This window comes from Flavobacterium soyae (assembly GCF_045348165.1).
Taxonomy (GTDB): Bacteria; Bacteroidota; Bacteroidia; order Flavobacteriales; family Flavobacteriaceae; genus Flavobacterium; species Flavobacterium soyae.
Window position 1 is genome coordinate 4,440,705 of the sequence record NZ_CP150845.1, and the last position, 57,671, is coordinate 4,498,375.

The 57,671-nt window shown below is 36.3% G+C and carries 27 protein-coding genes (1 of these 27 only partly in view); 9 read left to right on the forward strand and 18 right to left on the reverse strand.

The genetic code is table 11. The features are described 5' to 3' along the window. On the forward strand, positions 1-109 hold the end of the coding sequence (locus AABD74_RS18665) for a hypothetical protein (RefSeq protein ID WP_406843891.1). Its footprint begins 821 nt before the window's first position; the window shows 109 of its 930 coding nt (coding positions 822-930); its start codon lies beyond the left edge, outside the window; it ends in the stop codon at positions 107-109. A gap of 640 nt (positions 110-749) precedes the next feature. On the opposite strand, the gene AABD74_RS18670 is transcribed toward AABD74_RS18665, so the two are convergent. Genes AABD74_RS18670 through AABD74_RS18680 form a run of 3 tightly spaced genes read right to left on the reverse strand, consistent with a single transcriptional unit; the run spans position 750 to position 3,429 of the window. Further along, the gene (locus AABD74_RS18670) at positions 750-2,273 is read right to left on the reverse strand and encodes a DUF1254 domain-containing protein (protein WP_406843892.1); all 1,524 of its coding nucleotides are present in this window, start codon (positions 2,271-2,273) and stop codon (positions 750-752) included. Positions 2,274-2,309: 36 nt separating this feature from the next. Then, the gene (locus AABD74_RS18675; RefSeq protein ID WP_406843893.1) at positions 2,310-2,675 is read right to left on the reverse strand and encodes a DUF1214 domain-containing protein; all 366 of its coding nucleotides are present in this window, start codon (positions 2,673-2,675) and stop codon (positions 2,310-2,312) included. Beyond that, the gene (locus AABD74_RS18680) at positions 2,626-3,429 is read right to left on the reverse strand and encodes a DUF1254 domain-containing protein (protein ID WP_406843894.1); all 804 of its coding nucleotides are present in this window, start codon (positions 3,427-3,429) and stop codon (positions 2,626-2,628) included. Before AABD74_RS18680 ends, AABD74_RS18675 begins: the two co-directional genes overlap by 50 nt. Before the next feature lie 409 nt (positions 3,430-3,838). On the opposite strand from AABD74_RS18680, the gene AABD74_RS18685 reads away from it, so the two are divergent. After that, positions 3,839-4,762: a hypothetical protein gene (locus tag AABD74_RS18685; RefSeq protein ID WP_406843895.1), complete on the forward strand. Its 924-nt coding sequence runs from the start codon at positions 3,839-3,841 to the stop codon at positions 4,760-4,762. Between the two features lie 539 nt (positions 4,763-5,301). Then, positions 5,302-9,585 (forward strand): T9SS type A sorting domain-containing protein, encoded by a 4,284-nt coding sequence (locus AABD74_RS18690; RefSeq protein ID WP_406843896.1) that lies wholly within the window; start codon positions 5,302-5,304, stop codon positions 9,583-9,585. A 219-nt stretch (positions 9,586-9,804) separates the two neighbouring features. Here the strand turns inward: AABD74_RS18690 and AABD74_RS18695 are convergent, their stop codons facing one another. Further along, on the reverse strand, positions 9,805-11,004 hold the full coding sequence (locus AABD74_RS18695) for an FAD-dependent oxidoreductase (RefSeq protein WP_406843897.1): 1,200 nt from the start codon (positions 11,002-11,004) through the stop codon (positions 9,805-9,807). A 167-nt stretch (positions 11,005-11,171) separates the two neighbouring features. Between AABD74_RS18695 and AABD74_RS18700 the strand changes: the two genes are divergently transcribed. Further along, positions 11,172-12,146 (forward strand): helix-turn-helix domain-containing protein, encoded by a 975-nt coding sequence (locus AABD74_RS18700; RefSeq protein ID WP_406843898.1) that lies wholly within the window; start codon positions 11,172-11,174, stop codon positions 12,144-12,146. Between the two features lie 254 nt (positions 12,147-12,400). Here the strand turns inward: AABD74_RS18700 and AABD74_RS18705 are convergent, their stop codons facing one another. Both AABD74_RS18705 and AABD74_RS18710 read right to left on the reverse strand, forming a co-directional pair. After that, the gene (locus AABD74_RS18705; RefSeq protein WP_406843899.1) at positions 12,401-14,839 is read right to left on the reverse strand and encodes a TIM-barrel domain-containing protein; all 2,439 of its coding nucleotides are present in this window, start codon (positions 14,837-14,839) and stop codon (positions 12,401-12,403) included. Positions 14,840-14,993: 154 nt separating this feature from the next. Then, positions 14,994-19,010 carry an ATP-binding protein gene (locus AABD74_RS18710; RefSeq protein WP_406843900.1) on the reverse strand — a complete coding sequence of 1,339 codons (4,017 nt, stop codon included), beginning with the start codon at positions 19,008-19,010 and terminating at the stop codon, positions 14,994-14,996. Between the two features lie 361 nt (positions 19,011-19,371). On the opposite strand from AABD74_RS18710, the gene AABD74_RS18715 reads away from it, so the two are divergent. The 5 genes from AABD74_RS18715 to AABD74_RS18735 all read left to right on the forward strand — a co-directional run bounded on the left by AABD74_RS18715 (position 19,372) and on the right by AABD74_RS18735 (position 35,457). Continuing rightward, positions 19,372-20,994 carry a hypothetical protein gene (locus AABD74_RS18715; RefSeq protein ID WP_406843901.1) on the forward strand — a complete coding sequence of 541 codons (1,623 nt, stop codon included), beginning with the start codon at positions 19,372-19,374 and terminating at the stop codon, positions 20,992-20,994. A 13-nt stretch (positions 20,995-21,007) separates the two neighbouring features. Further along, positions 21,008-24,520 carry an alginate lyase family protein gene (locus AABD74_RS18720; protein WP_406843902.1) on the forward strand — a complete coding sequence of 1,171 codons (3,513 nt, stop codon included), beginning with the start codon at positions 21,008-21,010 and terminating at the stop codon, positions 24,518-24,520. Between the two features lie 131 nt (positions 24,521-24,651). Then, positions 24,652-26,085 carry a glycosyl hydrolase family 28 protein gene (locus AABD74_RS18725; RefSeq protein ID WP_232680333.1) on the forward strand — a complete coding sequence of 478 codons (1,434 nt, stop codon included), beginning with the start codon at positions 24,652-24,654 and terminating at the stop codon, positions 26,083-26,085. 620 nt (positions 26,086-26,705) lie between these two features. Next, complete coding sequence (locus tag AABD74_RS18730) at positions 26,706-32,969, forward strand: LamG-like jellyroll fold domain-containing protein (protein WP_406843903.1); 6,264 nt, start codon at positions 26,706-26,708, stop codon at positions 32,967-32,969. A gap of 346 nt (positions 32,970-33,315) precedes the next feature. Continuing rightward, a complete protein-coding gene (locus AABD74_RS18735; protein ID WP_406843904.1) occupies positions 33,316-35,457 on the forward strand; it encodes a beta-galactosidase in 2,142 nt (713 codons plus the stop codon). Between the two features lie 197 nt (positions 35,458-35,654). Here AABD74_RS18735 and AABD74_RS18740 read toward each other — a convergent pair whose 3' ends face one another. The 12 genes from AABD74_RS18740 to AABD74_RS18795 form a co-directional block, all read right to left on the reverse strand. Next, the gene (locus AABD74_RS18740; RefSeq protein WP_406843905.1) at positions 35,655-37,253 is read right to left on the reverse strand and encodes a glycoside hydrolase 43 family protein; all 1,599 of its coding nucleotides are present in this window, start codon (positions 37,251-37,253) and stop codon (positions 35,655-35,657) included. Between the two features lie 17 nt (positions 37,254-37,270). Further along, positions 37,271-38,587 (reverse strand): sugar porter family MFS transporter, encoded by a 1,317-nt coding sequence (locus tag AABD74_RS18745; RefSeq protein WP_406843906.1) that lies wholly within the window; start codon positions 38,585-38,587, stop codon positions 37,271-37,273. 65 nt (positions 38,588-38,652) lie between these two features. Then, positions 38,653-39,897 (reverse strand): glycoside hydrolase family 88 protein, encoded by a 1,245-nt coding sequence (locus tag AABD74_RS18750; protein WP_406843907.1) that lies wholly within the window; start codon positions 39,895-39,897, stop codon positions 38,653-38,655. Positions 39,898-39,944: 47 nt separating this feature from the next. Continuing rightward, the gene (locus AABD74_RS18755; protein WP_406843908.1) at positions 39,945-41,603 is read right to left on the reverse strand and encodes a glycoside hydrolase 43 family protein; all 1,659 of its coding nucleotides are present in this window, start codon (positions 41,601-41,603) and stop codon (positions 39,945-39,947) included. Positions 41,604-41,606: 3 nt separating this feature from the next. Next, positions 41,607-42,806, reverse strand: a complete 1,200-nt coding sequence (locus AABD74_RS18760) for a DUF4861 family protein (RefSeq protein WP_406843909.1) — start codon at positions 42,804-42,806, stop codon at positions 41,607-41,609. A gap of 138 nt (positions 42,807-42,944) precedes the next feature. Next, positions 42,945-44,081: a serine hydrolase domain-containing protein gene (locus tag AABD74_RS18765; RefSeq protein WP_406843910.1), complete on the reverse strand. Its 1,137-nt coding sequence runs from the start codon at positions 44,079-44,081 to the stop codon at positions 42,945-42,947. Further along, positions 44,078-46,888, reverse strand: coding sequence for a hypothetical protein (locus tag AABD74_RS18770; RefSeq protein ID WP_406843911.1), 2,811 nt, complete (start codon positions 46,886-46,888; stop codon positions 44,078-44,080). Before AABD74_RS18770 ends, AABD74_RS18765 begins: the two co-directional genes overlap by 4 nt. A 101-nt stretch (positions 46,889-46,989) precedes the next feature. After that, the gene (locus AABD74_RS18775; protein WP_406843912.1) at positions 46,990-48,912 is read right to left on the reverse strand and encodes a glycoside hydrolase family 97 catalytic domain-containing protein; all 1,923 of its coding nucleotides are present in this window, start codon (positions 48,910-48,912) and stop codon (positions 46,990-46,992) included. A gap of 185 nt (positions 48,913-49,097) precedes the next feature. Continuing rightward, positions 49,098-50,141, reverse strand: a complete 1,044-nt coding sequence (locus tag AABD74_RS18780) for an IPT/TIG domain-containing protein (RefSeq protein WP_406843913.1) — start codon at positions 50,139-50,141, stop codon at positions 49,098-49,100. A gap of 75 nt (positions 50,142-50,216) precedes the next feature. Next, positions 50,217-51,989 (reverse strand): RagB/SusD family nutrient uptake outer membrane protein, encoded by a 1,773-nt coding sequence (locus tag AABD74_RS18785; RefSeq protein WP_406843914.1) that lies wholly within the window; start codon positions 51,987-51,989, stop codon positions 50,217-50,219. A 35-nt stretch (positions 51,990-52,024) separates the two neighbouring features. Continuing rightward, complete coding sequence (locus tag AABD74_RS18790; protein ID WP_406843915.1) at positions 52,025-55,273, reverse strand: SusC/RagA family TonB-linked outer membrane protein; 3,249 nt, start codon at positions 55,271-55,273, stop codon at positions 52,025-52,027. 205 nt (positions 55,274-55,478) lie between these two features. After that, complete coding sequence (locus AABD74_RS18795) at positions 55,479-56,501, reverse strand: GntR family transcriptional regulator (RefSeq protein ID WP_406843916.1); 1,023 nt, start codon at positions 56,499-56,501, stop codon at positions 55,479-55,481. Positions 56,502-57,671: the final 1,170 nt, after the last annotated feature.

The following is a 57,671-nucleotide window of genomic DNA, read 5'->3' on the forward strand; positions in this document are numbered from 1 at the left end:
GAAAACAGGTTTGAAGAGTTATTACCATCCAGATTATGGTTTTGTAAGACTCGAATATATAAATATTGATAATTCAAAAATAGTAATCCAACTTGTAGAGGTAAATTAGAATGTGGATTTACAAAATTTGATTGATTATCCATAACGATGTTTTCGGCTATCGTTATTTAAAGCAAATCAGTTCTTTTATGTTTATGATTCCGAAGGGGGAACGATTATTCCACCAACACTTTTTAAAATCCTAAAAATTAGGAGAGACGACCTGATAGTTGTTCTTTTCATTTTAAATAATGCCAACATCGTGGCAACAGAGGTTAAAAAAAATAGAAACGCAGGAAATACGTGGGTTTCAAGCTTAAGGTTCGAATCCTGCTCTCCCCACAAAGGATAAAAGAAGTGAAAACAAAAGTTTCTCAATCTTTTCAAAAAACGTGGTAAAACCTGCAAATCCCAGGATTCGCAGGTTTTTTTCTTTTATACTGCTTTTCAAATTTTTTAAAATAAAACTACTCAAAATCTTTGGCAAAATCGTGGAAAAATATCCATGGAGGGATACCTTTTTTGCCATAAAAACTAAGGTGGTTTATCCAGTTATCAATTTAAAAATTGATTTCGGCAGTTTTATGGCAAGATTACTGCTCCACGGTATTTCAAAGTAAAATTTAAGTAATTGCAATATATTTCAGTATTCAATTTAAGTATATTAAACCTTTCTAGGATTCTAATATGCCAAATGCGTATATCTAATTCTATTTCATTTCAATGATATCATCGAGTTTCCATGTTTTATCAAAGAAAGGATCAAGAGGTCCATAGAAACGCACTAAAACAAAATATCCTTTACCTTTGACAGTCTTTATCCAGTTTTTTTCTTGCCCTTTTGGCAACTCGGGCCCAAAATAAACATCTATTGAACCGTCAGAATTACTCTTAGGTCCTGTATATTGGCTTACTGTTGGAAAAGGTCTGCCATTACGAATCATCGAACGGCTTTCTGAGTCATAAGCCACAACAGACCAAAAGTTTTTTACAGGAATATTGGAAGGGATATGCAGTTTATAATTTTTGCTTCCATCTAAGAATTCTCCATCGGCTGCTCTTGGCGTACATAAATACTGTGACCCTCCGCCTACAATCTTCAACACCATTGCAGGTGACATTCCAATTGCAATATAAGCAAATGCCGCACGTCTGTCCGTATTTACATAACCTTGTGAATCCCAAGTCGCACTTCCGCCAACAAAAGCCCACTCCCACCTTCTATCCGTATAAACTAATCTTTCAGGTTCATCAGAGGCAAAACTTTTAACTCTTGCCAAAGCAGAAGCCGTTTGTGCCGCATCATTTAATAAGTTTTTGCGATTAGCATCCAGTTTAAAGGGCTTTCCTTTTTCAATCCCTATGGAAGCCAGTAAAAACTTTTCGTTTGTCTGTAATTTATTATCAGGTTCCGTTTGAATAATTTCATTTAAATCGGTAAAAAAACTGCTGTTATCTGAAAAAATAGTATTAATCGCTTTTCCTGACCCGTTTGTAAACTCCATTACAGGAGGATTTGATACTTTTGATAATGGATAGATTTTTGCAGTTTTCATTAGAGCTACTGCCTTATCTGTTTTACCATCCTGCTGAAACCCCCGCACCCCAAAAACTACTTTATACGTTGTAGATTTTAAAACCATGTAACCAGCCGGAATAGTTCCTTTATAATCTGGCGGTAATAAAATATATTTTCCGCCTTTTCCCTTATCCATCCCCGTTGGTCCTATATTGGCTATTTCACTCTGCCAAATATCACTGAATCCTCCAAGCATCATGGCAGGTACTTCTACTACTACTGCACCGTCCCGTTTCAAATCTATCGAAGCTAACCCGTAAACCGTTTCACTATTACCTGTCAGTAAAAGCGTTTCTGCATCCATTAAAGTTTCCCAAATCACCAGTTGATTAGTTTTTCCGGCCCCTGCTTTTGCAACACCTTTCCAAACTGCATACCATGAAACACCATGAATCTGATCAAGATACACTTCAATTGCCCGGTTATAAACCAAAGCTTCATTCAATTTTTTTACAGATTCTGACGTAGGATAACCATTTTTGAATTCGAAGTCTCCTAATCGTGACCTTACAGTTTCTGTACCAATCCAGCCATTGGAATTATTGCCAAATCCTTTAATATTTGCAGGCTCCGTATTTGAAGTGTTATCTTCTTTTTTAGAATTAGTACATCCTATTATAGATAATAAGACCAAAATTAATATTGATTTTTTCATAGCACAAAGATTAATTGTTTAGTATATGGATAAAATTCACAATTCTTCGATCTCTCCAGACTGCCATTTTTTATCAAACCAAGTCTGCAGCGGTCCGTATAGACGAAGTATAACAAACCAGTTTTTACCTGGTATAATCTGTATCCAGTTATTATCTTTTCCTTTAGGTGATTTTGGTCCAAAATAAACATCAACGGAAATGTCCGCATTAATTTCAATTTCTTTGTTCTGGTTTCCAAGACTTGGAAACTGCTGATCGGTCTGAAGCATAGAGCGGGGCTGCAGATCATAAACAACAAAGTACCAAAAATCTTTTGCCGGTATTCCGGCAGGAAGATGAATTTTATAATTTTTACTGCCATCTAATATCAGTTTTTTGGAATCTATGAAAACACCCCGCATATTGTGATCCCAATCTTGCTTTGGCAATAGACATTGCAGGGGTAATTCCTGTCGCTGCAAAGAAAAACATGCTGCGTGCATCAATTAATCTTACATCATTATGTTCAAAAAGATAACTGTTTCCTATAAATGGATTTTCCCAAGCACTGTCTAGAAACAGATAATTCCAATAATTAAATGAGTAATAAGTAAAATATCCTTTGGGTATATCTCCTTTATAATCCGGAGGAACAAAAAGAAACTTCCCTCCTTTTCCCTTATCAAGACCGACATTACCGATATCGGCAACATAATAAAACCAGTAGTCATTTAGAAAATCCAACACATTCGGCGGCGTTTCAATTACTATTGGCCCATCTTTCAAATCCAGCCATCCAACAAGATAAACAGATTTAGAGTTGGCAGTAAAAAATAATGTTTTTGAATCCATTCTATCTTCAAAGACAACAACAGACTGGTTATTTACACCGAGGCTTTTCTGTCCCTCCCGCATAGCATACAGCGAAGCAGCCGGTATAGCGGTTAAAAAAGACTGAACGCTGCGCTGGAAGTCCAATTTATCATAAATTTTCTCCACTGTCTGATCATCAGTAAAACCATCATTGAAATTTAGTGTTCCAAGTCGGGTATCAATTTTGTCAGGAATAATTATCGATTTAGGGATTTCTGTCTTATACTTATGTCCATATACAGTGAATCCTATAAATGCTAAAATGACATAACCAATTAGTTTACTGCAGGCTTTAAAATTCATAATAATAAGATCTTTTAAAGTTAATATCTCAAAATTACCTATATATAAGATTATCGCCAGTCAAAAACTGGTTGCAGATTATAATCTGCAACAAAGTTCTTTTTGAAGTTTTCTTTAAGTTTCTACATTTTTCAAAAAAAAAAATACTTATTTACCATTTCAAAAAGAACTATATTACTCATTTAAAAACGAATTAATAGTATCATAAATTAATCTTTTAAGTTTTGCGAGAAATCGTTTTGAGAAATGGAGACCTAGAAAAACAAAGACCTGCCAGATATTCAAATTAGAAATGCAACAAATACAAGCTTTGTCTAATTTGGGTTTGAATTTGGAAAGTTCCCAATTGTGACCTAACTTGGCAGTAAGAAGTTAATTAATAATTTTTAACGTTAAAAACAAAATGAGCATGAAACAACTGAAATCATTTATTCTGCCAATGATAATATCAGTTCTTGTTTCTTCTTGCTCAACTGTTTTGAACAGCACAAAAATTGATTATTTAACAAGCAATTACTGCCAGCCGACCATTGATTATGATTATTCTAAACTTGAAATGCCTAACAATAAAATACAGAAACAAGATAGTATTTTAAGTGCCAATTTATCCAAACATGATATCTTAATCAGCAATGCTATTGGTATTGAAACTTATTTAGCAGAATATCTTCAAATAAAAAATGATACCTTAAAAAAATTAGTTTTAAAACAAAAAATTACTGACCGCTTAATGCTTACCAGTATAGAAATAAATGCATTGGCTTCAGAATTAGACTGCAATGGTGAACGTATAAATAAATTAGCCGATTTTGTTAATGCTGCCAATAATAAAAAGAATAAAAATCTTACTGTAGCTTCAGTCACTATAGGTGCACTGACTACTGTAGCAACCGTTTTAATAAAAAATAATAATTCCAGTAATGCAGTTGGTGTGAGCGGTGGATTATTAAGTGCCGGATTAGGGGCGCTTACAATTTCTCCTAAAGGGAAAAAAATAAATTTAAAACTTCAAAGAAACCTTCTGAAAAACATTTGGTACAATGACAATTCTAACATGACATATCCAAACTCTATATGGACTATTATAAACGAGAAACAATTTAGTAATTCCGGAAAAAATGACTTACAGGAAAGCATAAAAAATCGATGGTTACAATACAATTTTGATGGAAAAATAGATTCTAAAACCGAAAAACTTTTTTTTGATGACGGTGGAATTTATACTGCAGATGATTTGTATTCGAGAGCTAATATGTTAAATGAGCTTCAAGCTACCATTCGTTCTCTGGAACAAGATTTAAAAAGTTTATCGTTAAGACTGAATGTCTTTTAATATCTGCAAAAATTTGAAGCTGATAAATTCATTTTTACCTAATTACAATAAATTTAAAGACAGTGATAAGTTAAGTGATATCATGCTTCACAAAGTAAATTATGAATTTTAATAAGGTTTAAAATCTTTTTAAACTAAAAAAGAAAGCTCTCAAATTTGAGAGCTTTCTTTTTGTATTTTTGAAACCAAACCGGTTTGCGTTTTTAGCATATTTGGTTTTTCCTATTATATATTAACCCCCATTATTTACCATTTATGAAAAAAAATATTCATCAGTTTCGTTCCGACTAGTTCACCACAACAGATCAATCTGGTTAAAAGGCTGCTCTTCTTAGTACTTACTATACTGAGAAGCAGAGTCCTGCGATTTCCTATTTGTTTACGATCGCAGACGGCTCGATTCCTTTTGTACCTCCCCTTGTTTTCTTACCCCAAAAAAACCTATTTACTTAACCTGGCCTGCTCGTTCCTCGTGGTCTTCTGCAGTCCCTTATAGAAGAACCGGACAATAAAGAACGACGGCAGCTAATTTTAAATTAATGAAAAAATTTAATCTGATTTTATTATTCGGAATTCTCTACCTGACCCTTGGTATAATACCCAGTGCCTCGGCGCAAAAAAAATTCGTACACCCGGGAATCCCCTTCACCCAGGCAGATTTGAATCAATTAAAGGCAAATATCACTAAAGAGCCATGGCTTTCTGGTTACAATGCCTTAAAGAATGATCCAAAATCCAAACTTTCATACAATCCTCAAGGTCCTTTCCCAACCGTCAGTCGAGCCCCTAATTTAAATAATATTCAATGGAAAAGCGATATGCAGGCTATCCATAACCTGACCTTCATGTACGTATTTACAGGAGATCCGGCCTATGCCAAGAAAGCAACAGACCTGCTAAATGCCTGGGCAGTAACCAATACTTCCTGGCAAGGTAATGAAAACATGCTCGATATTGGCGATTATGTACCATATTTCGTTACGGCAGCAGATATTTTAAAAAGTACCTATCCGGGATGGACTGAAACGAATACTACTAATGTAAGAAACTATTTTGCAAATGTAATTTACCCCACATCATGGGTACCCAACCCATTGAGAGACTGCAATAAAGGAGCTATTCAGCTGATGATTGGTTTAAGTGTTGCTGCCTTTCTGGATGATGAAACTAAATGGAATCAGTCTATTGAAGTCTATCGTATGGACGCCGGGGCCGCACTGCGTAACAGTACTCCCTCGGGACAGGTAGGAGATACAGGCCGTGATGACCACTGGTTTGTACAAGCCTTTTCACTGGCCTGGGGTGCAGAAGTTGCCTATAAACAGGGCGTGGATATGTTTGCGGAAATGGATAACCGTCTTTTGGCAATTGGTGAATTATACAATCATTATGCAATAGATCCATCCGGTCTTACTTATATTCCTTACGGTGGATATTCCGTATACTGGTCTCAAGGCTGGGGTATACCAAGCGGAGCCCGTAAGCAGCATCCTTTTAATAATATTATTCAGGGTGCATACTCAGTTAGAAAGGGAATGCCAACTCCCTATACGGATAAAATGCGTACTCTAACTGGAGAAAACGGATGGTCCTTTTTATATTTAAAATCCTCGGATAATTCAACAGCCACAGCAATGTCCCCGATAGTTTATCCGTCGCAAAACGTTGTTTCTGCACCCTATTTAACAAATATCGACATTGGAAATCCCGGAATTAAAGGCAGTGCAGCTTACAATGCCGGAATCTGGACAGTAAAAGGGGCCGGATATGCTCCTTCAAATTCAAACAACTTTACCTTTTGTCCTGTGAAAGGCAACGCTGCCATTGTCGCTAAAATCGAAAGTAACAGCGTCGCTGGGGCTATAAGCGGTCTTATGATTAGAGAGTCCCTGGCTGCCGGCTCAAAATTTGCTGCCATAAATTTTAATCCATCAGGTCCTGTCAATCTGAGCAGCTCCGGTGCAAGTGCATCAAACAGCGGGTATACTCATTACGCTGTCAATTCTGCATGGTGGTTGAAATTAGAGCGCGTTGGTAATAGAATATTTGCCTATCATTCACATGACGGGGTCACATGGACAAATATCGCCCTGTTTATTATGACACTTCCAGAAGATGCTTATATCGGGTTCTATACCTCATCCAAGAATGCATCTGTATTGAACACTGCAGTATTTAGCAACGTTGCAATCAATAACAATTTTGCTGCCGGATCACCTGATATTACAAGCAATAAATTTGCATCCGGAGTGGTAGGAAGTCCTTTTAGCTATATCCTCATTCCAACAGCAGGTTCTACGACTTACGCAGCATCGGGGCTTCCTGCAGGGCTTAGTCTGGACGCTGTTACAGGAATCATATCCGGTACTCCCACAACAAGAGGAACATCTGTTGTAATTGTAGAAGCTTCCAACGGAAAGGGAATCTCCAAAACAGCGGTAATTATTGATATTACCACTAATAAGGCTCCGGGTGCGATAACTAAATTAACTGCTGCCGCTTTCAACTCCAGTATAAAACTCGAATGGCCGGGTGGTCCAAATATCACATCATATACTGTAAGCCGCGCATCAGCCAGCGGTGGGCCTTATACTGTAATACAAAATAACCTTACTAATAATTTTTTTACAGACCCTTCTCCTGCATATGAAATAAATAATTATTACATAGTAACTGCATACAACGGAAATCTGGCAAGCGGTATTTCAAATGAAGTTTTTGCATCAATACCACCAGAAGTTCCCTCACAGCCAGCCATAACCAGTGCAAATGGACAGGTTACCCTTACCTGGAAAGCTGCTGTGGGAGCTAAAGAATATAATATAAAGCGCGCTGTAACTATGGGCGGTCCTTATACTATAATTGGAACCGTTCCTGCTACAAACTACACTGATAAAGCCCTTGTAAACGGTGTTGGATATTATTATGTAATATCATCCGTGGGTGCAACTAAGGAGAGCGAAAACTCTGACGAAGCCTTTGGTGCAGCCGGTTCTAGTATTAGAACATGGAGCTCTAACCCTTCTTCGCAAAATTGGAACCAAAATGCTAACTGGGCTGAAGCCGTAATACCTTCAAGCCCTGCCGTCTTAAACTTCAATACTTCAACTAACACAAATCTTTATAACGACATCATAAACCTTGAAATTTCCAGAATCCTTTTTGAACCAGATGCTTATCCTTATACCATAGAAGGAAACAGCATAAGTTTAAAAAACGATATTGTAAATAATTCTTTAAATTCCCAGTCGTTAACCAATGCAGTGACTATCAATTCGCAGGCCATTATAAATCCTCATACGGACGATCTTAGACTCTCAGGAATAATCTCCGGCACTGGGGGCTTGGTTAAAACCGGAGAAAAGTTCCTGTTTATTTCTGGCATTAATACTTACGAGGGAAACACAGTGATAAACGGGCCTTCAGGAGGCTGGCCGCCACAGCGTGCTGTCGCAATAGCAGGCCATGGAACTGGATTAGAGGGGAAGCCCGATTCCGGCCCTTTAGGAAAAGGAAAAATCATTCTCAATGGAGGTACACTTCTATCAGAGGGCGGAGATGCCACTCTGTACAATGATATAGAAGTTACCGATGGAGTTAGAAGCTATATGTATGAAACCAGTTATGCTATCAATCTTAGAGGCAGGCTGATTGGTAAAGGCACCCTTGAACATGATGGAAATACCTATGCCGGACTGCATTTATTTGGTGATAACAGCCTATTTGCCGGAACATTCTTTTCCAAACAAAGAAGCGGCAATCAGAGAGTCAGATTTGAGGTGCCGCAGTCAGGAAGCGCCAACGCGGTATGGCATCTGGATGCCAATGGTGTTGACTGTCACAGTATCCAATTTAAAACAGGCACACTGCATTTTGGTGCACTGACAGGAAGAGGATATCTGAGAAATAATGCTGGAGGTTCACCTTATATCAGTATTGGAGCCCTGAATACCGATTCTTATTTCGGAGGGACATTTGCCAATTCTTTAAATGTGGAAAAAGTAGGGACAGGAAAATTAGTTTTCACCGGAAATCATGCTTATTGGGGTATTACAACTGTCAAAAAGGGTAAATTTCAATTAAATAATGATCCTGCAACCGGAGCTTTTATAAGTCCGATAACGGTGGTAGAAGGGGCTTTAGGAGGAACAGGTGTGAGCCAGTCCTCTGCTGTTATTGGATCAGGAAGCGGATCTGGAGCCAAACTTGAACCAGGAAATGATGCTATAGGTACCCTGACACTCTCTTCTCTGACTTTAAATGCAGATGCCGTATACAGTGTCGAACTAGATTTAAAAACCGAAGCTTCAGATAAAATGATAACTGGCAGTGTAATTCTCGCAGATAGTCCTTCCTTGGAAATTATTGGAAATACCGGCACACTGCCCTATGGCACAACATATACAATTATCGACAATAAAGGAGACGGAACTGTAACTGGAATATTTAAGAACCTCCCGGAAATGTCCCTGCTGAGGGTTGGAGACTATAGTTTCCGTATTACCTACAAAGGAGGTACAGGAAATGATGTCCAATTGCTGGACAACCGTATTTTTGCGGGAAACGCTGACGAAACTACTGATGCAGAAGACGAAATTATTGTTTATCCTAATCCTGCAGCTACCATGTTGATGGTGAAAGTTAATACAGTGAAAAACAATACTATTCTTGAATTATACAATTCTTTAGGAATGAAAGTTAAGTCTCAGCCTTTGACAAGTAAAACAGAAACAATTCCATGTGAAAATTTGTCTGCTGGAATCTATTTCCTGAAGGTTATCAGTGCAAATAAAACTATCGTGAAAAAAATTATACGAGAATAAAAATTTTTTAAATTCTTTAGCCGCCATGTGCAGCTTCAACTGCCCCCAAATAATTCTATTTGGGGGCAGTTTTATAGAAAGATAAATCAAAAAGTCAAGTACGATTATGAATTAAGATTTCAGCAATAAACTAAGATTAATCCTGAAATATAAAAAAACTGCCGGTAATTGACTGTAGAATTCGTAACATGGGGTCTAATCTTATTTTATGTAATTGTATTAACCATTATTTTTATGCGAATAAGTCCAGCCATAAATCCAGTCAAGCTGCTGGATTTGTCTGCCGATAAAGAAACCAATTAAGCGGTCACGGAACCACGCTGCTATTGGATTCGTTTTTGTTTTAGTATCTCCTATTTTTCTAGCGCTTTTTATTATTTTTTCTACTCTGGGCTGGCGCTCGGACTGAAAAATCTGAAATGCAGTTCCGTAGTCTTTATGTGATTTTAATAACTCAGCAATTACAACCGTGTCTTCTAATGCTAATGAGGCTCCCTGCCCAATATGCGGAGAAATACCATGTGCAGCATCTCCAATAAGGCAAACTCTGCCTTTATGCCAATGCAAAATTTTGGGTACATCATAAATAGGATAGGCAATAATCTCATGACTGTTTTTGATTATTTTGGAGAATAAGGGATCATCATTTTTATGAACATCTGCTAAATGATCCTGAATTTCAGTTTTCAATGTTTTCTCTATTTCCTGCGGCTTTGGCTGCTGTTCTCTAAAATAATTATTGAACCACCAAACTTCGCCCTTATCAGAAACCGAATAGGCAAAAAATCCCCTTTCACCAAAGGTCATTCGTATTGAGTCCAGCGTTTTTGAAAGCTCTGGAATCTTTGCATAACCGCCTGTAGAAATGAGTTTTGTATATTGAATTGCTGAAACCTCTGGAAATAATTGATTCCTAACCTCAGAAAACATTCCGTCGCAGCCAATCATAATATCACCGGTAACTGCAGCTCCATCAGCAAAATAGGCTATTACCTGCTCATTTGTTTCACGATAGCTGACAAATTTTTTATTGTATTCTATTTTTATGCCGGCATCAGTTGCTGCTATCCGGGCATATTTATTGAGGTTTGCCCGTTTTAACTGAAGTGTTTCTACACCATATTGCTGTTTCTGATAAGTTGTATCCAGTTTTGCTATTTGTTTTCCTTTAGAATTGAAAAATTTCATTGAACCGGGAGTATAATCTTCTTTGAGCCTCCTCAAATCAACAAATTCTTTCAATACATTCAAGCCATTAGGAGTAAGTCCCAAAAAAGCTCCCTCTTTTGTATTGTCTTCTGATCTCGATTCAAATACTTCAGACTCAAAACCTATTTTTTTCAACTGCAGAGCCAGTATTGGCCCTGCAACACCGGCACCAATTATGATTACTTTTTTACTCTCTTTTATTGCTGTCATTTGTCTTAATTTTTTAAAGTTTACTATTTTGGGTAATCATCAGTATATGGATTTTTTTCTAACTTTGATTTTATTTATTCCTTACATAATGGCACGATACAAAATTATTGCATTACCAAAAGGCAAACTTGCAAAAAGAGGAATTAGACTAGTAAATCAGGGAGCAAATGGGATTTGAGTTAAGAAATGATAAAAAGGCATTTAAAATGGCCTTTGATGAAAATGGCTCTGGCAATCATGATTTTAAAGAAGATGACTTTAAAATAAACATCCCTTTTGGACAATTAACGGCCAAGCAATGGCTTTTTGATGATATCAAGATTCTTTATTCTGAAACTTATCTTGATAAACCAGCCGAATTGGATTGGAAAGGAGATATGGAATTAGTAACCATGCACTTTAATCTGCAGGGGAAAACTTCAATAAAACAGGATGGGATGAGCAATTCCTTTGAGTTGAATGGGAATCAGCATAATTTATTCTATGGCACCGCAGCTGAAGGTAAAATGAAGTTTGATGAATTGCGGATGAAATCATTTATGGTTCAATTTACAAAGGATTCTTTTTTGACGATATCAAAAGACGGGAATGAATCCCTTAAGCAGTTTGCGGACAAAATAGTCTCGGGAACACCTGTAACTTTTTCAAATTCTAATCTAAATATTGATCTGCCTATACAGACCTGTATCAATTCGATTTTGAGCTGTGATTATTCGGATGGACTAAAGAGGTTATTTCTTCTTTCAAAAACGATTGAACTACTTGTTTTGCAAGCTGAATCATTTAATAACTTTCAAAATTCAAAATCTGAATATATAAAACACGATTACGACAAAGAAAGAATTGTATTTGCCCGTGATTATTTGGTTAAGAATATAGAGTCACCGCCTACGCTGATAGAATTGGCAAAAATAGCAGGGATAAATGAATATAAATTAAAACGAGGGTTTAAGGAAATGTTTAATCAAACCGCTTTTTCTTATTTATCTGACTTACGTTTAGATCTGGCAAAAAATGATTTGCTTGAAGGCAAAAAACAAGCTACTGAAATAGCATTTGAACTGGGCTACTGTTCATTGCAGCACTTTAGTAATTCATTCAAGAAGAAGTTTGGCATTACGCCAAGCCAGACGAGACGTTGAGGATAAAGAACAGCCAGACAAAATGTACTAAATGAAATATAAAATAAGCTGCCCTTACAGAACTTAGCATCCTTTGTGTAAAAATCGTTATCATTGACCCTGAACTCAGGAAACATTTTAAACATAGTAAAGAGTTATAAAAAAAGCGCAAAAGTCAGGGACATTTGCGCTTTTTTAAGGAAATAGTTCTTGGAACAAAGAAAAAATATAATTGTATTTTTTCAATCTGCTTCACTCATCTTTTAGGTATAGTATTAAAACTCCTCTTCTACTTTTTTACCATTATAATTGATAACCTTTTCCGAACCATTCGGCATTACAATAGTAAATTTTCTGCTGGTTAACATTCCATTATATTGACCTTTTCTATTTGAAATGGTTAATCTTTTTGATGTTTCATTCCATAAAAATTCAATTTCAGAATAAGCTCCCTTCTCATAATTATAATTATCAAACTCATCCTCATAAAGCACAAAAGAACCATCTTTACCCGGATATACTTTTATCTCCAGATTGTCCCATTTTTTCTCGGCTGCAAATTGCACTTTAGGACCAAACGGAATAATTGCCCCTTCTTTTACATAAAGCGGAATCATGTCAATGGTTGTTTTTCTTATAATTTCCTGACCTCCTTTAATTTTTTCATTTGTCCAGAAGTCGTACCAATTTGTACCAGCCGGCAGATATACATTTCTTGATTTTTTTGTTGTAAAATCTACAGTAATTTTTTCTGTATTTTTTTTATCCCCTTGTTTATCCCAGCCTGTTGCTTCATTAACTTTTACTATTTTCTCCGGAGTGTATTGCGCCTCTACAATTGGAGCTGCCAATATAGATTTACCAAACATAAACTCATCTTTAATATCCCATCCTTTTTTATCAGCTGGAAAATCCATAAACAAGGCACGCATAAAACTGGATTGTTTGCTGGTAACTTCCCATGATGTTGAATAAATATAAGGCAGAAGTGTATAACGCAGATTGATGATTTTATCTATTGCATCATAAATTGGCTCTCCTTTTTTGCCAAAATTATAAATCTCCCTTGGAACATCTGTTCCGTGAGAACGCATCATTGCATTAAAAGCACCAAATTGAATCCAGCGTACGTAAAGTTCCTGATAAAGCGGGTTTTTAGTACCTGATCCTTCATTCCATGCTTGTATATAAGCCCCCGCAAAAAAACCTCCTATATCTGAATTCCAATGCGGTATCCCCGTAAGGGTAAAATTCAAACCGGCAGGAATCTGATTGCGAAGGGTTTCCCAGCTTGAACCTGTATCACCAGACCATGTATTGGCTCCGTAGCGCTGCTGCCCAGCAAAAGCAGATCGGGTTAAAATAAATACACGTTTGTCTGCTGTAGTTTTACGCTGATGGTCGTAAACTCCGCCCACGGTCATTAAAGGATATGCATTTCGTACTTTTCTAAAAGATCCCAGATATGTTTTTGTATCATAATCTTCTGGTTTTATCTGAAGATGATCCGGTTCTGTCGAATCCATCCACCAGCCGTCAATTCCTATAGAAAGTAATCCCTTATTGGCATATTTCCAGTAAATATCCCTGGCTTCAGGATTATAAGCGTCATATACTCTCACTCCCGACGGATAATCCATATTTGGAGGCCAGATTTCTGAGCCGGATTCGGGCCATGTTTTTATATTAAATAACATTCCTTTTTGATCCATTTCCTTATAAGGTTTTGTCAATGGACCAAAAGAAGACCAAATCGAAATAATCATATGTGCATTAAGGTTATGAACATCGTCAACCATTTTTTTGGGATTTGAAAAGTCAGGATTCAAAAAATCCATCGCATTCCATAAATAATTGTTGCCCCAATATTGCCAGTCTTGTATTATTCCGTCAATTGGCACCAATAGCTCACGATACTTTTTAACGACATCGACCAATTCATTCTGACTTTTGTATCGCTCTTTACTCTGCCAAAAACCATATGTCCACAATGGAAACATTGGCACTTTACCAGTCAATTCCCTCATTTTACCAATAACCCCATCTGCATTACCTCCATACATGAAATAATAATCAACACCATCTCCTACAATCGATTTAAATGAAGTTTCGCTGGCATCATCTGTAAATTCTGTTGGAGAATAATTATCCCAATAAAGTCCGTACCCTTTTATTGATTGAAAAAAAGTCACGGCATCTTCTACATTTCCCTGCTCTAAATGATATTTTTGATTTCTTTGGTTTAAATCTCCTCTTTGATGCTGTCCCAAGCCGTAAATAGGTTCGTCTTTATCTAAGATAAAAGATTGTGTGACCGTAAAAGTTTTGACTCCTGTATCATCAAAAGGTTCAAATTTTGTTCCTTCAGGTTTTTCTTTTAATAATTCCTTTTTAGAGGCTGCAAATGCAACATTTCCTGAAACAGTATTTACACTAACAGTTAATTGGTCTGATTCTAAAACGATAATATTGTCAGCCGTTTTGACACTAAAACCAGTTTTTGCAGACTTTAAAACCACCGACAGACTTTCTTTTGAAAAAGTTTTCCCAGCAGGAAATTTAATAACCCTGACAATAGCTGGACTGTAAAATTGTATTTCTATACTATTGCCATTTGCAGTAGTCTTAATTCCCTGAGTGGTTTTCTGGAAATTCTGCCCATTACTATGAATGCAAAAAAGCAGCACAGTACATAAGGAGTAAATAATTTTCATTTCAATTGAGTTAAATAGTTTATAGTAGGATAAAAATAGCTTTTGTCCTTTTTAAAGCCTTTAAATTATGTTGAAACAATTATAACTCATGTTGAAATCAAATTGTAAAAAACTACAAGACACAAATAATCAACACCTTAACAGATAATTAATTTTATCCTGTTGAAACATTTTCCTCCCTGCTTTGGCTTGGTGTTTTGCCAAAAGCTTCATGAAAGCATTTCGTAAAATAAGAAATACTATTAAAACCGACCTGATCAGATATATCTGCGATTGTGAGTTTTTTATCCAATAATAATTCGGCTGCTTTTTTAAGCCGGATAGTACGAATAAAATTTGTTGGAGAATGATCTGTAAGCGCCATAAGTTTTCGATACAAACCGGTACGGTCCATATTCATGTCCTCACTGAACTTTTCTACGGTATATTCAGAATTAGACAAATTATCAAAAACACATTGAAAAGCACGTTTTAAAAATTCCTGATCAATGGGATTATCCGTCAATGCATCAATTTTTACTTCTTTTTCTTTAATGAACATTTTTCGTCTCGTATCGTTCAGCTCCAATAATTTATTAATTCGAAGTACCAGCAGATTAATATCAAATGGTTTTATCATATAAGCATCAACTCCTGCCTCATAGCCTTCAAATCGAGCTTCATCAGAGGCCCTGCCGGTAAGCATAATAATAGGAATATGACTTATGGCAATCGTATTTCGAACGGATTGGCTTAATTGCGGGCCGTCCATTTTGGGCATCATCATATCTGTTATAATAAGATCAGGAACATGCTTCATTGCTTTCGTTAAACCGTCTTCTCCATTATTGGCAGTGATTACATCATAATACTTTTTCAATTCATCAAACAAATAACCTCTAAAAATAGTGTGGTCTTCAACAATAAGTATGCTTTTTCTTGTTGATTCTTCTCCTGCTTCAAAAGGTAGTAATTCAGCTTTTTTCTGAACCGATAACAGTACCTTAAAACAAGTTCCCTGTCCTGGATTACTTGCTGCGCTGACTAATCCGCCATGCATTTCTGCATAATATTTTACCATGTACAGCCCTATTCCACTTCCGCTTGAAATTTCTTTTTGATTGTCTGCCTGATAAAAACGATTAAAAATATGATCTATTTCTGTTTTAGAAATTCCAATACCAGAATCTTCAACTAAAATTGTCAGCACTTTATCTTTACTGTCAATTACGGCTGAAAATTTAACTTTACCTCCTAAACCTGTAAATTTAAAAGCGTTAGAAAGCAGGTTAATTATTATTCTGGTAATTTTTTGCCTGTCCAGGTACAAATCATCGTTTTGCTGGTCTATATTCCAGGTAAAAGAAATTCCTTTTTCCTCTGCAATTGGTACATACGCAGTACACAATTCCGTCAGGAATGAAAGATTATCATAAAAATTACGGTGCAGTATTTCTTCTCCTGTATCTATCTTTTTAAAATCAAGCAGCTGATTGACAGTATCCAATAAAAGATCGCTATTGGAGCTGATCCTCAGGAGTTCTTTTTTTATTTTCTGATCTTCGACTTTTGCAAGCAGCGATTTTAAAGGTGTTATAATAAGTGTGAGCGGCGTACGCAATTCATGGCTCATATTGGTTATGAAATCTGATTTTGCTCTTTCTATAGCATAATCCTGCTGTTTTTTGCGGATTAAAATATTACGCTTTACAAGAGCTTTAGAAATTAAAGCAATACCAATACATAATAATACAAAATAGAGTATTTTGGCAAAAGCTGTATTCCATATAGGCGGTTCGATAATAATTAAAAGATTTTTTTTCCTGCCCGGCCAATGTATGCCGTCAGAACTGGCTTGCACCTTAAAAATATAATGACCGGGAGTTATATTTGTATAACCAGCCTCGCCTATTCCGGATGTGAAATTTTCACTGCGCCAATTTTGGTCAACATCCTCCAATTTGTATCTGTAATAAGTCTGTGATGGGTTTTTATAATTAAGTCCGGAAAACCCAATACTAAAAAAGTTTTGATCGTACTTGAGCCTTAAAGTATCTGTTGACGATATTGCATTATTTAAAACAATATTTCCATCTATTTTCTCATCAATTATCACATTTTTTCCAAACAATTTGAAATTAAATAATATTGGATTAAGAACAAACTGATTGTCTTTAGAATCATTTTTCTGCAGATTATTCATACCGTCTATTCCGCCAATAAACAATCCATTTTTTGAAGAAATAAATACAGCACGATCAGTAAATGGATATTCCAAAACTCCAGTATATTTATCGTGATTTATGATTCTAAAAGTAAGTCCGCTTGCTGTTCTTTTTTTTATAATATGGCTTACACCGCGTGAAGTTGTAACCCAAAATGAACGATCTTTATCTTCAACTATTGCTTTAATACTGTTGTTTACTAAACCTTTATCTGTATTTATTTCATATAACTTTTGATTTTTATTGTCCCAAACCGTCAGGCCGTTATAAGTTCCTACCCATAAATTTTGTTCAGAATCAGATAAAAGACAGCTGTATTTATGGTTCTTTTGGCTGAACATCGGCATTTTTTTATGCTCCTTTTCCAAAGGCATACTAATTTTATCGCCTGCAGCATTCATTATAAAAGGACCATTTGACGAAATACCAATCAATTTCTGATTCCATTCAGTCATTTGAAATACATTCACAGGAGAATTAATCAAAGGCAAAAGACCGAAAGACTGCAGCGTTTTATTCCACTTTAAAATCCCAGTGCCTGTACAAACGTATATATCACCTTGTTTGGTTTCATATACAAAACCAGCAGATTGTTTCGTATATTGTTTTATAAAACCATCACGTCCAGATACATATAGACCTTTATTGGTCGAGATCCATATTTGACCTGTAGAATCTTTGTGAAGGGAATGACAGTATAAATCTGGAATTAATACCTTGAATGATTTAGTTCGGTTAAGAGGAAGTTCAGCAGCATACAAAGCTTCATTAGTGCCAATAAGTAATTTATTATCAACAGTCTCTTCAAAACAATTTACCTGAAATTCCTCATTACTTTTTAAATTAAAATTGCTTTTTTGATAATATTTGAAACGGGAGCGATCTGGATGCTGATAATAAATTCCTTTATTTAATGTTCCTGCCCAAAGTCCTCCCTGACGATCAAATAAAACAGTACTCACTTCGGTTTTTATTTTATGACCATCTGTCAGGGTCAGCTCAGGATAAAAAGTACCAACAGTATTTCCTGATTTAAAGTACCAAAGGCCTTGACTGCAGCTCATAAAAAAATCCCCATTATTATTGGCAGCGAAAGTATTCAGCCAATACGTATCGGCCTGTAATACCACTACTGATTGTCTTGTTTGAGTATCATATCGAACCAGCTGCCCCTTACTTATTCCAGCTCTTATTACATATATATAATTACCTACAGCCGCTGCGTGATTCCATTGTGTAAAACTACCTGATGCATCCTTGACAATGAATTCCTTATAAAGTTCTTTTGCCGATGAGCGGTCAAAACAGCGAATTAATCCTGATTTGTATATTAAATAGACTTTCTTTTTGTGAAGAACCAGATCGTAAAGTATTTCATCAGCACCACCCTTTAAATCAATTTTATTTAAAAAAGTAATCACTTTTTTTGATCCTTGCTCATAGCAAAGCAGCCTGCCTGAATTATTTACAATCCAGATGTCTTTTTTTTCATCAACGAATAAATTAACTGGTGTGCCTTTAAAACCTAATGAGCTTAAGACTTTAAGCGGATTTGCTTCGCTCTTTTCTTTGGAGATATTAATCAGGCTGATTTTTCCTCTGTATTTAAACCAAATACGATTGTTTTCTAAATAACTGTGATGAAAGCCCGTATATGATATAAGTGGAGCTGAATTGTCATCTTCAATTTCTATTGTCTTAAAACCTGAACCATCATACAAATTGAACATTCCTTCAGTAAAAACACCAATCCTGCCATCATGCAATTCAATAAAACTGCGGATTTTCTCTTCATTAAGCTGCTGTCTGTCTTCAATTGGAGAAAATATAAAGTCTTGCGAAAAAACGTCATGCCCATAAGAAAAAAAGGCTAAGCTGATAAAAACCTGCACACGCAAAGACAAATTGAAAATACAATTTTCATTTTTTAAAATGGGTACGAAAAATTTAAATAATAATCTTTTCATTAATTTTCTGTTCCTTCTTATTAAAAAACATTTGAATATTGAGACGTAAATATACTTCCTAAATTATTAATCTAATTTACAGCTTGTAATGAAATTTAAATTATTTTTAAAAGTCTAGTGACAAAAAAACACCATATTTTATTGATTATAAATATTTTATAAAACATAATAAATAAAAAAGCAGCTGCTATACTTTAAGACGTTTAAAAAAATTAACATAGCATTAACAAACAGAACAGAACGCATTGCTTCAAATTAAAATTTACTTTTGAAATGTTAACTTAAATGGTTTAACAAAAGCTGTATATATGAAAGAGTTAAACTTTCTCTTTCGAATAAGCCTCCAAAAAATGAATTGAGTATGAAAATCAGGATAAATAGACTGGGTTTGTTAAAAGTATTATTGTATTCATTGATATGCACCCCTGCTATGTCACAATATCAGTGGTCTGTTCCACTTGCAAATGTTGTTTCTAATGAAACCAAAGGACATCCTGAAGCTTTTTTATGGATTCCTGAAAACTGCAGGCAAGTTCGTGCTGTTATAATTGGTCAGCACAATATGACCGAAGAAACCATATTCGAGCACCCAAAATTCCGTCAGGAAATGTCAAAATTAGGTATTGCCATTATTTGGGTAACTCCCGGATTTGATATGACATTTGATTTTAATAAATCGGCCGGCAGGGATTTTGAATCCCTTATAAATGACCTTGCCAGTGTATCTGGTTACTCTGAACTTAAATATGCGCCCGCAATACCTATCGGGCATTCGGCTTTTGCTAGTTATCCATGGAATTTCGCGGCATGGAACCCTCAAAGAACTCTCGCCGTTTTATCCATTCACGGCGATGCTCCGCTGACCAATCTTACCGGAAGCGGCAGGCCAAATCCAGATTGGGACAATCGAAACATCGATGGCGTTCCAGGTTTAATGGTCGAAGGAGAATACGAATGGTGGGAAGACAGGGTGCAGCCTGCCCTCAATTTCAAACAACGTTTCCCTCAGGCTGCAGTTTCATTTCTATGCGATGCAGGACATGGACATTTTGATATTTCAGATGAATTGATTGATTATTTAAATTTGTTTATTAAAAAAGCCGTGCAGTACCGCTTACCATTAAAATCACCGCTGAACGAACCCGTAAAACTAATTGCGGTAGATCCGCTTAAAGGTTTCCTTAAAGAAAGATGGAAAAAAGACCTTAAGCCTGCTTATGCTTCTGCATCCTACAATCAATATAAAGGAGATAAAAAAGAGGCTTTTTGGTATTTTGACAAAGAAACTGCCGATGCCGCAGAAGCTTTTTATGCCAAAGCAAGAGGTAAAAAAGAGCAGTATCTTGGTTTTGTTCAAAATGGAAATTTACTTGCTTTCAATCAAAAATCTCATGCGCGCATTCAAGGAAAATTTACACCGCAAACTGATGGATTAACCTTTACTCTTAAAGCCATTTTTACTGACTCTTTAAGAAATAAAACCACGACAGATCATGCTCAAAATAAAATAAAAATCAGCCGGATTTGCGGTCCTGTAGAGCAGATTAATGACACTACTTTTACCGTACGTTTCTACCGAATGGGACTCCATAATGAGAAACGCACCGGCGATATCTGGCTTATTGCAAGTAACCCGGGAGATAAAAAATACAAAAGCAGTGTACAGCAATTCAATATAAAAATCCCTCTGCAAAACAAAGATGGAGCCGAGCAGCACATCAGCTTCCCTTCTATTTCAAATGTAAAAAAAGGGACTAAGTCCTTTTCTTTAAATGCTGTTTCAGACAGCCAAATGCCTGTCTATTTTTATATTAAAGAAGGCCCCGCTATAATAAAAGATGGGAAATTAGTTTTTACTAAAATACCGCCGCGCTCTCAATTCCCTATTAAAGTAACAGTCGCTGCCTGGCAGTATGGACGGGATAGCGAACCTAAAATAAAATCTGCAGAGCCTGTTGAGCAAACTTTTTACATTTTAAATTAATCCCCCTTTTCCCATGCCACTCAAGAAAAAAATTATTACCATACTCCTGTTCACTCTATTTTTAGCTGAGGCTCTCTCTGCACAGCAAAAAATAGTCGCTTCAATTGGTGACCCCGCTTTTAAAGATTGGAAAGGGGCTGTAAATATTAAATCAGGCATTGCCACAGTTGGGATTAATCAAACTATTACTTACCAATATCCTGAAGGAAAACAATATCATATAGGTTTTAGAAATATTAGAGAGGATGTCTCGGATTGGAGTGCATTTTCAGGAATTGAATTTGAGGTTTTCTTAAAAGAAGAAAAAAACCTCCAGATCGATATTTCCTTAAAGGTACCAAAGAAAGATGCCAGACAATTGATTGAAGAAACTCACGCAAACACAAGTATTACAGGAAAAGGATGGCATACGGTATATCTTTCCTGGAATACTCTGGATATCAGCGAAGCTCAACGCTTAGGAGTTTTACGTACTATTAAAGAAGTAAATATAACACCTAAATCTTCCATAAAGGGAGAAGTTCAAATTAAGAATGTTCAGCTTAAAAAAGCACAACATACTGCTCTTTTATCTCAAATTAAAGGTAAAGCAGTAAAAAGCGGGCAAAATGCTCTATATGAGGTTCAGGTTGCCAATACAACAAACCAGACACAAGCTGTTCAATTGTCGTTTCAGCGCTATGGATGGGAATCCATGTCTGCAGCCATTAACCCTTCTACTCTGGAACTGAAACCCGGTGAGAGTAAAATTTGTAAAATGCAGGTGTCGGTTCCGCTGACAATGCCTGAAGGCAGCCGTGAAAAACAAGTCCTGCGTGTGACTGCCAACGGAAAAGAAGATACTCCGCTTACTTTCATTACCGCATCTGCTCTCTCAGCTCCTAATATTCTGCATACTGCTGCACGCTGGCAGGAAATTAAAAACAATGTCGATAAGTATCAGTGGGCAAAAAAAGCCCAGCAGGAATACGAAGATATAGCCCGAAGATGGGTGGTTCCCGAAGTGGCTGCTAAACTTACCAATGACAACCCTAACCTGGGCATGCAATTATTTCAAACTCAGGAAGAATTTAATCTTATGGCTGCCGGAATTTCCTATCAATTAACCGGAAAAGAAGAATACGCTCAGAAAATAGCTTTGTTTTTACGCCGTCTTTCTGATCCTCAAAAAGGCTACCCAAGTACTTTTAGAGGATGTCATCAGTCTTTTGTTCAGGAGGGGCATTTCTTTCAGCACATTGTAATGGCTTACGATATGATTCGCCCAGCCAAGGTACTCAGCGAAACTGATACCCAAAATCTGGAAAAAACACTTCGCTTGTTTATTGAAACTGTCGATAAAGGTCAAGGCAGTGGAGCCATCAACAATTGGTTATTGAGCGAAATTACAGGTGCGATGTATTGTGCCTTAGCCCTGCAGGACTGGGATTTAGTTGAGAAAATATTCAATGGCCCGCAGGGAGTTGTTGATCATTTAAAACAAGGTGTAATGAGTGACGGCTGGTGGTACGAATGTACTATTAGTTATAATGTCTGGTGCGCAAGTGAGTTTTCTCAAATTGCTTTAGCCTTGGAGCCGTGGGGACTTGATTTTAAAAACACACGCTATCCTATTGGAACTTCCAAATACTATTCTTTAATGCCTGAATTCAAAGAACCTGGATTATACGGAATGAACTTCGAGAAATGGGGAACGGTAACTAAAAACAGTATCAGTATAAAAGATATGTGGGATGCCATACCTTCATTTGCCGATTATCGAGGTGTAATGTTTGGGGTAAATGATGCGCAGGAAAATATGGTATCTGGACAGCCTTACGAACTTGCTTATTATCTCTACAAAGACCCCGAATATGCATCGATAGTTAATCGTGGAAATAAACGAGACTTGCTTTATGGTTTTGGAGAGCTGCCTCAAACACCTTCGGCACTTCAGACTAAGTCGGCTTTTGCTGATAATATGGGAATCGTTTTACTTCGCTCACAAGCACAGAATCGTCCGGCCAGAGAGCAATTGCAGGCAGCCATTCATTATGGAACCTTTGGAGGATATCATGGTCACTTCGACCGTACCAACCTGCTGCATCTCTCTCGCTATGGAAGAAGTTTCTATAATCCTGAAATGATATGGTACGGATATCCTTCTTATATGTATAAATTCTATGTACAAACCTCTATGTCAAAAAACATGGTTGTGGTAGATCAGAAAATGCAGGAACCTGTGGAGAGTTTTAAAACTTTATTCCACACTGGGAAATTAATGCAGGCGGCTGTTACCGAAACCAATGCACGATGGTCAAATCCTCCCTACGGAGGCATGCAGTATGACTGGGCAGGAGGTATCAGCTTTGCTGAGAAAGCTTTTCAGGAAGGAAGATCAATAGAAATACCCAAAAATGCACCTGCATACGGCGCCGTAACAGATTATACAGAACCTGTACTGCAGCGTCGTTTAATGATTATGACGGATGATTATGTTGTATTGGCCGATTATATTAAAGCTGAAAAAGAACATACTTTTGACTGGCTTTTTCAAATGAAAGGCTTCTCTGATTTAACAGCCGGTACAAAAACATTTCTTCGTCATGACAACCAAATGAATAGTGATCCTTTAGGAAGTGCTCAATTTATAACAGATTGCAGCTGGTGGCAGACAAAAGGAGCTGCAAAAGCTTCCTTTGAAACCTGCTGGGGCAAAGATTGTGACAATACCGGTACCCTAGCGCCAAATAGTGAAGAAGGTGAACTTAAAATTAATGTTACCTCAGCCTGGCCATTGGAAAACGAAATCATGGCGGCCTCAGCCCCTGAAGCTTTAGACATACAAAAACAATTATCGTACAAAGTAAGTGTCGATGGTAAAATACTCACAGAGGCTAAAACAGGAGCTTGGATTCTGGGTCAGGCAAACATTGATTTAACATTAAAAGATGCAAAAGAACTTACCTTAGAAACAAGCTTTACAGGAAGTAAAAAATCAAATATTTTTTGGGCAAATGCACGAGTGGTACTTGCCGATGGAAAAGAAATTAAGGTTTCTGAACTCCCGATGGTTCTCAATAATATTATTCCAAATGAATATAAAGGAAAAGATTATTATGGAGGCCCTGTTAAAATTGGCGGACAGGAATATACAGATAATATTGCTTCAATGACAGGGAACCAAGAGAAACCTGCCACAATCAAAATAGATTTAAGCGGATTAAAAGCTGTAGGTTTCAAAGCTGTATTAGGCTGTGATTTCCCTCTTGGTAATGAAACTCCGCGCAGAAAAACCTATGCCGTACGTGCCAAAGGCAAAACAGCCCGATATTTAAACATCATAGAGCCTTTTGAAAAACAATCTGTTATAAAAGAAATCCAGGCCCTTGATGCCGATCATTTGAAAATCACTCTCATTGACGGGCGTGTACAAGAGATCACTATTAATAATTTTGAAGGTGAGAAAGGAGCCGCTCAAATAGGAATAAAAGAATCAAAAAACGGAAAAATAATTCGTGAAGAACAAACCATCAAAAACAATTAAAAATAGAACTTAAACAAATCGCAGTAATAAGAGGACTAATAAATAATTTGTTCTCTTCTTTGTTTGTTTAATTACCTGAATTACTATGTATTGAAAACACTAACAAAAACCAATTTTTTAAAATTAACCATATGAAAAAAACATTTATAATTTTTCTCTTAAGCTGTATGAGTTTTTCCCTCAATGCACAAGAGCTCATCACATTTCCAGCATCAGACAGCATTCCTCATAATAATGATTTCTCGGTAAAAGTACGTATCGCCGGAGGGCAGTGGCAGGAATTATACGAATATGAAGCCTTGGTAGACATGCACAATGTAACTAAAAGCTCTATGGTTAATTTTGATTTTAAAGGAACTGTCGAATTCTCTGTTACTTATAACCGCGGTAAGGTACAATCTGCCCGCATTCGCCCGCTGTCTTATGGTTTTGAGCCAAAAATAAAAGGCAATACCATTACATTCTCACTAAGCAAACCTGCCAATCTTTCTCTTGAGGTCAATGGGGATATTTTTCATAATCTGCAAATTTTTACTAATTCACCCGAAACTTTCAAACCAGATTCTAAGGATCCTAATGTTATTTATTTTGCTGCCGGGCTTCATAAAGTAAAAGATAATGTATTAAATGTTCCTAGTGGTAAAACCGTTTATCTCGCACCAGGTGCAGTTCTAAAGGCTTCTATACATTGTGAAAACGTTAAGGATATACGCATTTGCGGACGCGGAATTATTTATAAGGCCAATGATGGTGTAGGTGTAAATTTTTCAGATAATATAATCATTGAAGATCTTGTTTTTCTTAACCCCGATCATTATACGGTATCAAGCGGGCAATCTACAAATCTTACCATCAAAAATATTAGATCTTTTAGTGCCAAAGGCTGGGGAGATGGAATTGACTTGTTTAGTAATAACAATGTTGTTATTGACGGTGTTTTTATGAGAAACTCTGATGACTGTATCGCTATTTACGGACATCGCTGGAAATTCTACGGAGACTGTAAAAATATAGTAGTCAAAAATGCAGCGCTTTGGGCCGATGTCGCACATCCGATTTTAATTGGAACACATGGAAATCCTGAACCTGGCAAATCTGAAACGTTAGAAAACATAAAATTTGAGAATATAGATATCCTTAATCATGATGAATCTCAAATTAATTATCAAGGCTGTATGAGTATCAATGTCTCTGATGAGAATTTAGCCCGAAACATTTATTTTGAAAATATTCGGGTAGAAGATTTTGAACAAGGGCAGTTACTGAATCTGCGTGTTACCTACAATAAAAAATATGCAAAAGCCCCAGGTCGTGGAATAGAAAATGTATTTTTTAAAAATATAACCTATACGGGTAAAAATGCAAATATTTCCATCATTGAAGGATATTCTCCCGAGAGAAGCATTAAAAATATTGTTTTTGAAGGCTTAAAAATAAACGGAACTGAAATTTCTGATCAATCCATTAAAAAAGGATATAAACAATTATCTGACTTTGCACGATTCTACGAAGGCTTATACATTGAAGGCCTTGTTTACAAATCTTTAAACGAAACATCAAAATAACCTTTTTCAATCCTTCGGATTTGTAAAAAACTAAAGCGGTGAAAGATATAATTTATTGATTATCTTCTTCATATTAAAAAAAACAGGAATTCTTAAAAAGGGTTCCTGTTTTTTTTATCCAATTGTGTCCTGGCAAAAACTTACGTTTTTCAACTTCAAAGACAATTAAAACCCAGCAATAAACAGTATAAAAAATCACTATATACGTTTTTTATTACTAAATAATAATTAAAAAATACCATTACATCAGTATAGTTCAGAACAGTTGTGTGAATATAAAACAATAATTTTACTACAAACTTCAAAAAAAACTCATTGATTAACAATACTTTAAAACATATTCATGTAGAGTTAAAATAGTTCGGCCGACATATTATATTGAATCGATTTGTAAAACATAATAACCACTTAATAAATCGCATATGATGAAATGAAAATACGAAAAATACAGTTTCTCTTAGAGGTTTTTAAAATCAAAACCACTTCAAAAAATTAAATAAATTCAATTAATAGAAATTGAGTTTTGTTCAATAAAAGATACAATAACCACCTTAAGTTTTTTTATAAAAATAACTAAGACTTAGGAGTATCTATTTCTATAACTAACTAATCTGTAAACAATGAAAAAAAACTATCTTATTTTTATGTATGTTTTTTCGCTGCTGGCTCTTATGTTTACCCAGCGCACTGCAGCACAAAAAACTTTTGTACATCCGGGTATTCCTTTTACCCAATATGATTTAGATCAGCTTAAGATCAATATTACTCAGGAACCCTGGCTTACAGGATATAATGCCCTAAAAGCTGATTCAAGATCTAAACTCAGCTATTCAATGCAGGGCCCTTTTGCTACGGTAACACGTGCTCCTGATTTAAACAATAATGCATGGAAAAGTGATATGATAGCTGTGCACAATTTGACTTTTATGTATGTCTTTACCGGCGATGCAGCTTATGCAGCAAAAGCTACCCAGATATTAGATGCCTGGGCTGTCACTAACACAACCTGGGGCGGTGGTGAAAATATGCTAGATATAGGTGATTATGCACCTTACTTTGTAACAGGAGCTGATATTTTAAAAAGTACATACCCGGGATGGACAGCTGCTAATACGACCCACGTAAATAATTATTTTGCCAATGTGCTTTATCCGGCTTCCTGGGTACCTTATCCACTTAGAGATCATAATAAAGGAGCTATACAGCTGCAAATTGCCTTAAGTATTGCGGCTTTCTTAGATGATGAAACAAAATGGAATCAAGCCATTGAAGTCTATAGAATGGATGCCGGAGGAGGTTTCCGCAACAGTCTGCCTAACGGAGAAGTTGGTGATACCGGTAGAGATGATCACTGGTTTGGGCAAATCTGGGCACTTTCATGGGGTGCAGAGGTTGCCTTTAAACAAGGTGTTGATATGTTTGCCGAACTGGATAACCGCTTATTGCAAATGGGAGAATTATACAACCATTATCGAATAGATCCAAGCGGACTAACATTCATTCCTTTGGGCGGCTATTCTACTTATTATACAGCATTTGCTAATTTATCGGCAAACGGACTGCACCAGCATCCTTTTAATAATATTATAAAAGGTGCTTATTCCCTTCGAAAAAACATACCAAATCCTTATACCGAACAAATGCGAACAATGGTAGGTGAAGGTGCATGGTCTTTTTTATATTTAAAATCATCTGATAGTTCAACAGCAACAGCAATGACGCCGATAATTTATCCCTCAGATAATGGAGTACCTGTTAATTATCTCACCAACACCGACATTGGTAATCCCGGAATGATTGGAAGTGTAAGTTATAATGCCGGAACCTGGACTGCCAAAGGATCGGGAACTGCGGCTTCAAATGCTAATAATTTCACTTTTAAACCTATTAAAGGCGATGCTTCTATTGTAGTAAAAATTGAAAGCAGCTCTGTCAGTAATGCTGTTTCGGGGCTTATGATCCGTGAATCCTTAGCTTCAAATTCTAATTATGTGTCTTTAAATCTTTCCTCAACAAACGGAATTACTTCAAGCGCATCAGGTCAAACTGCACAAACTGCCGGTGCTCACTGGCAGCCAAGAGTACCATGGTGGCTCAAATTAGAACGTGTGGGCAACAGAGTATTTACCTTTCATTCTCATGACGGGATAAACTGGTCTAATAATGCATTATACATTATGACAATACCTGCAGATGCCTATATTGGGTTTTACACTATTTCTAATAGCACTACAGTATTAAATACTGCGACATTTACAAATGTTGCAATTAATAATACATTCCCTGTTGGTTCTCCTGAAATAAACAGTGCTGTTTCAGCAAGCACCACCCTGGGGACACCATTTAATTTTAATGTCACAGCCAATGGCACCCCGACTAATTTTGCCGCTGCTGGTTTACCGGCCGGTCTTAGTATTAATGCTTCTACCGGGGTTATTTCCGGCACACCAACTGCTATAGGCAAAAGCACTGTACTCTTAACAGCCGCAAATGCAAATGGCAGTGCTAAATCTTCCTTAATTATTGATATTATCTCTAATGAAAATCCTGTGGCAATTAGCACTTTGGCTGCAAATTCTCTTAATTCAACTATAAAACTCACCTGGTCCGCAGCCGCAAATGCCACGAGTTATAATGTTAAGCGTTCATTAACCGCTGGAGGACCCTATACTACAATTCAAACAGGCATAAGCGGCACATCATTTATTGATCCAAACCCTGCGTATGAAGTCAATAATTACTATGTGGTAACAGCTTTAATTGGTACAAATGAGAGTGCCGCATCTAATGAAGTTTTTGCATCTATACCTCCAGCGGTACCATCCAATCTTACGGCAGTGAATCAATCCGGACAAATTACTTTGAACTGGACTTTAGCTGACGGCGCCTCAACTTATAAAATAAAACGTGCGGCAATTAGTGGAGGTCCATATACAGAAATTGCATCAGTTTCAACAAATTCTTATACTGATACTGCCCTTACCAACGGAACAGCTTACTATTATGTTGTTTCTTCAAAAGGAACTACTCTGGAAAGCGCTAATTCAATCGAAGTATTTGGCAACCCCGGAACAAACAGCTTGACATGGAAGAATATCCCTGTCAGCAATGTATTTAATTTATCCGAGAACTGGGAAGAAAATACCACACCAGCCAGTCCCGCCATTTTAACATTTAAAAGAACAGATAGCGGCACCTCTTTAACTAATGACATCTCAGACCTTACTGTTTCAAGAATCCTTTTCGACACAGATGCTTCGAATTTTACAATTGCAGGTAATAGTATTGCTCTTAAAAGTGATCTTGTAAACAATTCGGCACAAGCTCAGACACTCAACACTCCTATTATCTTAAACGGACAACTTAGTGTCAATACAAAATCAGGCAGTATAGCACTTGGCGGAGTTATAAGCGGCACAGGCGGTATCGTTAAAACTGGTACTTCTGCCCTTATCATGTCTGGTGCCAATACCTATTCCGGCAACACCATTGTCCGCGGGGCTTCAGTTTATGCATGGGGATCAACAGACGGTATTCAAATTATTGGAAATGGAACTGGTACTCCGAGCAATCCTTTATCCGGCCCTTTAGGAAAAGGTAAAATTATTATGGAAGGCGGAGCCTTATACAGCTCCTTAGCTACTACCACGGCTGCAACACTTTATAACGATATAGAAGTACCCGCAGGTAAAAGCGGATACTTTTATGAACGTTCAGCAAGTATAAATTTATACGGAAAACTAACTGGAGGCGGGACAATCTATAATGATGGATCTGATAATTTTTCAGCAATAAACCTTTATGGAAATAACAGCTCGTTTACAGGTACATTCATCACTAAACTCAGAAGCGGTCAGCATCGTTTGGGATTCATGGTTCCTGAGGCAGGAAGCGCAAATGCATACTGGCTTTTAGATGCAGTGGGAGTAGATTGTCATCGAATTATGTTTAGCTCGGGAGTACTTGAATTTGGTGCTTTATCCGGCAGAGGAGGATTTCGTCAAAATGTTGCCGGTACACCTATTATTAGAATCGGGGCATTAAATGCAAATACTAATTTTGGCGGATCATTTGCAAATGCAAGCGGAACATTATCTATTGAAAAAATTGGTACAGGAACACAAATCTTCTCAGGAAACAGTACCCATACGGGAACAACTACAATCCTAAACGGAACTTTTTTATTAAATAACGGTTCAAATGGTTCTTACTCGAGTCCAATTGTTGTAAAAAATGGCGCTTTTGGAGGCAGTGGAAAAAGCACCGGAACCCTTACAGTTGGCAGCAGCACTGATACAAGCAGTCAAGCTTTTCTTGTACCGGGAACCGATGGAACAATAGCTGCATTCACAACCACTAACGCCATCCTTAATGCTAATGCGACCTACAAGGCAGATATTAGCAGTACCGGAAGTGTTTCTGATAATCTTATTGTTACAAAAATTACCCTGAACCAGCCTACATTAATACTAAATGATATTGCTGCAGGTTCATTACCTTTGGGTACAGCTTTTACAATTATTGATAATACAGGAACCGACCCCGTATCTGGAACATTTAAAAATTTACCTGAGATGTCACTGATAAGTATTGCCGGACATGATTTCCGTATTACTTACAAAGGAGGAACCGGTAATGATATTAAACTAGTAGACGATCGTACACAACCATTAGTGATTACAAGTCCGGAAACTGCTATTACTCTGGTTGGAAAACCATATTCTTACACCATCACGGGTATAAAATCTCCAACTAACTTTAATAGTACAGGTCTTCCTGCTGGTTTAAGCATTGATACCTCAACAGGTATAATATCAGGAACACCTTCAGAATCTGGTATTTTCCCTATTACTTTAACTGCTTCAAATGCTTCTACAACTGCTACCGCTGCATTAAAATTAACAGTGCAGAGTAATATTGTCGGCGGAGTAATAGTGGGTTCCGGAGATGCTAAAAACATCATAGAATGGGAACCTGTTATGGATTTAAATTATAATATTAAAAGATCTAATACCAGCGGCGGCCCTTACACAACTATTGGTAACAGCACAACTGCAAAATTTACCGATACAACTGTCACAAATGGAAACACATATTATTATATTGTTTCTTCTGTAGATAACAATGTTGAAAACCCAGCAAGTGATCAAGTGACGGCATTACCAAATATTGGACAAATTAGCTATTTGAAATTTGATGAACAAAACGGCACTCGTTTAATTGACAGCTGGGGAGCCCAGCACGGAACTCTTACTCCTGCTGCTGCACGAAATACTGGTAAGTATGAACAAGGTGCAAAATTTGACGGTACAGCCAATTCTTATGCGACTCTACCGGCAGATGTCGTAAGTGCATTATCTGATTTTACAATATCTTCATGGGTAAAAATGGATGCTTTGGCTAATTGGATGCGTGTATTTGATTTTGGAACAGGAACATCAAAATATTTATTCTTATCTGTTCAGACAGGAAGTGCCGGATCAGTACGTTATGCTATTAAAAACGGAGGCGGCGAGCAGGGTATTACCTATAATTTTGCTATTCCGCTTAATACCTGGACACATTTTGCCATTACTCAATCTGGTAATACCTGCAGTATGTATATTAACGGAACACTCGTTTCAACCAATACCGGGGTGAATATAAAACCTAGTACAATTGGCAGTACCAATCAAAATTATCTGGGCAAATCACAATGGAATGATCCAATGTTTAACGGTACAATTGACGAGTTCAAGATTTACAGCAGGGCATTAACTGCTTCTGAAATTGCTGAGGCTTCTAAACTGAGCCAAACTATTGCTCTTAGTCCAACTTCTGAAAAAGAATTAGGCGAAACTGATTATGATCCCGCTAAAGCCAGCTCAAACCTGCCCGTAAATTATACCAGTTCAAACACAGCGGTGGCAAGTATTGTTGAAGGGAAAATTCATCTTCTTGCAGCGGGAACTACTACAATTACTGTTTCGCAAGCTGGAAATGAAAACTACAATGCAGCCAAGAGTGTAAACCAGGAACTTACTGTTAACAAAGTATATTATATTGATGCTGATCACGATGGTTTTGGATCATCAACAACAGTCTTGTTACCTGTTAATGAAGCTCCTGAAGGTTATTCTACAAATAACTTAGATTGTGACGACACTAAAATTCTATATACAGATAATGATGGAGATGGTTTAGGAGCCGGAGATTCTGCCCCTTGCGGAGTAGAGAATAACAATGATTGTGATGATACTAATCCTATTGAATTAACATCTTCAATACCTGATATTTTCGCAATTGACAATACACAAGAAAAAAATACCCTTTATATTGGTTATGGCCCTTCTTCGCTTTCCATAAAAGCTATCCCTGCCGGTGGAACAGCACCTTATTCTTATGCATGGAGCAACAGCAATACACAGCAGACTATTACTGTTTCGGCAGCCGGGACATATACTGTAGTAATAACCGATGCCAAAGGCTGTCAAACCTCTGCTTCTATTGATATTAATACTGTAAATGTACAATGCGGAATATTAAATAATAAAGTCTCAGTATGTCATAACAATATAGAGATTTGCCTTAGCCCAAACGCTGTTCAGGCACATTTGCAGCATGGGGACAAATTAGGAAGTTGTAACAATACTCCAATATGTACTATTTTTGAAAAAGTAACGATTCATCCAAACCCTGTTACCACTACTTTGAATGTTGAAGTAAATGAGGTATACAGCGGTGCAGTTCTTGAATTATACAATATTATAGGCTGGAAAGTCGCATCTGAACCTTTAACAAACACTACCCAGCAAGTATCTATGACAGGACTCGCTAAAGGTGTTTATTTCTTACATGTCAAAAATGGAAAACATTATACTATAAAAAGTATTCTTAAAAAGTAATTAAATTGAATTAGAATGAAAGCCGTCTCAAAAAAAATAGACGGCTTTTTTTATAAGTAATACCACTTTTGTCTATTATCGAACTTTCACTCACAACCATTGTCAGCCTGGGTTTGAAATGGAAAAAACTGCCTTAAATTTGCTGCTGGCTCAGATAGAAAATAAATAAGACCGGCAAGATCTGCAGACTTTTTACTTATCATCACAAATTCTTAAAAAAAGACTGAACCGAAACAATTTAACCAAATAACAGTTATTCTTTAAATATTGAGTTTTAACAAACAGTTCAGAATAGTAATTGTTCAATTAAAATATACTTTTGGAATACACATAATTTTAATTTATCATGCAACAGATAAATCAGATCTTAAAAATATTTTACTACAGTCTTATTCAAAGCAATAAGACAGCTGCAGTTATAATGCTGCTGCTCTCACAAATGTCTTTCTCTCAGAACCCGGAAGCTTTTTTTAATAAAAAAGACCCGATGCTTGTAGGAAGCTATTACTACCCTGAACAATGGCCTGAAGCAGACTGGGAAAGGGATATCAAAAAAATGTCAGAGTTAGGTTTCGAATTTACTCATTATGGTGAATTTGCCTGGTCGACAATGGAACCCGAGGAAGGAAAATACAATTTTGAATGGCTGGATAAAGCTGTTGCCCTTGCGGAAAAGTATCATCTTAAAGTGGTATTATGCACTCCAACTCCGACTCCTCCGGTATGGCTTACACAAAAACACCCCGATATACTGATGGTCAATGCAGAAGGGCGCACCATTCAGCATGGAGCCAGACAGCAGGCATCCTGGTCCAGCAAAACCTATGAGCAATACTGGTCCAAAATTGTAACACTGCTGGCCAAACGCTATGGCAGCAATAAAACTGTCTGGGGATGGCAGATTGACAATGAACCTTCTCATTATGGCGCTTCTTTTGATTATAGCGAAAATGCACAAATCTCTTACAGAGAATGGCTGAGAAGTAAATATAAAAACATTGAAAACTTAAATAAAGTCTGGGGAAATTCTTTTTGGAGTCAGGCCTATAATAATTTTGAGCAGATACGAATTCCTAATCAGAAAGAACTCGTACAACAGGCCAATCCGCATGCCATTTTAGATTTTAAACGTTTTACTGCCGATGAAGCTGCGAGGTTTATTATCTCACAGAAAAATATATTACGAAAATATATTAAACCCGCACAATGGGTAACCACCAATTTGATGCCACTGCATTCAGCCGTAGATCCGCTGAGAATGAAAGATCTCGATTTCCAGACTTATACCAAATATCTCGCAGAAGGTTATGACTTAGGACAAGGAGTACAGGGTTTTCGTATGGGATCAGCAGCCAGTATTGGATTCTCTAATGATTTTTTCAGACCTATTAACGGCGTGAGCGGTGTAATGGAACTTCAGCCAGGGCAGGTAAACTGGGGATTGTTTAACCCTCAAACGATGCCCGGAGCCGTACGAATGTGGATGTATCATGTGATGTCAGGAGGTAATAAATTTGTGTGCAACTACCGCTTCAGACAGCCGTTATCGGGAGGAGAACAATATCACTACGGTATAATGAAAACAGACGGCATCACAGTAAGCCGTTCCGGAAATGAATACATTAAGGTAATCAAAGAACTAAAAGAGCTGCGTACAGCATATAAACCTGAAGTAAAAACGCCCGAAGCACTTCTGAAAAGAAAAACGGCAGTTTTATACAATCCTGATAACCGATGGGAAATGGAATATCAGCCGCAGACCAATCAATGGGATTATATGGCACACGCTGGCCGTTACTATAAAGCACTTAAATCATTTGGCGCACCGGTAGATGTGATTGACGAAAGCAAAGATTTCTCTGATTATCCTTTTTTGATAGCACCTGCATATCAGCTTCTGGATGAAAAGCTTACAGCAAGGTGGAAAACTTATGTTGAGAATGGAGGGCACCTGGTTCTTACTTGCCGCACAGGCCAGAAAGACAGAGAGGCGCATCTCTGGGAAGCTGTATTTCAAAAACCAATACTGGAATTAATTGCTGCTGAGGAAATCTATTTTGACCTCCTGCCTGTTTCTTTAATGGGAAAAGTTAAAATGGATAAAAACTTTTATGACTGGAACAATTGGGGCGATATTATAACCCCAAAGAATAACACTGTAGTCTGGGCAGAATATGACGATCAGTTTTATAAAGATAAAGCGGCTGTACTGCACCGACAGCTTGGCAAAGGAACTGTGACTTATATAGGAGCTGATACAGATGATGGAAAACTGGAAAGGCAGGTACTTAACAAGATATTCAAAAAAGCCGAAGTACCTGTTCTTTCACTACCGGAAGGTGTACTGGTAGAATACAGTAACGGGTTTTGGTTTGGACTAAACTATTCTTCTGAAAATCAAGAAATCCCTGTACCTGAAAAGGCAAAAATATTGATTGGACAAAAAAATCTTAAACCCGCAGAGGTTGTTATCTGGCAGGAACAGTAATAGAATAAATCTAAAAGAAATAAGCCCGATATTGTATCGGGCTTATTTCTTTTAGATTTAATTATAAATTCGTCCAAAATTTTGAATGCATTATAAAATCATTGATGGAATAAAGAACGGTCTTAAATATATTAAATACTCAAAAAACTTAAACACTATTCTATCCCTTTATTCTTTTCCTTATCCAATAAAATTTATTATTTCTCTAAACGATAATTAAAATAATCTATATCTAAGTATCCTGTATCTGAATCATTATTGTATGTATAAATACCTATTCTATCACCGCGATATGAACCCCACATAAGTTGATAAGGATCACCAAATGGAATAAATTCTGATCCATCTGTACTGTAATAAAATTGGCTTATTCCGTCTAGTCCCCATATTGATTTTAACCACAAATTATTGCTCAAAATAGTATCGCCCGATACAACTGAGTTTTTAGTTTTATATTCTATTTTTTTTACCACACCATCATACACTACACCTAAAGATGCATAGTCAGGAGAACCAAAATGGGTTAATCCTGATTTTTGGCCTTTAGTCATTCCTTGTAAATCTAACTTAACAATAACTTCATTAAACGAAGTTCTAAAAGAACGCTGCGTTATGGTATTACCTGCTTTTACTATATTATTTTCCTCTAAAGGCCGAAAAGCTTTTAATCTTAGCCATCCCTTACGTTCTGTTAATGACCATTTATCAGCTCTGGGCTGATAATTCCATTCCCATTGTTGAGTAAGTTTTGTTGTATTGAAATCGTCACTTGTTTGCGGCTTTATCTTTTTCTTTCCCGAAACAGGTTTCTTTCCTGACCAAACCATTGAACCAATCTGATTACTATCCGGATTTCCTAAAATTGGCCATCCATCTATCCATAAAACGGGCAGTAAACTCATATTTCTGCCGGACCAGTCACCAGTACCGTGATGCGTCAAAAAATACCAATCTCCGTTTTGAGTTTGAACAATCCCTCCCTGATTGGGTTCATTATATTCCTTTTGAGCGTAACTTAACTGCTTTGGTCCTTCATATGGGCCGTAAATACTCTTAGACCGTTCCATCATTACTACCCTTCCACTATCTTTAACCTCAGAAAAAAAGTGATAATAAGTATCCTTAATTTTTAATAGCTTGTTGGCCTCACTCCCTTTAGACTGATATAATATCTTATCTGATTCTTTAATCAATTTTTTACCATCAGAAGTCATTTTAAACAGATGTATTTTATATCCATCGGCAAAGTTGGTTCCTATAAAATAACCTTGTCCGTCATTATCCCAAAACGGGCAGCCATCATCCCATCCTTTTGCTGCGAGAACCTGAGTAACCGGCTCCCATGGACCTTCTGCTTTTGGCGCCGTTGTCATAAAATAGCCTTGATCGGGATCGCCAAAATAAATCCAAAATTTACTCTGATGATAACGAATAGCTCCTGCCCAAATACCTCTGCCATAAGTATTCATCTTATCCCAATTCATCTCTGGTGAAATTTTTGTAATATCATTCACCGCATGGCTGATGATACTCCAATTCACTAAATCCTGAGAATGTAAAATAACAAAACCGGGAGAATATTGAAAAGTTGAAGAAACTGCATAGTAATCCTTCCCAACCCTTATACAGTCCAAATCACTATAATCAGCCGGAATTATTGGATTCTTATACGTTCCATCGTTTTGATCTCCCCAAGCCTGCCAATCTCCCCATTTTACTTTTTCCTGCGAAAAAGCACCATTAATTCCAAATAGAAATAAACAGATGAAAAGTATAAATTTTAATCTTTTAAACATCAGTTTTTATTTTTCTGTTACTGCTTAAAAACCGTTTCCTGCAGTTCTTCCAAAGATTTTCCTTTGGTTTCCGGCATCATAAAGATGACAAAAAGCAACTGGAACACCATCATTACAGCAAAGATCAAAAACACAACCCCTGCTCCAATTGTAGAGAATAAAAATGGAATCATCGAGGGGATAATGGCTGCCAAAACCCAGTGCGTTGATGAGCCAAACGCCTGTCCGCCGGCACGTAAGTGATTTGGGAAAATTTCAGAAATAAACACCCAAATTACAGCTCCCTGCCCGATAGCATGTGAAGCAATAAACATAAAAAGAAAAATAGGCACTGCCATTCCTTCCCACTTAAGAAAGAAAGCTGCAGAGACTAGTCCCAAAGAAATAATATATCCCACAGATCCAATATACATCAATACTTTCCGTCCGAGAACATCAATAAGGAAAACCCCAAAAAGTGTAAACACAAGATTAGTCAGACCGATACCTACACTGCTCATAAGTGCGGCGCTCTCTTCTAAACCTGCTTCTGCAAAAATTCTTGGCGCATAGTACAAAAAGGCATTAATTCCTGAAAATTGATTAAATACTGCAATTAAAAAGGCTAAAAGCAGTGGGAATCTGTATTTCTTCAAGAAAATAGTTTCTCCTTTTTGATCTTCATTTTCACCAACATGCATCTCAAGCATCAAATCTTCCATTTTAGCTGATGGATCAATTTTCTGCAGGACTGTTTTTGCTTCATCAAGTCTTGATTTAGAAAGCAGCCATCTTGGACTTTCCGGAATACCAAAAACAATTATAGTATAGAAAAATGCCGGAAAAGCCATTACTCCAATCATCCATCTCCATGCATTTTCACCAGCATCTCTCAGGAGATAATTAGATAAAAATGCTATCAAAATACCTAGTACTATATTAAATTGATACAGCGATACTAAACGCCCTCTGTCTTTTGCAGGTGCAATTTCTGATACATAAGCAGGTGCTGCAATTGTTGAGGCGCCAATTCCTAATCCTCCTAAAAAACGGAAAAAAGCAAAAGTCCAAGGGTCGTTAGCCAGTGAAGAACCTATGGCCGAACCTAAAAATAAAACTCCTATCCAGATAAGGGTCTTTTTCCTGCCGATTGTATTGGTTGGAATCCCGCCAAAAATTGCTCCTATTACTGTACCCCATAATGCCATTGCCATTACTACAGATCCATGAAAAACATCTGAAGTATGCCAAAGCTCCTGTAATTTTGTGTCAGCACCCGAAATCACTACAGTATCAAAACCAAAAAGAAAACCTGCGAGGGCGGCCGTGATTGACCATAAAAATATTTTATTCATAATTATTATTTGATTAGTTTAATTATCAACTGTATTGTGATTCATACTGCTGATACTATTTGTGGTTATTTTTTCAACGTAATTTCTTTAGCCGGAAAAAGAGGTGTAAACAAATCCTTCCCAGCCTTAAGTTTCTTTAAACGGAGCAGTGCTTCTATATAATAATAATCGGCATAAATAATAGAATAATCAATTTCGCTTTTATTAGGATAATGACCCGTTGAATGAAGCAGGAATGCCGGGTTTTTATTACCGCTTTTATATCTTTTCGTTGACAATTCCTTCAGCATGCCTTCAGCTTTACTTAAATATTCTTTTGCAAGCTCCTTATCGGCAGTATAAGTAGAAAGTTCGATTAAGCCTGATGCTGTTAAGGCTGCTGCAGAAGCATCTCGGGGTTCTTTTGTAATATTTGGGACATCAAAATCCCAATAAGGAATTAAATCTTTTGGCAGACGATCCAGATATACTTTTGTCACCTTATGAGCAAAATCTAAAAATTTAGGGTCTTTGGTTTCTCTGTAAACCATGGTATAACCGTAAATAGCCCAGCCCTGTCCTCTGGCCCACATACTTTCATCAGAATAACCCTGATGCGTAACTGCTTTTATCTTCTTCCCGGTCACAGTATCGTAAACTACTACATGATAAACAGAATTGTCAGCCCTAAACTGATTCTCCATAGTTACCTCAGCATGTTTAACTGCCATATTATATAATGATTTACCGCCGCCGTTTTTTGATGCTTCAAACAACATTTCCAAATTAATCATATTGTCTATAATGGTATTATGAGGCCAGTTCATTTTCTCACGCATACCAGGCCAGGACAAGATTGTGCCTGCTTTAGGATTGTATAATTTAGACAATGTATCAGAAGCTTTTACGAAAATATCTTTATATTCTTTGTTACCGGTTAGCCTGTAGCCGTTTCCAAAACTGCAGTACATTTGAAAACCAAGGTCATGATCTGTTGCGGTACGCATTGCCAAAGGGGTTAAAAAACGGCTGTATTTATCTGCCTTTTCTTTCCATTTAACATCTCCTGTATATTCATAAAGATACCACAAGATCCCTGGCCAGAAACCACTCGTCCAATCCTCATATCCTACAAAACGCCATTGCTTAGATCCCGGGGCTATATTTCTGGGAATAGCTAAAGTATCTGGCATAACGGCAAGAGTTTTATTGGCTTGAGCAACGCAATAATCTAAATTTTTATCTATATCAAAATTCTTCTTCTCATCTCTTTGAAAACTGACCATTGCAATTATTACTGCAAAAAAAAGGATCTTCTTAGTTATTTTCATTTATTACAATTTTTAATTTTATTCTTTTCTTATACTTTAATTCTAATTTATTTCGAAACTTTAAACCAGTCAAAATCAGCATAACTGCCCATTCTTACATTGGCTTCACTCATTGAAAACAACCCCATTTTGGCACTGATCCATAAATCTTTCTGTGCTTTAAAACCTTCGCCTATTGGCATAAATTTTTTACCGTCTTCACTATAACTGAACAAACACAAAGCATCTGGCCATACAACTTCCATTCTTAAAAAAATCTCGTTTTTTTGAAGCTTTTTCTTTTCAATTACTTTCTCTTTCGAACCCTTTATCGCTTCATTGCAAATCACCTGCTTTACCCAAAAGCTTCCCTCTTCATAAGTGATTCCCGCATAAGCGTAAGATTGTCCCATCATCAGGATACCAGCTGTTTTTCCCTCAGCATTCCACTCAATATTAAGTTTCACTTTAGTGGTTGTTGTGAAACTCTCTGCCGGTAATTTTTGTAATAATAAATTTGGAGCATCCCATAAATTTGGAAGCTGCTTTTTACTAATGCAAAACAGTCTTAAATAATCAGTTCCCAGAATCTGGGCACTCCATGTAATTGAAGGATTACCATACCACTGCCATTGGATGCCGGGTTTTCCATCGTTGAAATCGTCTGATTCCTGAGGTGTAACAATAGGATATGTTTTTCCTACTGCCGGTTTTTTATAACTTAAAATAGGTTCCCCAACGCCATTACCGTCAAGATCCCTGCCCATAAGCGGCCATCCGTTTGTCCATTTAATTTCCTGCAGATGAAGAACTCTTCCATAAACTCCTTTATCCTGAAAATGCATAAACCACGAATCTCCATTTTGAATAGTGACCCATGCACCCTGATGAGGCCCGTTTATCTTGGTGCTTCCTTGTTCTAAAACTATTTTTTCTTCATAAGGGCCATATATATTTTTTGACCTTAAAACCAGCTGCCATCCTGTTTCGACTCCGCCTGCCGGAGCAAACACATAATAATAACCGTCTTTTTTATAAAGTTTAGGCCCCTCAACTGTATGGTGTTTATCATGTCCGTCAAATATGTGCCTGCCTTGATCAACTACTGCTGTTCCTTCACTGTTCATCTCATTGATCGTGAGCAGACTGTTTATGCCCGCTCTGCTTCCTGCCCATCCGTGAATTAAATAGGTTTTATCTCCATCCCATAATGGACACGGATCGATTATCCCTTTTCCTTCCATTACCAAAACCGGTGTTTCCCAGGCTCCTGCCGGATTCTTTGTTTTAACCATATAAACCCCAAAATCAGGGTCTCCCCAATAGATGTAGAATTCTTTTTTATGATATCGAATTGACGGCGCCCATACTCCTTTACTGTGCTGGGGAATATCAAAAACTTTTTCAGGAACAATTTTATTAATTGCATAATTGATAATAGTCCAGTTCACTAAGTCCTTCGAATGAAGGATAGGCAGTCCCGGCGCACAGTTAAAACTACTTGCGGTCATATAAAAATCATCGTCAACCCTAATAACATCAGGATCAGAATAATCTGCATGCAGTATGGGATTGGTAAATGTACCGTCGCCCTGATCAGACTTCCAAACCTCTGACACATAAGCTGCTTTGTCAGGCATTGCTGCATTTTTAATATTCTGGCTTATAGAAATACTATTATTAAGTACCAAAATAAAAAGGGCAGAAAATATTTTTTTATTTATCATCCTTTAATGAATTTCAACTGATAATGGACTCTGAACTAATTGTGCTTGTTTTTCTAATAATGCATCCCACTCTTCAACTGAATTTACCTGACCGCTTTTGAGCCATACAAACCCTGCATAATAAACTAATGTGCTATTTTTAGGTTCTGTAACAATTAGGATCTGGCTTTGGTCAACAGCTTTAGAATGATAGTCGAATGCTTTTTTGACAGTTTTTGGATCCATGACAATTCCTTCTCCTACATAAGAATCATCCATAGGTTCCCAATGACGGAAAACTCCTTTTTTAGCATCGATACTTACTTTTCCTTTTTCCTGATGCAGTGTAATACCCAGCGTATAATTTGGGATTTTAGAAACTGAACTGATTTTATTTTCGAATTTTGAGAAATTAGACCCTAAATCAAGCGAAATTCTTTTGACTTCTTTAACTCCATATTTACTCCAAGCAGGGTATTCTAATTCAAAAACGGTACGTAAAGGCCCTTTGGCAATTACTTTATATTTTTGAAAATTTTTAGATGTATACAAGCTGTCTTTTTCCCAAATTCCTGTTCCACCTGTACCTCTGCTGTACCCAACATGATAAGGATCATAACCTTCTCCGTGGTCAATATGATAATATCCTGCAGCTGTAACATTTTTAGTATACCAGGAATCAATTATAGAATAGTTTACTTTTTTTAGCCAAATATCAATACCGCTTGAGAGCGTGCCTCCTTCTTTTCTTTCATCTACCAAACGCTGTGCTTCAGGGCCATAGGTTCTAAAAGCGACTTTATCATTCTCCCATGCAAAATCATCGATTCGCTCGGGAACAAAACGGGCATAAGTGGTAAGAGCAGCTGTTGGTCTTTTTAGAGCTTCTTTGGCATCAATAAAAACAGTATAGATTACTTTAGACAAAGCTGGAACTGCTGCCTGAAACAATAATTCGTCCGGAGTTCCGTCAAGATCATTATCAAGCAATTGTGTCACTAGTAATTCGCCTTTTTCATTCTTAACCAATACATCATCATAATTTTTAAGAGAAGAAAAAGCTTTCGACTTTTTAAGATCTATTGAAACTATTTCTCCAATCCTGTCAAAGCCTAATTTGTTTTCAATAATTATTTTTTTATCCAAGTTTTGATGACCTTCAAAACTGGAAAACAGGCCAATGATTCCTAAAAAAAAGATGCTGTTTTTAAAATTTAATTTCATGCTGTATATTATTACCATTATATTTAATTGCTCTTTGTGCCACTCAAAGTTTCTATATTTGACATATGACGATTGTTTTTTAAAATGACCTTATGATCCCCTGATTTTTTTTCGCCATATAAAATCAGAACCGGACAGTTAATTTTCTTTGGATCGACGATCTAATACAATATCTCTGGTCATTGAAGCCATTACAGGACTTGACAGAAAAGATGAAAACCCATCTTTAGCGGCGGACTCCGGATTAACATGCGCCAATAAAAAACCGTATATCTTATTTTTTTTATCTATCCACGGATAAGCTCCTGCCCAGCTTGGACTGCTGATTAAAATGGCTTCTTTATTTTCATTAATCTCTTCTCTCCATTCTCCCAATCCATAAATACTTTTATGATCCAGAGTGCGAACCTGCACTACATATTCGTTGCCTTTTACAAAGGCATCTTTAACCTGATCTGCCTGCATTTCTTCAATAGCTTTTTCGCTGAGTATTCTATTGTTTCTGAAAACACCATTATTTGAAATCATTTCTAAAAAATGAGCATAATCCTCTAGTGTACATCTGGCTCCTCCGGCAAGCATTGGGTTATGACCACTGGTTGAATCTACCGGTGTAAAATGCGTATTTTTCATCCCCAATGGCTGGGCTATTTCTTCTTGAAATATCTTTTCAAAATCTTTGCCTGCAGCCAATTCTGCCATTCTTCCCGCTGCCTGCATGGCAAGTCCGCCATAATGAAATTCAGTTCCAGGTGCAGTATCACAAGGCAGTCCAGCAATATGTTTTACCGCTTCTTCTAATGTCTGATAATCATCTCCATGATTTCCTTCGGGCTGATAATCCGGATAGCCCGAAGTATGAGATAATAATTCTCTTAAAGCGGCCTGCCCTTTTATATCTGTAAACTCTGGAAGCCATTTCACTACTTTATCATCCCAGGACAATTTTCCTTTATCTACTAATCTGGCAATAGCGGCCGCAGCAAGCCATTTACCGGCTGAGGCTATATAAACTTGTGTTTCTGGTTTATAATTCCCAAAATAATTTTGGTAGATAATCTGGTTATCTTTTGCAATTATGATACTCATCCCCGGGTAATAACCTTTTTCAATCCAGGAATTTATTTTTTCCTCAATAGGATGAAAATCATAACCTGAATTAGCTGTTTGCAAATTTGAAACAGCTTTTTGGGCATTATAAGTGGATTTACATCCAATTAACAACATCATCAAACTAATGCCTACTCCGAGAATTATTGTGCGATTATTACTCATTTCTCTTGCCTCATTAGCGTTATATGGATATACTTTTTATTCTCCGGCAATTCAAAAACAAAAACTTTCTTTTGATTTACTTTCTTAATTACCCCTTCAATTTCCTTTTGACCATCAGACAATATCAATTTTGGTTTTCCTTTAGCATTCTGCAATGGAATTTGAAGTTCTACAGGACCATTAGCTGTATATCCCCATTGATTTTCAATAAAGCTGAAACCTGCAGTTGTATTGCTATTTGCTTTTAAAATATAACCATCACTTTCAATAGAGGTTCCATCTGCTAAAAAAAATGATTTTAATTGCTGTTTCTCTTTTGATATTATCCCGTATGTACCGATAACTTTCATTGTATTATACTCGAAAGGAACAGTTGATTTGGTATTGGAGAAAATAAAATTTTCTTGTCCGCTTTTTGTTTTAACTTGTATTCCTACCAGCTCATCACTGCCAAAATAATCTACTTTATCAATGGCGCTAACCTTGTTAAGAGAAGGCTCATATACTGCCACAAATGGTTTAGTCCACGCTTGTCCATCTTGTCTGACCACTAGTGTAGGGATAGGAAGACTTGCTGACTCTTTAGAGAGAATACCGTCACCAATTGCTGTAGACACAGGAGACAACACAGAGAACACTTCTCTGTTTTCATAACCTTTCATCCAGAGATTCATCGAGACCGTTTTGTCTTTCATCTCGAGATTGAATTGTCCTTTAAAATTTTGATTGGTTTGAATCGATTTTTTATCATACATATAATCGTAGGCCATTAAATCGCCATCGCCAAAAGCTAATTTGCTTGTAGGCTTTAGCTCTAATGCATTTTCTTTATCATCTAAAAGAGTAAGGCTTTGTCCTAGATTATGATAAAAATATTCGTGTTTTACATTGTTCCCCGTATTTTGTTTAGAACGGAAAATATCAATATAATATCCTGCGCCTTTGTCTGTATTCAAAATTCCCATTACTCTGCGCTGATCAGAATTGGTTTCAGGTTCTAAAAAAGTAACATCAGAGAAAGTAATTCCCGGAAAATTATCTTTATTGACACCGCTCTGCGGATAGAACGCAACAGGAGTAAAAGCATGATTGCTTTTCATTTCCGGATATTTCGATTTACCGTTTACAGCTACTGTATTATGTGCTGGAAACTGAGTGTAATACTCTGCATATTCTATAGAAAAATAACTTGATCCGTGTCCCATTTCAGGAGCCAGCGGTAATCCGTAGCCGTATAATTCCATGGCAATTCCATTAGAATGCATATGGTTTCCCAATGACCCAATCTGGCTGATCATTAAATCTTTATCAGCCCCAAAATCCCTTTGAACCAGCCAGGAAGTATTAGGAGCGTAAAATAAAGGGGAAACAAATTCAGATTGGCTTGTACCCTGAATATTAGCATCTATTTGAGTCGATTCTTTTGAGAATAAATCTTCTAATTGTTTTCCGAAGAATTTCCCGCTATAGATCTCTTTATTAAAAAGGCTTTTAAGCATCTTGGTAAAATAAACCTCATCCTCTTTTTTACCATACTTTTGGGCATTTTCAATCATATACAATGTTGCTTCTGAAGAAAGCTTTTTATAATGGCCGTCTCCAAAAGATACCATATAACCATTAGGGTACAAATATTGTGGAAATGATTTTACTGCCTGCGATAAAACCGGAATCTCTTTTAGTATGTCAATATCAAAACTACGGTCATAAAATGCTGCAAAATGAATAAAATCATTCAGGACATTTTGTGAATACCCGGGACTCTCATTCCAAATACCTGTTTTTGCATCATAGCCATAATCAATTAATTTATTCATTGACCACTGGCGCGTTGAAGTCTGATTCATGATTTGATCCAGATAATAAGGCCCGCCTTTTTTGTTCTCATAATTTGAATTGTCTTCTAAAACCATTGCTATTTTAGAAATATGAGCCGCCTGTAATAAATTCCAATTATTGAAACTTACACCATTTTTGATAATCTGATCGGCCCACTTTTGCAGAGCAGCAGCATAAAGAGGTAATTTTTCAGGATGTTTCTCTTTGATGTAATCATAGGTAAAGTCATAACACTGGGATATTTCTCCCAGTATATGTTCCTGAATAACTTCAAATGAAGTATAGCCAACAAGGGTTTGATGGTGGCCATGACTAAGATCGATGGGTTCTTTGCGATAATAAATTCCCTGTAAATAAGTATCTAAAACATCATAGGCAAATTTTGCATAAATTTCATCACCAGTGTACCAGTATAAAAAGGCGGCATCACGTGATAAACCCAGTATCTGCCTGTTAATTCCTTCTACAATTTTTCCTGTTTTTGAAATTCCTGTCCATTCCCACGCATCGGGACGATCTTTATGCTGAAGATACAATCCTCTGGGATCATCCATATAAGGTATAATATCTTCTAATTTAGGCTGCTTATAATCTGTACTGTGATCTCTTGTCCCCGGAAACTTTACTGTGGCAACCGGAGCCTGGCCATCGGCTCCTGCATAGGTTCCTCCTTTAATGTAAACCTGTGTCGATTTCGTTTTCCAATACATTTGAAGTCTTGACACCAGCCAGGTATTGTCTTTTTTATAAAGTGCCAGATAAGGATCTACTCTTTGTTTGGTTTTATCTATAATATCCTGAGCCCATGGCTTATCTGTGGCTAGTTTTTTTACTTTTTCAACAGACATATCTTTCCCAAATACTCTTGGATGTTCTTTGCCCATTGTATTGGGTACAGATAATCCTTGTGCGTTTAACTGCCCAATACTTAGAACTAATAATACTATCAATTTTAATAAATTCTTCATTCTGCCAATCTCTTTTGAAAATATTTTTATAAATAAAAAAGCAAATGCCTTAAACTTAAATGACCGCTGTAACTAAAACTTTAATTTTTACTTACCCGTTTTTAGTTTTTAATTTCGCTGATCCAAATTGCAGCTCCTCCGGAGGCTTTTAGGTTTAATTTTAATTTTGATCCTTTTTTAATCACTATATCCTTTAAAGCAACCTGTGTTTTTGTTTTAACTTTTTCATCATCACTGTATACTCTTGCTTTGTATTTTTTATTTCCCTCAAGAAAATCAAAATTTAGTTCAAGTGTTCTGGCATCATTATTTGTTATGCTTCCTATAAACCATTCATTGCCTGATTTTCTTGCTGTAGTGATATATTTTCCTATTTCTCCATTTAAGATTTTTGTATCATCCCAAACTGTTGGTACTTTATCAAAAAATTCAATTTCGGGTTCACCATTATAATTGGCCGCGGTATCATACCAAAACAGCGTTTGCAGCGGACTGTACATCACTACCGACAAGGCTAATTGGTGCGCATGGGTAGTTTTAATTCTTGGAGTGTAATAACAAACCGTATAATCACCCGCACCTGCAATGCCTCTTGTAAAAGGCAAAGTGGTATTGTGGTCTGCATCGGGCATTTCTTCATTTCCTCTTATGCCTTCAACTGTTAAAACATTTGGCCAGGTTCTTTGTTCTCCTGTTAATCTAAATTCATCGTGGATGTTAACCATAAGCTCATTATCAGCCACACGCTGAATTGATTCGTGCAGCCAGGTAGTCCATCTGTGAGAACCAACTTCTACAAAGCCATATTTGATACCTGCTATGCCCCATTTTTTATAAATAGGAAAGATCTGGGCATCTTGTTTGAGTAATGCCTGCTGATTTACATAAAGCCAAATTCCAATACCTTTTTCTTTTCCATAGCGAATCACTTCAGGCAGATCTAAATCAATGGCTGCTTTACTTGCATCTGAATCAAATGTAAAGGCTGGCCCATACCATTTCCAGTCAAATAAAACATATTGAAGATTGTGCGCTGCGGCAAAATCAATCCAAGCTTTGGCCCCTTTTTCAGTAAGAGATAAATCTCTGACAATTTTACCCGGCTTTATCCAAGAGGTATTTTTAATTCTCGAAGGCTCATTGAGATTAAGTAATAAATCATTATTCTCGATAAGTTCTCCGGGAGTTTCTCCAGCCATAACAACACGCCAAGGAGTTCCAAAATAGGGTACTTTATCTACTGATTCATAAAGAACTGTTTTCAGGGTGTTTTTTTTAGTTTTCGATAAATCAAAATTCATTTTGACATAATCTACCATATTGGCTTCCGCCAAACAGGCATATAGTCCGTTTTCTAATTCTAATGTTAAAGGGCGAACACTCTGTCCTGTCCAATCCTTTAATGGTTTTAGTGTAAATGGCCCTTGTGCCCACGGCTCAAACCAAGCCATTGTATTGTCTGGAAAAGTAAACTCGGTATTTTCTTGTGTAATTTTATAATAAATTCCTGTTGGATTATCATGAAAATAATAACGCATCGCAAGGCCTTCATCATAAAGTCTGATCTGAAGATCCATTTTATAATTAGAAGAAACTTTTTGCTCGAAGGTTAAAATAATTTCATTGTATTTTTCTTTGATAATTTTTCGCTCTCCGTATAATGGAGTCCAGGAACTATCAATACTTTTACTTTTAGATTCTTTTAAAATCAGCTCATCCATCCAATCTCCTGAGGGAGTATTTTTAATGGCCAGCGCCCATTCAGATGCACTATTATCTAATTTAATATCTAGCCCTGAATCCAGTAAAACTGTTTTGTTTTTAAAATTTAAGCGATAAGAAAAAATACTTTTTCCTGATGAATTTTGTTTTTGCTCCAATACGAATTCATAATTATTGTCAGGAGAGAAAAGTTTTTTCTCTAATACTGTTTTAAAATTAACGGTCTGTGAATAGCCTGAGGTCACAAAAAGACTAATAACAATTAAAACTGACTGAACTAAAGGCTTACTTATTTTATACATTTTATTTGTGTAATAAAGAATTTGTCTGCATTAGGCCCTAAAAAAATAATTCTTAATGAATTTTTATATCAGGCAATACTTCCCGGTATTTAGACTGAGTTTATGCAGTAAACATATGTGTATAATAGAAAGTCCCCGGGGTACATATAGAAACTAATTTCCCCAAGGACTTAACTACATGCTAATTATATTTTTTTTCCGTAAAACTCAATTTCTGCTACATTATTACCATTACCGGCAGTTTCATTATAATAATAAATATAACGGTAACTGGTTGAGGTATCTGAAATTATAAGCTGATTCCAGCCGTATATAGGTGTTGTAGAAATAGCTGCCAGCAAAGTTCCTCCATTAGTTCCCACTTTAGAAGGATCATTTGTACCATAAATTTTACCATTCAGCATTCTTGCTGCATAAGTTGCTCTGGGATAATAACGAACTGCTTTTAAAGTAGCTGCCGCTGATGCTTCAAAATCATATCCCAGATAATAATTACTAGCTCCTGTTCCATCAACAAATGTTGCTGTATTTCCATCAAATGCTGCAGCAATTGTAGTGGCTTCATTATTATTCCACGAACCAGGAGTTCCGATAATCGTGCCGGATATCTTTACTGCATCGACTAAGAAAAATCCTGCATCAAGCTTCTGTAATCCCACATAAACATTAAGTGTACCTGTAATACCTCCTTTTGGAACTTTTACCTGAATTTCTGTATCGGTAACTGAAATAACTTCACCATAAACTCCTCCAAAAGCAGCTTTTATATCACTTTTCACAGTACCAAAATTCTTTCCTGTTATTGTAATCACATCATTTTCTAAACCCATCAAAGGTGTCACATTTGTAATTACACCACCTGGAATGAAAGTAAAGCTGCCCGGAAGCTCTTTGGTAAACTTCCAAACTTTTACCGATACTTTACCTGTACTTTGTGCATTGTCAGGAACGGTTACAACAATTTTATTATCTTCAACACTTTTTATATTAGCGGCAGGAACAGCTATACCATTAAAATAGACAGTAACAGCATTTTTTAATGTTCCGAAATTAGAACCATTGATTGTAATCTCCTGTGTAGGACGAGCAATCGCAGGAGAAAAATCACTTACTGAAAGCTCCGGATATTCCTGAATTTTGAAATTAGCATCTGATTCACACCCATTCAGCAGATTCAATAAACCTGCCAACAGCACGAACCCGATACCCTTTTTAATTTGTATTTTCATAATTAAAAATTTAAGATGAATATTTTTTTAAGCTGGCAGCTATACAAAATATACCTGCCGGCTGGATTATTTTATTTAATAACCCGGATTTTGTTTAAGAGAAGGATTTAAATTTCTCTGATCTAGCGGAATTGGCCATAAATAATTTTTCTTAGAAAAAACGCGGTTGCTTTTACCATCTACAACTACACATCTCAATGGTCCCTGAGCCGTATTTACAACTTCTTCTCCCCAGGTAAAAGTTGAAGGCTTATAAGCTGCAGTTGGATTTCCTAAAGCATCTTTGTATGGAGTACTATATGATGCATCTCCAACTACCTGGCCACAAACTGACTGATTGAGCTCTGCTTCGGCAATTCCCCATCTTTTCAAGTCATCATAACGAAACCCTTCACGGTATAGTTCTAATGTTCTTTCTCTTCTAATTTCATCTTTCATATTTAAACCATTAGAGCTTACCAATGCATTTGTCAAAGAAGCAACACCTGCTCTGGCTCTTATTCTATTGATTGACATATTCAAATCAGCATCAGTAATTGCTCCGTCTCTTTCAAATAATGCTTCTGCATATATTAGATATATTTCAGCCAGTCTTATAATTGGATAATTAGCAGATTCCTGATTGGCATTTCTGTAAGTACCATATTTATAAGCAACAAATTTTCTATTACCATAACCTGCAATTCCGGTAGTTAAAGATGTTGAAGCTGGTGCAGCTCCTCCATAACCCAAAAGTCTTAAGTCTCTATTCTTATATTCATCTCCAACTGCATGATATCCTTGAAACAAAGGAGATTTAGAAGGCGGCAGACCATCTGTGCATAAAAACATATCCATCATTTTTCTACTCGATCCTGCATTTTGCGACGTAAGCGATAAATTCTGGTTTCCTGTTCTTAATGTTACATCATAAACTCCGTAAAGAATAAATTCATTATTTGATGCTTTTGTTAAACCTGCGGGATTACTGCCGGCATCTTCCAGACTAAACAGATAGTAATAACTCTCGTTTATCATACCCGCAGTAGAATTATAATTCCACAATGAATATCCTCCATTATCTATTATTTCTTTAGATAAATTCGCAGCATCAGTTAGAAAATCATTAATCTGATTTGAAGCAGGACCGCCTGAACCTTCAAAATCTGTAGTAGTCCCATTGTATTTTCTCCAGGTAGCTTCGTATAATTCTACCTCTGCCTTTAATCCTTTTGCTGCCCATTTACTAACCCTGCCTTTATCAGCTGCTACTATCGCTGACTCTATAGGTAAATTAGCTATTGCTTTGTCTAAATCTGATAATATTTGTGTTACAACCTCATATCTGCTGTTGCGGGGTGCCTGCAATTCAGGTGAATTTATGTTAAGGACATCAGTCACAATAGGTACGCCGCCAAAAGTTTTTAACAAAGAATAGTATGCATTTGCCCTGAAGAAATATGCTTCAGAAATATATTGTGCAATATCATTTTTGTTACCTGGATAATCTGCTTCTTTTGACAGAAGAGTATTAGCCTTTCTTATCCATGCATAAGGATTATTCCAGCGATTATCGCTACTCCCCGGGGCAATTGTGCCTCGTCCCACATCTGACTGAAAATTAAAATAAACTGAAAGATCTGATGAGAAATCCATATGATTATAGATTTCATTTCCCCCATATGGAGATCTCCATCCCATTAATTGATTGTAAAAATCTGTTGAATAAGATTTAAAATCTGATGCTCTTTTAAAATAGGATGCATCGTTAAAGGTATCTTGAGGTTTAAGATCTAAAAAATCATCCTGACATGAGAAAAGACCCAATGTCAATCCTCCTATCAAAGTCATATATATTAACTTTTTCATACTATATTTTTTATATTACTATTTTTAAAATTTTCTTAAAACCCTAGATTTAAACCAAAAGATAAGGTTCTATAGTAAGGGTAACCGGCATTTTGAGATGTTTCACCCATCTCAGGATCATATCCGTCTTTGATTTTAACAGCTTCCCATAAATCGTTACCAGAGAAATAGAATCTTACTCTTTCTAATCCTGCCCTGTCGCTTAAACTTTTAGGAAGTGTATAACCAATAACTAAAGTTTTCAAGCGGATATATGCGTTGTTTTCTAACATAAAGCTGTTAGATGCATAATTCCAGTTTGCTCTGTTAGTATTAGTTGTTAAACGCGGGAATTCTGCATCAGGATTTTCTTCTGTCCAGGTCTTACCTAAGAAATTAGTAGGCTGATTTGTATAAATAGTTGAAAATGGATACGCTAAATATCCTGCACGCATAATTTGTTGTTTTGCAACACCCTGAAAGAAAGTCTGAAAATCAAATCCTTTATATGACGCCCCCAAATTTAATCCGTATACATAATGGGCATTAGCATCTCCCATGTATTTAAGATCGCTCTTTTTACTTCCGGCACCGGTAATAATACCATCTCCATTCAAATCAATTCTTTTTGTGTCACCTGGTCGTAATTCTGAAGCAGTTCCTTTTACTACTCTGGTCATTTCCTGACCTCCGGCAGCATAAGAAGCATAATAAGCATCAACCTCTGCCTGATCTTTAAAATAGCCGTCTGTCTGATACAAAAACCATGAATTTAAAGGAAATCCATTAACATTATTTTTACCAGCACCATAAGTATCAGCTCCTTCTTTATGCATCAGCTTACTTTGTGTGTCCCCAATATTAAAAGAAACGTTATATGAAAAATCCTTTATCCTGTCTTTCCATGCAATAACAGCTTCCCATCCGTCAACACTCAATTCACCGCTATTGGTTTTGGGAGCTGCACCTCCTAAAACTGCCGGATAAAGTACATCTGTTAACATTCCCTTATTACTTTTCATAAAATAATCATAGCTCGCTGTTAATCTGCTGTCAAAAAATGCGAGGTCAATACCTATATTTTTTTGGGACACTCTCTCCCATTCCCTGTCTAAACTAATAAGCCCGTTGCCTGCCAGAGAACTGCTGGTCTGCTGCGCTGGAGGAACTCCTAAAACTATTGTTCCCATATTTACTGCAGAGATGTAATCGTAGTTTCCTATTCCGGCATAATTACCCATAACACCTGTACTTACCCTTATTTTTCCAAAATTTAGAACAGAGTTATCTTTAAGGAAAGACTCTTTAGTAAATACCCATCCTAATTCGACAGAACCAAAATCTTTAAATTTATGTCCTGGCGCAAAGTTTGACGCACCGTCCATACGTCCTAAAACTGATACTAAATATTTCTCATCGTAATCGTAGCTTAATCTCGCCAGGTATGAATAGTTCCCAAATTGTGATTTTCCACCCGAGTTACTCTGAGTCACAGGATCGGCAGCATTTATGTCATACACTCCAAGGTCTGTAAAAAAAGCACGGGTCGCTGATAAGGTTTTGATTTGAGTTTTTTCAGCATTGAGACCAGCAACCGCCGAAATGTGATGGCGGCCCCAAAATGTTGCATTATATCTCAGCAAAGCTGAATAATACTGATAAAATGAATCATAATCATTGGTTTTATAACCAGGGTTTGAAGCACTTTGAATTGTTTTTGCAAGATTTTCTACTGATTTATTACCATACCAGTCATAAAGCTGAACCGGGATTACATATCTTTCCTGATTAAAATCTTCTTTCTGATAAGATACCATTCCTTCTAAATCTAACCCTTTAAGGATATTAAAGGTCCCTTTAAAATCAACTCTGCTGGTCAGTGAAGTTTTATTATCCCTTCCACCATCTGATGTTGCTGCTGCTGAATTCCTGTTACCTACATTTCCAAAATTTGCATTCCACTGCCCATACGGGTTTTTAGCAGGGAAGAAAGGCATATCATTAGCATATAAAGTTTCATCCAATCCCACAGATGGGCCTTTTGTTATGGCATCTATAAAGCTTATCGCAGTTTCAAGCTTTATTCTTTCAGATAATTTATAATCATAGTTAAAACGCAGATTATATTGTTTCTGCCCGTCATAAGCAGTTGCCAGGTTTCCCTGGTTATCAGCAGTTGCAAACGAAAGACGATATCCTGATTTATCTGTTTTACTAGAGATACTTAAATTATATTGGTAAGAATATCTTTGTGCAAACATTTCGTCAATACGGTTTCCATTGCCAATAAACACATCCCCCCAAAACTGTGTTGGATAAATTCCTTCTTTGCCTGTGGCCATCATTTCCATATTTTCTTTTGAAATCCATGCCCACCAGTTTGGTGTCTTTTCTTCTTTATTTGCTGCAAGCCAAATCTTAGCGTAGTCAGTTGATGAGGCAGAAAAATTTGTAATTCCATTTTCTGTGAAACGAATATTGCTGGTAAAATCTACTTTTAACTTCCCCTTACCTTTTTTAGTTGTTACCAAGATTACCCCGTTTGCCGCTCTGGACCCATAAATTGCAGCCGAAGCATCTTTTAGGACACTGATACTTTCGATATCATCCGGGTTCATATTCTGGAATGAAAAATTATTTAAGGCTGGTACGCCGTCAATAATTACTAAAGGACTTCCCCCGTTTATGGAAGTTGCCCCACGTATTTGAAAAGCAATTCCCTCATTACCAGGCCTTGAAGAACTTCTGGTTACTACAAGTCCCGGGCTCTGCCCCTGAAGGGCTAATCCAACATTTGTAACGGCCCTGTCTTCAAAAACTTTACTGGATATCTGCTCAACTGCGCCGGTTACAGCCGCTTTCTTTTGAGTTCCGTAACCCACAACCACCACTTCATTTAAACTTGATACATCCTCAAGTAAGATAACATCAATAACTTTATCTGTTAAATTCCCTACTTTTATTTCCTGAGTCTTAAAGCCTACCGAAGTAAAAACAAGTATAGCATCGGCAGATGATACCTTTATAGTATAACTACCGTCAAAATCAGTACTTACTCCGCCCTTTTGTCCCTTTATAGCTACGTTTACCCCTGGTATTCCCAGTTTACCAGAATCTGTAACTTTTCCTTTTACTATAATATCCTGCAGAACCTTTTCTAATTCTGTTTCTTTTAAACTTAAATTATGGGTCGTATTGGAACCGGCATACAGGTTACCTGCAGCACTACACCCAAACAACAATACCAGCAAGGCCGGTTTTGATAAAAATTTCAGCTTAAACTGATTGATTTTTGGTTTAGTCATAAACAATTAATTTTTGGTTAGTATTTTAGTTAGTTTTGTTAGTCATGTGTTATTTAAAAAAAATCTCCAGCGATATCGTTTGAGTTTTTTTTAGATAAGTCTGCAGCATTGGTAATAAAAATCCATAAAAGTGTTATGAACTATTCTGAGTGGTCATTACTCTTTAAAAACAGCTGCTAAACAAACTATTAAGTTGAACTATAGATTAAAGAGAGTTTCTGATTTGTATATTAAAGCTGCTTCTGATCTGCTCTTTTTCATTCCTTAAAACCATTAAACCTGCCTGTTCTCCCAGTCGTTCAAAATCTGTTGAGACGGCTGTAATTCCGAGAACTTCTTTTAAAGAAGAATCATTATAAGAAATGATACCAATATCTTCTCCAATTGTAAAATCATTATTCCTAATCTGTTTAATAAGCTCTATCAAATCTTCTTCTTCCACACTTATATAGACTGTATTTTTTTCCAGGTTTTCACTGGCGGCATCTGCAGCAATTCCAAATTCATAACCGGACTCAATGCAAAATTTTAAAAAACCTCTTTTAATTCCCGCTGGCAGTCTGGCAGCCTTAGGAAACACTAATTTTATAGCCTTGTATTTTTCCAATAACGGATTCAGTTCGACAAGAGCTGAATAAATATCATTTTCAAAATCCTGATATATACATGCTACATTTCCTAAATGATCCATTTTTTTATCCAGGAGAATCAATCTTTCAAGAGGTATTTCATTTTTAATAAATTCAGTCACTTCATCTTCTTTTTCGTCAAAATTTGCATTTAAAATGTAATGTGTATATTCTTTAGACCTGCTGTTTATAATATGCTTTTTAAATTGTTCATAATCGTTCTGATAAACATAAAAATCAATAACAGCGGTCTCGTTCAAAATATAACTAAGCGCATCAAAAATTTTCCTTTGATAAGGCCCCAGTTTATTAAACAATAAAAACACCTTAGCTTTTATTTCTTCACAGGCTGATTTTAAATAGTAACCTTTTCCCGGAATGGATTCAATAATATTATTTTCTTTCAAAAAAGCATACGCCCTTACTACTGTATCTCTTGAAACATTATGATCAAATGCAAGTTCATTAACAGACGGCAGTTTATCATTAAATTTTAATGACCCTGTACGAGTAGCATTCAAAACAGAATTTACAATTTGTTTATGTTTGCGGACTCTTGAATAATCACTTATTGTTATTATATCCTTTAAATTTTCCATTAGAATAGCTGTTAAGATTTTAAAACCATATTCTTATATAAATCCTTATATAATCATTACCGTTATCTCTATAAGAGGGGTGTTTTTTGAGGTTAAGTCAGCTGTCGGCCATTTAACCCCGACAGCTGACTGCCGACTGTTTAGATCGGCTCTCTACTTAAACTCACAGGTAAACCAAACCCGCATTATTATATTCAAAAAATAACAAACAATTATAAAAAAGCAGACTTGCATTTATATTCCTTCTTTTTTATACAGAACTTATTTTTATAAAAACAAAAACTTGAAAAATCCCTTCTCTTAAAAGCAAAAAAACATTATAACGATTACGTAAATTATATAAATCTCTTTCTGTTAAGTCTTCTTTACTTTATTGTTAAGTTTCTTCGTTAATACATTGTCAAATTTAGGATGAACAACTTTTTAAAACGATAAATTATAATTCATTATAGATAAATTATCATCCATTTTTTTATTCATTGTAAAAAAAATACCTACTTTTTTTTCTCATACCATATTTTATATCTAAAAAAAATAAATTATCATTAATCACTTATCATCTTTAAAAACAATCATTTAACATTAAATTCTATCTTAAAAAATTTGTAACCACTATAAATGCAATACAAATCGTATCATATCGTAATAAAGCTGCTAGTTATAAAGTGTAGTCCCTACGGGCAATGTCATTAAGTTAAGCTTTTAGAAAATAAAATTATTGCAAATCAAATCCGTGTTTATCAGCGTTTTTACGAAGTAAATCTGTTTTATCCTCGTCACAATTATCCGCTGATTTTACTGATTCGCTAAAGCGAAAACGCTGATAAAAACTGATTTTTCTAATTACTTTCTTAATTAAACTGTTAAGTAATTTTATAGATTTCCTCTTAACTTAATGACATTACCCGTAGGGATTAAACTTTTTTAGAGCCGATTTATTTATTGAATTATTAAACCAGCAACTTAAATTAATTATGTATTTTAAGTGTGAAATAAAGATTTTTAATTACGGTTTATGTTTGCCTGAAATAAGAAATAAGTACAGCTTGGCATTTCATATCATAAAAAAGCACATTCGAAATTTTAACTAAACTGTTAAAAACAGCTATTATCTTTTTCAAAAAGACACAAAAAAAAGCTGACTTTTAATTAAAGCCAGCCTTTTAATTT

Coding starts and splice junctions, on each gene's coding strand:
- AABD74_RS18670 (WP_406843892.1), bottom strand. CDS start 2,273: ATGAAAAAATCAATATTAATTTTGGTCTTATTATCTATAATAGGATGT.
- AABD74_RS18675 (WP_406843893.1), bottom strand. CDS start 2,675: ATGCGGGGTGTTTTCATAGATTCCAAAAAACTGATATTAGATGGCAGT.
- AABD74_RS18680 (WP_406843894.1), bottom strand. CDS start 3,429: ATGAATTTTAAAGCCTGCAGTAAACTAATTGGTTATGTCATTTTAGCA.
- AABD74_RS18685 (WP_406843895.1), top strand. CDS start 3,839: ATGAAACAACTGAAATCATTTATTCTGCCAATGATAATATCAGTTCTT.
- AABD74_RS18690 (WP_406843896.1), top strand. CDS start 5,302: ATGAAAAAATTTAATCTGATTTTATTATTCGGAATTCTCTACCTGACC.
- AABD74_RS18695 (WP_406843897.1), bottom strand. CDS start 11,004: ATGACAGCAATAAAAGAGAGTAAAAAAGTAATCATAATTGGTGCCGGT.
- AABD74_RS18700 (WP_406843898.1), top strand. CDS start 11,172: ATGGGATTTGAGTTAAGAAATGATAAAAAGGCATTTAAAATGGCCTTT.
- AABD74_RS18705 (WP_406843899.1), bottom strand. CDS start 14,839: ATGAAAATTATTTACTCCTTATGTACTGTGCTGCTTTTTTGCATTCAT.
- AABD74_RS18710 (WP_406843900.1), bottom strand. CDS start 19,010: ATGAAAAGATTATTATTTAAATTTTTCGTACCCATTTTAAAAAATGAA.
- AABD74_RS18715 (WP_406843901.1), top strand. CDS start 19,372: ATGAAAATCAGGATAAATAGACTGGGTTTGTTAAAAGTATTATTGTAT.
- AABD74_RS18720 (WP_406843902.1), top strand. CDS start 21,008: ATGCCACTCAAGAAAAAAATTATTACCATACTCCTGTTCACTCTATTT.
- AABD74_RS18725 (WP_232680333.1), top strand. CDS start 24,652: ATGAAAAAAACATTTATAATTTTTCTCTTAAGCTGTATGAGTTTTTCC.
- AABD74_RS18730 (WP_406843903.1), top strand. CDS start 26,706: ATGAAAAAAAACTATCTTATTTTTATGTATGTTTTTTCGCTGCTGGCT.
- AABD74_RS18735 (WP_406843904.1), top strand. CDS start 33,316: ATGCAACAGATAAATCAGATCTTAAAAATATTTTACTACAGTCTTATT.
- AABD74_RS18740 (WP_406843905.1), bottom strand. CDS start 37,253: ATGTTTAAAAGATTAAAATTTATACTTTTCATCTGTTTATTTCTATTT.
- AABD74_RS18745 (WP_406843906.1), bottom strand. CDS start 38,587: ATGAATAAAATATTTTTATGGTCAATCACGGCCGCCCTCGCAGGTTTT.
- AABD74_RS18750 (WP_406843907.1), bottom strand. CDS start 39,897: ATGAAAATAACTAAGAAGATCCTTTTTTTTGCAGTAATAATTGCAATG.
- AABD74_RS18755 (WP_406843908.1), bottom strand. CDS start 41,603: ATGATAAATAAAAAAATATTTTCTGCCCTTTTTATTTTGGTACTTAAT.
- AABD74_RS18760 (WP_406843909.1), bottom strand. CDS start 42,806: ATGAAATTAAATTTTAAAAACAGCATCTTTTTTTTAGGAATCATTGGC.
- AABD74_RS18765 (WP_406843910.1), bottom strand. CDS start 44,081: ATGAGTAATAATCGCACAATAATTCTCGGAGTAGGCATTAGTTTGATG.
- AABD74_RS18770 (WP_406843911.1), bottom strand. CDS start 46,888: ATGAAGAATTTATTAAAATTGATAGTATTATTAGTTCTAAGTATTGGG.
- AABD74_RS18775 (WP_406843912.1), bottom strand. CDS start 48,912: ATGTATAAAATAAGTAAGCCTTTAGTTCAGTCAGTTTTAATTGTTATT.
- AABD74_RS18780 (WP_406843913.1), bottom strand. CDS start 50,141: ATGAAAATACAAATTAAAAAGGGTATCGGGTTCGTGCTGTTGGCAGGT.
- AABD74_RS18785 (WP_406843914.1), bottom strand. CDS start 51,989: ATGAAAAAGTTAATATATATGACTTTGATAGGAGGATTGACATTGGGT.
- AABD74_RS18790 (WP_406843915.1), bottom strand. CDS start 55,273: ATGACTAAACCAAAAATCAATCAGTTTAAGCTGAAATTTTTATCAAAA.
- AABD74_RS18795 (WP_406843916.1), bottom strand. CDS start 56,501: ATGGAAAATTTAAAGGATATAATAACAATAAGTGATTATTCAAGAGTC.